The organism is Aquimarina muelleri DSM 19832 (genome assembly GCF_000430665.1).
Classification (GTDB): domain Bacteria; phylum Bacteroidota; class Bacteroidia; order Flavobacteriales; family Flavobacteriaceae; genus Aquimarina; species Aquimarina muelleri.
On record NZ_AUML01000033.1, the window covers coordinates 1 to 57,671 of the forward strand.

53 protein-coding genes and 1 riboswitch (1 of these 54 running past the window's edge) are annotated in these 57,671 nt (G+C 29.9%); of the genes, 24 read left to right on the forward strand and 29 right to left on the reverse strand.

The genetic code is table 11. The features are described from left to right. Positions 1-343: 343 nt before the first annotated feature. The 4 genes from H527_RS0113585 to H527_RS0113600 form a co-directional block, all read right to left on the reverse strand. A complete protein-coding gene (locus H527_RS0113585) occupies positions 344-2,698 on the reverse strand; it encodes a transglycosylase domain-containing protein (protein WP_051316766.1) in 2,355 nt (784 codons plus the stop codon). After that, positions 2,695-5,538 (reverse strand): Npt1/Npt2 family nucleotide transporter, encoded by a 2,844-nt coding sequence (locus H527_RS0113590; protein WP_027413219.1) that lies wholly within the window; start codon positions 5,536-5,538, stop codon positions 2,695-2,697. The genes H527_RS0113585 and H527_RS0113590 overlap by 4 nt, the downstream gene beginning before the upstream one ends. An 88-nt stretch (positions 5,539-5,626) precedes the next feature. Continuing rightward, a complete protein-coding gene (locus H527_RS0113595; protein ID WP_027413220.1) occupies positions 5,627-6,523 on the reverse strand; it encodes a serine hydrolase in 897 nt (298 codons plus the stop codon). A gap of 2 nt (positions 6,524-6,525) precedes the next feature. Beyond that, the gene (locus H527_RS0113600; RefSeq protein WP_027413221.1) at positions 6,526-7,479 is read right to left on the reverse strand and encodes a hypothetical protein; all 954 of its coding nucleotides are present in this window, start codon (positions 7,477-7,479) and stop codon (positions 6,526-6,528) included. A gap of 297 nt (positions 7,480-7,776) precedes the next feature. Between H527_RS0113600 and H527_RS0113605 the strand changes: the two genes are divergently transcribed. The 3 genes from H527_RS0113605 to H527_RS0113620 all read left to right on the forward strand — a co-directional run bounded on the left by H527_RS0113605 (position 7,777) and on the right by H527_RS0113620 (position 10,429). Further along, on the forward strand, positions 7,777-8,268 hold the full coding sequence (locus H527_RS0113605; protein WP_027413222.1) for a DUF2938 domain-containing protein: 492 nt from the start codon (positions 7,777-7,779) through the stop codon (positions 8,266-8,268). 557 nt (positions 8,269-8,825) lie between these two features. After that, positions 8,826-9,320 (forward strand): MepB family protein, encoded by a 495-nt coding sequence (locus H527_RS0113610; protein WP_027413223.1) that lies wholly within the window; start codon positions 8,826-8,828, stop codon positions 9,318-9,320. A 494-nt stretch (positions 9,321-9,814) separates the two neighbouring features. Then, complete coding sequence (locus H527_RS0113620; protein WP_308427915.1) at positions 9,815-10,429, forward strand: ATP-binding cassette domain-containing protein; 615 nt, start codon at positions 9,815-9,817, stop codon at positions 10,427-10,429. Between the two features lie 293 nt (positions 10,430-10,722). Here H527_RS0113620 and H527_RS0113625 read toward each other — a convergent pair whose 3' ends face one another. The 8 genes from H527_RS0113625 to H527_RS0113660 form a co-directional block, all read right to left on the reverse strand. Further along, positions 10,723-11,784, reverse strand: coding sequence for a mandelate racemase/muconate lactonizing enzyme family protein (locus tag H527_RS0113625; RefSeq protein ID WP_027413226.1), 1,062 nt, complete (start codon positions 11,782-11,784; stop codon positions 10,723-10,725). A gap of 227 nt (positions 11,785-12,011) precedes the next feature. After that, a complete protein-coding gene (locus tag H527_RS0113630) occupies positions 12,012-12,812 on the reverse strand; it encodes a creatininase family protein (RefSeq protein WP_027413227.1) in 801 nt (266 codons plus the stop codon). Between the two features lie 73 nt (positions 12,813-12,885). Beyond that, complete coding sequence (locus H527_RS0113635; protein WP_027413228.1) at positions 12,886-14,409, reverse strand: hypothetical protein; 1,524 nt, start codon at positions 14,407-14,409, stop codon at positions 12,886-12,888. Continuing rightward, positions 14,406-15,479, reverse strand: coding sequence for an N-acetyltransferase DgcN family protein (locus tag H527_RS0113640; RefSeq protein WP_027413229.1), 1,074 nt, complete (start codon positions 15,477-15,479; stop codon positions 14,406-14,408). Before H527_RS0113640 ends, H527_RS0113635 begins: the two co-directional genes overlap by 4 nt. Before the next feature lie 11 nt (positions 15,480-15,490). Further along, positions 15,491-16,552: a pyridoxal-phosphate dependent enzyme gene (locus tag H527_RS0113645; RefSeq protein WP_027413230.1), complete on the reverse strand. Its 1,062-nt coding sequence runs from the start codon at positions 16,550-16,552 to the stop codon at positions 15,491-15,493. Positions 16,553-16,861: 309 nt separating this feature from the next. Next, positions 16,862-18,136, reverse strand: coding sequence for a cation:proton antiporter domain-containing protein (locus H527_RS0113650; protein ID WP_027413231.1), 1,275 nt, complete (start codon positions 18,134-18,136; stop codon positions 16,862-16,864). Position 18,137: 1 nt separating this feature from the next. After that, positions 18,138-18,845 (reverse strand): hypothetical protein, encoded by a 708-nt coding sequence (locus H527_RS0113655; RefSeq protein ID WP_027413232.1) that lies wholly within the window; start codon positions 18,843-18,845, stop codon positions 18,138-18,140. 8 nt (positions 18,846-18,853) lie between these two features. After that, complete coding sequence (locus tag H527_RS0113660) at positions 18,854-21,235, reverse strand: hypothetical protein (RefSeq protein ID WP_027413233.1); 2,382 nt, start codon at positions 21,233-21,235, stop codon at positions 18,854-18,856. Between the two features lie 903 nt (positions 21,236-22,138). Here H527_RS0113660 and H527_RS0113670 point away from each other — a divergent pair. Further along, on the forward strand, positions 22,139-22,672 hold the full coding sequence (locus H527_RS0113670) for a mechanosensitive ion channel domain-containing protein (RefSeq protein ID WP_035088205.1): 534 nt from the start codon (positions 22,139-22,141) through the stop codon (positions 22,670-22,672). Between the two features lie 221 nt (positions 22,673-22,893). On the opposite strand, the gene H527_RS0113675 is transcribed toward H527_RS0113670, so the two are convergent. The 8 genes from H527_RS0113675 to H527_RS0113710 all read right to left on the reverse strand — a co-directional run bounded on the left by H527_RS0113675 (position 22,894) and on the right by H527_RS0113710 (position 28,554). Further along, positions 22,894-23,730, reverse strand: coding sequence for a mechanosensitive ion channel family protein (locus tag H527_RS0113675; protein WP_035088212.1), 837 nt, complete (start codon positions 23,728-23,730; stop codon positions 22,894-22,896). Between the two features lie 27 nt (positions 23,731-23,757). Beyond that, entirely contained in the window at positions 23,758-23,940 is a 183-nt protein-coding gene (locus tag H527_RS0113680; RefSeq protein WP_027413236.1) for a hypothetical protein, read from the reverse strand. Between the two features lie 3 nt (positions 23,941-23,943). Continuing rightward, the gene (locus H527_RS0113685; RefSeq protein WP_027413237.1) at positions 23,944-24,516 is read right to left on the reverse strand and encodes an RNA polymerase sigma factor; all 573 of its coding nucleotides are present in this window, start codon (positions 24,514-24,516) and stop codon (positions 23,944-23,946) included. A 114-nt stretch (positions 24,517-24,630) separates the two neighbouring features. Then, positions 24,631-24,801, reverse strand: a complete 171-nt coding sequence (locus tag H527_RS24330) for a hypothetical protein (protein WP_169726191.1) — start codon at positions 24,799-24,801, stop codon at positions 24,631-24,633. Further along, the gene (locus H527_RS0113695) at positions 24,798-25,427 is read right to left on the reverse strand and encodes an RNA polymerase sigma factor (RefSeq protein WP_229809295.1); all 630 of its coding nucleotides are present in this window, start codon (positions 25,425-25,427) and stop codon (positions 24,798-24,800) included. Before H527_RS0113695 ends, H527_RS24330 begins: the two co-directional genes overlap by 4 nt. 152 nt (positions 25,428-25,579) lie before the next feature. After that, entirely contained in the window at positions 25,580-26,323 is a 744-nt protein-coding gene (locus H527_RS0113700; RefSeq protein ID WP_027413239.1) for a LytR/AlgR family response regulator transcription factor, read from the reverse strand. Position 26,324: 1 nt separating this feature from the next. Further along, entirely contained in the window at positions 26,325-28,061 is a 1,737-nt protein-coding gene (locus tag H527_RS0113705; RefSeq protein ID WP_027413240.1) for a tetratricopeptide repeat-containing sensor histidine kinase, read from the reverse strand. Then, positions 28,051-28,554, reverse strand: coding sequence for a hypothetical protein (locus H527_RS0113710; protein ID WP_027413241.1), 504 nt, complete (start codon positions 28,552-28,554; stop codon positions 28,051-28,053). The genes H527_RS0113705 and H527_RS0113710 overlap by 11 nt, the downstream gene beginning before the upstream one ends. Before the next feature lie 712 nt (positions 28,555-29,266). Between H527_RS0113710 and H527_RS0113715 the strand changes: the two genes are divergently transcribed. From H527_RS0113715 to H527_RS0113770, 12 genes are all read left to right on the forward strand, one after another. Then, positions 29,267-29,479: a hypothetical protein gene (locus tag H527_RS0113715; protein WP_027413242.1), complete on the forward strand. Its 213-nt coding sequence runs from the start codon at positions 29,267-29,269 to the stop codon at positions 29,477-29,479. A 182-nt stretch (positions 29,480-29,661) separates the two neighbouring features. Beyond that, on the forward strand, positions 29,662-30,282 hold the full coding sequence (locus H527_RS0113720) for a hypothetical protein (protein ID WP_027413243.1): 621 nt from the start codon (positions 29,662-29,664) through the stop codon (positions 30,280-30,282). Positions 30,283-30,509: 227 nt separating this feature from the next. Beyond that, the gene (locus tag H527_RS0113725) at positions 30,510-30,815 is read left to right on the forward strand and encodes a hypothetical protein (RefSeq protein WP_027413244.1); all 306 of its coding nucleotides are present in this window, start codon (positions 30,510-30,512) and stop codon (positions 30,813-30,815) included. 225 nt (positions 30,816-31,040) lie between these two features. After that, entirely contained in the window at positions 31,041-31,655 is a 615-nt protein-coding gene (locus H527_RS0113730; RefSeq protein ID WP_027413245.1) for a hypothetical protein, read from the forward strand. A 77-nt stretch (positions 31,656-31,732) separates the two neighbouring features. Next, positions 31,733-32,197 carry a hypothetical protein gene (locus H527_RS0113735; RefSeq protein WP_027413246.1) on the forward strand — a complete coding sequence of 155 codons (465 nt, stop codon included), beginning with the start codon at positions 31,733-31,735 and terminating at the stop codon, positions 32,195-32,197. 16 nt (positions 32,198-32,213) lie between these two features. Further along, positions 32,214-32,816 carry a hypothetical protein gene (locus tag H527_RS0113740; protein WP_027413247.1) on the forward strand — a complete coding sequence of 201 codons (603 nt, stop codon included), beginning with the start codon at positions 32,214-32,216 and terminating at the stop codon, positions 32,814-32,816. A gap of 347 nt (positions 32,817-33,163) precedes the next feature. Beyond that, on the forward strand, positions 33,164-36,040 hold the full coding sequence (locus H527_RS0113745; RefSeq protein ID WP_027413248.1) for a hypothetical protein: 2,877 nt from the start codon (positions 33,164-33,166) through the stop codon (positions 36,038-36,040). Beyond that, on the forward strand, positions 36,037-36,645 hold the full coding sequence (locus tag H527_RS23175; protein WP_155837898.1) for a tail fiber protein: 609 nt from the start codon (positions 36,037-36,039) through the stop codon (positions 36,643-36,645). Before H527_RS0113745 ends, H527_RS23175 begins: the two co-directional genes overlap by 4 nt. Positions 36,646-36,664: 19 nt before the next feature. After that, positions 36,665-38,890, forward strand: a complete 2,226-nt coding sequence (locus tag H527_RS0113755; protein ID WP_081414613.1) for a glycosyltransferase — start codon at positions 36,665-36,667, stop codon at positions 38,888-38,890. A 111-nt stretch (positions 38,891-39,001) separates the two neighbouring features. Further along, entirely contained in the window at positions 39,002-39,577 is a 576-nt protein-coding gene (locus H527_RS0113760; protein ID WP_027413250.1) for a DUF1572 family protein, read from the forward strand. A gap of 237 nt (positions 39,578-39,814) precedes the next feature. Continuing rightward, positions 39,815-40,933 carry a DNA polymerase III subunit beta gene (gene dnaN, locus H527_RS0113765; protein ID WP_027413251.1) on the forward strand — a complete coding sequence of 373 codons (1,119 nt, stop codon included), beginning with the start codon at positions 39,815-39,817 and terminating at the stop codon, positions 40,931-40,933. Between the two features lie 217 nt (positions 40,934-41,150). After that, positions 41,151-41,561, forward strand: coding sequence for a GlcG/HbpS family heme-binding protein (locus H527_RS0113770; RefSeq protein WP_027413252.1), 411 nt, complete (start codon positions 41,151-41,153; stop codon positions 41,559-41,561). 240 nt (positions 41,562-41,801) lie between these two features. Here H527_RS0113770 and cobC read toward each other — a convergent pair whose 3' ends face one another. The 5 genes from cobC to H527_RS0113795 all read right to left on the reverse strand — a co-directional run bounded on the left by cobC (position 41,802) and on the right by H527_RS0113795 (position 45,179). Further along, positions 41,802-42,341: an alpha-ribazole phosphatase gene (gene cobC / locus H527_RS0113775; protein WP_027413253.1), complete on the reverse strand. Its 540-nt coding sequence runs from the start codon at positions 42,339-42,341 to the stop codon at positions 41,802-41,804. After that, positions 42,323-43,087 carry an adenosylcobinamide-GDP ribazoletransferase gene (locus H527_RS0113780; RefSeq protein WP_027413254.1) on the reverse strand — a complete coding sequence of 255 codons (765 nt, stop codon included), beginning with the start codon at positions 43,085-43,087 and terminating at the stop codon, positions 42,323-42,325. The genes cobC and H527_RS0113780 overlap by 19 nt, the downstream gene beginning before the upstream one ends. A 21-nt stretch (positions 43,088-43,108) precedes the next feature. Further along, the gene (locus tag H527_RS0113785; protein ID WP_027413255.1) at positions 43,109-43,444 is read right to left on the reverse strand and encodes a hypothetical protein; all 336 of its coding nucleotides are present in this window, start codon (positions 43,442-43,444) and stop codon (positions 43,109-43,111) included. A 112-nt stretch (positions 43,445-43,556) separates the two neighbouring features. After that, positions 43,557-44,594, reverse strand: coding sequence for a nicotinate-nucleotide--dimethylbenzimidazole phosphoribosyltransferase (gene cobT / locus H527_RS0113790; protein WP_081414614.1), 1,038 nt, complete (start codon positions 44,592-44,594; stop codon positions 43,557-43,559). Between the two features lie 51 nt (positions 44,595-44,645). Then, positions 44,646-45,179 (reverse strand): bifunctional adenosylcobinamide kinase/adenosylcobinamide-phosphate guanylyltransferase, encoded by a 534-nt coding sequence (locus tag H527_RS0113795; RefSeq protein WP_027413257.1) that lies wholly within the window; start codon positions 45,177-45,179, stop codon positions 44,646-44,648. An 81-nt stretch (positions 45,180-45,260) separates the two neighbouring features. After that, a riboswitch (cobalamin riboswitch) is annotated at positions 45,261-45,510 on the forward strand. A 79-nt stretch (positions 45,511-45,589) separates the two neighbouring features. Here H527_RS0113795 and H527_RS0113800 point away from each other — a divergent pair. Continuing rightward, positions 45,590-47,533, forward strand: a complete 1,944-nt coding sequence (locus H527_RS0113800) for a TonB-dependent receptor plug domain-containing protein (RefSeq protein WP_027413258.1) — start codon at positions 45,590-45,592, stop codon at positions 47,531-47,533. Positions 47,534-47,591: 58 nt separating this feature from the next. Here the strand turns inward: H527_RS0113800 and H527_RS22150 are convergent, their stop codons facing one another. Then, the gene (locus H527_RS22150) at positions 47,592-49,019 is read right to left on the reverse strand and encodes a S41 family peptidase (protein WP_035088213.1); all 1,428 of its coding nucleotides are present in this window, start codon (positions 49,017-49,019) and stop codon (positions 47,592-47,594) included. Between the two features lie 205 nt (positions 49,020-49,224). Here H527_RS22150 and H527_RS0113810 point away from each other — a divergent pair, with 205 nt between their 5' ends. The 4 genes from H527_RS0113810 (at position 49,225) to H527_RS22155 (ending at position 51,421) form a co-directional block, all read left to right on the forward strand. Next, positions 49,225-49,734 (forward strand): RNA polymerase sigma factor, encoded by a 510-nt coding sequence (locus tag H527_RS0113810; protein ID WP_027413259.1) that lies wholly within the window; start codon positions 49,225-49,227, stop codon positions 49,732-49,734. After that, complete coding sequence (locus H527_RS0113815; protein WP_027413260.1) at positions 49,721-50,158, forward strand: hypothetical protein; 438 nt, start codon at positions 49,721-49,723, stop codon at positions 50,156-50,158. The genes H527_RS0113810 and H527_RS0113815 overlap by 14 nt, the downstream gene beginning before the upstream one ends. Positions 50,159-50,213: 55 nt before the next feature. Beyond that, complete coding sequence (locus tag H527_RS0113820; protein WP_027413261.1) at positions 50,214-50,753, forward strand: DUF4252 domain-containing protein; 540 nt, start codon at positions 50,214-50,216, stop codon at positions 50,751-50,753. Positions 50,754-50,878: 125 nt separating this feature from the next. Next, the gene (locus H527_RS22155) at positions 50,879-51,421 is read left to right on the forward strand and encodes a DUF4252 domain-containing protein (protein WP_035088214.1); all 543 of its coding nucleotides are present in this window, start codon (positions 50,879-50,881) and stop codon (positions 51,419-51,421) included. A gap of 94 nt (positions 51,422-51,515) precedes the next feature. Here H527_RS22155 and purB read toward each other — a convergent pair whose 3' ends face one another. The 3 genes from purB to H527_RS0113840 form a co-directional block, all read right to left on the reverse strand. Then, positions 51,516-52,859 carry an adenylosuccinate lyase gene (purB, locus tag H527_RS0113830; RefSeq protein ID WP_027413262.1) on the reverse strand — a complete coding sequence of 448 codons (1,344 nt, stop codon included), beginning with the start codon at positions 52,857-52,859 and terminating at the stop codon, positions 51,516-51,518. A gap of 173 nt (positions 52,860-53,032) precedes the next feature. Next, positions 53,033-53,587 carry a hypothetical protein gene (locus H527_RS0113835; RefSeq protein WP_027413263.1) on the reverse strand — a complete coding sequence of 185 codons (555 nt, stop codon included), beginning with the start codon at positions 53,585-53,587 and terminating at the stop codon, positions 53,033-53,035. 52 nt (positions 53,588-53,639) lie between these two features. After that, on the reverse strand, positions 53,640-54,323 hold the full coding sequence (locus tag H527_RS0113840) for an SIR2 family NAD-dependent protein deacylase (RefSeq protein ID WP_027413264.1): 684 nt from the start codon (positions 54,321-54,323) through the stop codon (positions 53,640-53,642). 576 nt (positions 54,324-54,899) lie between these two features. On the opposite strand from H527_RS0113840, the gene H527_RS0113845 reads away from it, so the two are divergent. From H527_RS0113845 to H527_RS0113855, 3 genes are all read left to right on the forward strand, one after another. Continuing rightward, positions 54,900-55,637: a LytR/AlgR family response regulator transcription factor gene (locus H527_RS0113845; RefSeq protein ID WP_027413265.1), complete on the forward strand. Its 738-nt coding sequence runs from the start codon at positions 54,900-54,902 to the stop codon at positions 55,635-55,637. Between the two features lie 361 nt (positions 55,638-55,998). After that, positions 55,999-56,154, forward strand: coding sequence for a hypothetical protein (locus H527_RS23985; RefSeq protein ID WP_155837899.1), 156 nt, complete (start codon positions 55,999-56,001; stop codon positions 56,152-56,154). 115 nt (positions 56,155-56,269) lie between these two features. Beyond that, positions 56,270-57,671, forward strand: partial view of a tetratricopeptide repeat-containing sensor histidine kinase gene (locus H527_RS0113855; protein ID WP_027413266.1) — the 5' portion only. The gene runs 650 nt beyond the window's last position; only the first 1,402 of its 2,052 coding nucleotides appear in the window; the start codon lies at positions 56,270-56,272; its stop codon lies beyond the right edge, outside the window.

A 57,671-nucleotide genomic window follows, 5' to 3' on the forward strand; every position in this document is an offset into this window, starting at 1 on the left:
AACCATATGGGTGAAATTTAAAATATAACCTAAAGCTAGTAATAATCAATAGGAATAGCAATAATTTAAACCCTATTGCATAATTCAGGTTTAACCATAGCGATGCTATGCTAAAATGAAGAAAACGAATGTATTTATGGCATCTTCAAGCTTCATTACGAAGTTCTACTGCATAAAGCGGGTTAAATGGTATAAATCTGTATGCGGATTATTAAAAACAACCCTAAAAGGTTGTTTTTTTGTTTAAAAAAGTAGCTTTTGAGGAGTATAAACCTATAAATATAGAAAAATATATAAAATACTGTTTTGAGTATATTAGTAGCTTACTGCACCTTAAACCGTATTAGTTATTAGGGACGGAAACGATAGAGTCTTTTATGGTTTTTATACTATCAATTACTATAGAATCCATCTCTACATTTTTTATAGATAGTAAAGAATCTTTAATTTTTAATTGCTGTATATAAGTAGTGTCATTTTTATAAAAGGCATACGCTTCTTGTGCAGGAAGGTCACTAAGTGCAGGACAAGGAAAATATGGGATATCGTATTCAAAATTAGACAGTATTGGTTTTTTCCAACTACTTAAACTTTTAAAAACAGAAGCAACAATGGGCATTGCGGTATTTGCACCCGATCCCATATACGTATTTGCAAAATGAACTCTCTTATCTTGTGTCCCCACCCATGCGGCAACTACAATTTCTGGAGAACACCCAATAAACCAGCCATCTCCATTGTTTTGAGTGGTTCCTGTTTTACCAATAATAGTAAAAGGGATTTCATAATTTTTAAATCCAGCTCCTGTACCTTCTGTTAAGACTCCTTCCATCATTTTTTGAAGTTTTGTTACGTTTTGTTTAGAGGCAACTCTTCCTTTATAGGTAGATTTTGCCTCATACAAGATGGTTCCATCATGATTTTCAATTTTTTCTATCGTATATGGGGTAACAGCAGTCCCACCATTAGATATACTAGCATAGGCAGTAGCCATTTCTATAAGGCTTATATCTGCGGTTCCCAATACTATCGAAGGAACTTGTGGGATATCTGAAATAATCCCCATTTTTCTTGCCAGATTTATCACTTTATTCATTCCTGTTTTAAGTTGTACGCTAACAGATACGGTATTTACAGAATGTGCTAAGGCTCCTTGTAGGCTATAACTTCCTCCATATGTATTATTCGCATTTTTAGGTTTCCAGTTTTCAAATTCAGTATACGTTCTTAAAAAATTATCATAATAATCACAGGGGTCTGATCCATTTTCGAGAGCAGCCAGATAGGTAATAGGTTTAAAAGTAGACCCTACCTGTTTTCGGCTTTGTGTATTATCGGTTTGAGAAAAACCATAGTCAATACCACCAAGATATCCCATAATCTTGCCATTGTGGCTATTCATAACAATTATACCTGTATGTAATCTGGTAATTGCATTTACTATTGAATCTTGTAAAGATTGAGATGTCAAAATATACCCTTTATCTATTTCCCAGTATTTTCTTGGTTTTTTTTGATGAATAAACTGCGCAATTTCTTGTTTAGTTTTTCCTTGTTTTAGGAGTGTTTTTACTTGTCTGTGGCTTTCTACTAATTTTTTAACAAGAGAGTCTTTACCACCTGTTGTAGTTACACTATTCCAGTTTTTATCCATCATATCCTGTAATCTTTCTATTTGCCGGATCATTGCTTTTTCTATATATTTTTGAACATACGGATTTATAGAGGTATATACGTTTAACCCATCTTTATCCAGATCATAAATATATCTACCTTTTGCAGGATTGGCAATTGCCCATTTGTCAAATTCTGCTTTTACATATTCTTTGTAATAAGAAGTTAAAGAAGAAGTTTTTTCAGGAGGTTGATATTTTAGAACCAAAGGGTTTTTTGCAGTTTCATAATCTGTTTTAGTAATATAATTATATTTTAGCATTTGTTGCATAACCGTATTACGACGTTGTTCTGCACGATTTTTGTTTTTTCTTGGGTTGTAGTAGGTGGGGGCTTTTAAAAGACCTATTAAAGTAGCACTTTCTGCCAAGGTTAGTTCTTTAGGGGTTTTACTAAAAAAACGCATGGCAGCTTTTTCTATTCCGTAGATATTTTCACCAAAAGAAACCGTATTAAAATATAATAAGATAAGATCTTCTTTGCTGTAAATATTTTCTAATCTGTTAGCAATTATAACCTCTCGCATTTTGTTAATAGGGGTAGAGAGTATATATTGTTTTTTTCTTCCGAATAGATTTTTTGCAATCTGTTGTGTTATAGTACTACCGCCACCAGTACTTTTTTGTAATAAAATAGATTTAATTATTACCCTTGCATAACTTTTGTAATCTATCCCGTGGTGCGAATAAAACCGTACATCTTCTGTAGATGTTAGTGCATTTATTAAGTAGGGATTTAGTTGTGTACTATCTATATTAGACCTGTTTTGTAAAAAATAATTACCAATGGCTTTTCCATCGCTTCCGTAGATAGTTGAGGTTAACGGGTTTTTTAGATTTTTAAGTTCATTTTCCTTTGGGATACGGCCAAAAGCACCAAAATAAGTTATTACGAATAATAATATAACAAAAGAAACTACCAGAGCAGATGCATAACCTAAGGATTTAAAAGGATGCTTTTTCAGGAATGACCAAATTTGTAAAGCTTTTGGTTTTATTTTTGCTATAATGGATTTATAATTCATTCTTTACTAGTGTTTTTAGTCATTATATTATTGTATGCTTTTTTAGCAAAATCTTCGATCTTTTTATCTTCATTTTGCATAAAAGGAGTAATTAAAGGCAAATATTTATGTTCTCCTTTTTGTTCGATAAGATATAATACCGCAAGTTTTAATCTAAGGTCTTTTCCTTTTAAGATAGTTTCAAAGCATTGATATTCGGTAAACTTGTTTTTACTTATCATTTCAATTACTTCTTCAGAGGAGGTATCCAGAATGGTAGCTTCGATTATAGGTATTAATGTGTTTTTTAAATTTTGATTTAGCAGGATATCTAAAAACTCTATAGCATTGGTTCTTTTTTCTTGCTCTTCACTTAAAATACCTTTGTATGCTATTTGTACATCTTTAGGAGTATATTGTAGCTCTAAAAGTTTAAATATTCGTTCTAATCCTGCATCTAATCTACGCTCTAGAAGCTCCATCAAACTTTCTCTGGCATCCATTTCTGCATCAAAAAATTGTTTTTTAAATTTTTTGCGTTTCATGTACTGTATAATTATCTGAGTATGCATTGCATAAAGGGTATAATTGTATAGTTTACATTCTTCCAAAATTAAGGTAGCTATTTTGTTTTTATCAAAATAGAGATCAGAAGTTTCTACTTTTAAGGCAGATAAAGCTCTTACACATTCTAAGCGAATGGTTAAATCTTCTACAGTTTTAAAAATATCAAGAAGTGCATTAACCGATTCCTGATTTTTAAATACAGAGATTACCTGTGGAATAAATCTTCGTATAGACAAAGAGTGTTGATTATGTAGTGCTTTATGATGTAAAACTTCTACCATTGCTTTATCATAGTGCAATAATGCAAGTTTTACATCCTCCCGATACGATTTATCCTCTAGCAATTCTAGCAGATTATCCACAAAAACAGGGCTCATTGTGTTGCCTGCAGCTAAAATGGCATTCTTTTTTACTACAAAGTAAGGGGATGTTAACCCATCTAAGATGTAAGAGTATCCTTCTTTAAAATCTGCATGACCTATAACCTTAATAAGTTCTATTTCTTCTTTTTCTTTAATTTCATCATCTTGCAGGCTTTTAATTTTAGATATTTTATCTTTAATATGTGTAGAAAATTCATACTTATACTGTAAAGACGGATTGTCTCTGGTTTCTTTTGCCAAGGATAGTAATGCTGCTCTGGAAATATATTCGTTAGGATGATTTAGGTAGGTATCAAACACAATAGATTCGTTAAGATCTGCATGAAGCAGTATATATTCTAAGGCTGCTAATACGACTTCATCATTTTCAATTTTAAGCATATCTTGTATTTCAAGAATAATACTATTATCATTATTAAGGTAATACAGATTTCGCAATGCTTCCGCTTTTACGCTATTAGATGGATGACTTAGTAGTTTTCTAACCGTTTCAGCAAAACGTTTGTCGTTAAGCTCTTTGGTTTTGCCCAACATAAATAGTATTTCTTTTTCAGTACCATTTTCAAATACATTTTTCATTCCCTTTAGGAAAGAATCCTTCGTTGCTTTTTTAATTCTTTTTTGAGATATGGGAAGTAGGTTCTCCAGATTTTTTCTAAAAGACAGAAAATATTCTTTTCGTACTTTAAAAACAAAGTATACCCATACCAGAGTTAATAAAAGGATAAGTAACATAATATAGTGTTCGGGCACATCAAGACCTTTGATAAGAAAAATAAGGATACAACCAGCAATTCCTGTTGCTATACTATCTACTACTACATCGATAAAGGATTTAGTTTTCTTTTTTAGAGTATATGGTAAAGGAAGTGCCAGTAGCTCCATCGCAGATTTATTTACAGATTGTTTTAAGCTACCATCTGTGGCTTTTAATAAAATAACTACCCATAGCTCGGGAAAAACTAAAAATAACAGGGCTCCTAACAGGACAAATAATGGTAAAAGAAGTAATGAAAAACCAACTCCCCAAACGCCAACTATTTTTCGAGTCAAGAAAAGTTGTATTAGCAATGAAATTAAGTTAAAAGTAGATAACCAGAATCCAAAAAATGAAGTTAATTCTTCGCTATCTGTTATCTTTTTAGAAGCGATATCACTAAATTGAAAATCTACTAATCTCGCGGTTATTACTCCAATCCCTATAATTATAGAAAGATACGATAGGTGTTTTGAGCTTCGTATTAATTTAAAGGAGCGTTCTTGGGATGGCGCTATTCTTTTTTTCTGTTTAAAAGTATTTAATCTTTCTACTTTTTCTTTCCATAAAATAGATAGAATAGGAAAACAGCAAACTAAAAAAAGTGCCGCTATAAATATTAGATTAGCATTACCTATGTATGGAGCTAATATAGTAGTAAGATATCCTCCAAAAATACCTCCTGTAATTGCTCCTGCTCCTATAAAACCGAATAACCGTTTAGCTTCTCTAACATTAAAAACTAAATTAGCAAGTACCCAAAACTGAGACGTAATAAGTACAGCATATATAGCTACACCAGCATAAAAAACATATAAGACCCAACCTTTTATTAATTGAAAATGCAAAAGTAATCCTAAAAGAATTAAAGAGATAATAGAAAAGGTAAGTGTAAATTTAATAATACGTTTTAATGAAAACCGTTCTGTAGCTTTAGAATAAAAAAAAGAAGTTATTATAGCACTAATTGCAATTAATAAATATCCTACAGGTAAACTGTCAGCTCCCAAATCTGAAATAAAGAGAGAGTTAATAGTTGGTTTTATTACTAATAAGGTTGCAATAACCAAAAAGATATAGCCTTGCATAAGCAGGGCAGTTTTAATTTCTTCGTTTTTAATATCAAAAATCTTTTTGAAAGTGTTTTTTATCATTTTGCTAAAGCCTTATTTTAGGTAGTGTTATAAAAGGATTCTTAAAAATATAGGATAGTCTCAAATACTTATTTATTTTCTTTTAGTACTACTCGTTTAATACTTTTTCTATAGGAATTACCAGGTTTCTTATAATCTGCTCTCCATTCTTATCATTTACAAGAGCAACTAGAATATACCTTCTGGAAGGAGAACCCCATACCAAAATAGAATCCGAATGGTAGGTACTCCAGGAACCTGATTTTCTAAATAACCGAACGCCAGGAGCAATTTTATCTAGTGTACTAACAAATTTATGATGTAATGAAGGGTCTGTCATAATTTCCAGCATTTGTGCGGATCGTTTTTTGTTAACTAATTTACCTTGAAAAAGCATATAATAAAACCTGCAAACCTGAGTAACTGTAGCAGCATGACTTAGGTTTTTTAAAGGTTCTCTATTAGTAGCACCTCCTGCGGCATACCTTTTGCCCACCCAAAGCCCACCACCAGATTCTTTATCATATAAATTATAGCGATCACTGGTTAATACAGCTTCAATTTTATCATAACCAATTCTGTCGATCATACGAGTTGTTGCTTGATTATTAGATCTACTAATCATCATTAGCATATCATGCTTTATAGTGGGCGTTTCTTTAAGTTCGCCTTTATCGATAGCATCTATAGAAGCCAATAAAACTGCAATTTTTGGAAGACTGGCAGCATACATCATTTCATTACCATTAACTCTAGCAAATCTAATATGCTTTATATCTTTTAGATCTACAATGCCAACAGCCATCTTTTTTTGAAAAATTAAAGATTTCCATTGTTTATTATTGTTCAAAGTTTGTTCTAATTTTTGCTGTAAATTAGGATCTAATAACTCCCTTAATGATATGGTGGAATCTATAGGGACGCTAACAGGGAGCTCCTGTGCAGTCAAAGCATAACCATAACCAACAAGAAATAATAACATTGTTTTAAAAAGTAGAGTTCTCATTTTTAGGTTTTTAGTAATTGAATAGCAAATGCTACTAGTATGCTAACGATAAGCCCTATATTAACTTTTGCTAGATCTTTAAATATTATTTTATAGGTATGCTTTAGTTTTTCTCTTTGAAGCAAGTAACTGATAGCAATCTCTCTACCTGCTAAAATGCCAATAAACGCCCATGTTGTACTCATTGGAATAGGACTTATGTTTCCTAATATATATAGCAAAATACCATAACATAAATCTATTATTGTTGCAGAACGGATGTTTTCGATATTAGACTTTTGATTTACAATTTGTTGTATTTTTCCACCACGACTTTTAAATATATATATGGTGATAATCAAAATAATCCCTAACGAGAGTAATAATTCATATAACTGAAGGCGTCTAGGTAAAAATACATATATATTAGCAAAATCCTGAATTAACCATTGAGACCATAAGAAACCTGTTGAAAACCATTGTGCCAACAACCAATATTTTTTTTGCTTCTTAATTTTCATCAACCTTAAAGCAACATTAGACTCAAATATTTTAGAAATAGCTAAATAGATTAGCAAGGAAATTATAAAAGCAAGAGCATATCCTAAAACAGATTTCAGGATCATTTTTTCTATAATTTGGCTTGTAGAAAAAACACTAAGTATCATAAAGGTAGTACTTACAGGGATTCCAAATCTGGTAATAACTAATAGAGATATTGGTGCTAATAAATACCACCATTGTAGTTCGTTAGGTAAAGGGATTTTATCTAACCTGCCATAAGATACATCTCCATTATGACTGTACCATCCATAAAATAAAGTTATAGTAAGAATACTTCCTGCAAATAACCAAAGTAAAGCCCAGTGTTTTTTCTTATTAGAAGCCAAAAAGGTTCCTAAAGTTTGAATAACATCATTGGCTATAACTGCGTATGCTGTTATAATAAAACCTACATAAAAAATAATATACTGCATCTATTTTTTTATTTATTAGATATTCTGACACATATTGCTTAAAAAGTCACTGGTTTTAAGAAAATAATTACGGTAAATATGGGAGAAGTATGATCGTTAGTAGAAAGTGTTATTATTATAAAGATAAATAATGGTAGGAAATATTATTTTAGAGGAATTAATCAAAAAAATATATAGAAGGAAGTTTATAGCAAAAGGTTTAAGTGAAATTTAAAATAGTACTATTTATATATAGTTTTGTCCTGTTTCAGTACTAATTTACTTGCGTATTATTGCGAGAAATAAAAAAGCACTAAAATGATGTTAGTAGTACAAACAATTTTAATAGGTATAGGAGCTACATTTTTTATGGATATATATTCTTTAATTCTAAGATTTTTAGGGATAAAATCACTTGATTATAGATTTGTTGGCCGTTGGATAGGTCACTTTAAAAAAAGGAAATTTTTCCACAATAAGATAATGGAAACAGCACCTGTTAATTATGAAAAAATTATAAGTTGGTTAGCTCACTATATTATTGGAATCATATTTTCTTTTTTATTAGTTTTTGTTTACGGAGAAACATGGCTGGATAATCCAACCGTTATCCCGGCATTAATTATTGGTATAATTACTATTGTAGCTCCTTTTTTTCTTATGCAACCTGCATTTGGTTTTGGGATTGCTGGTTCAAATTTACCAGATCCCAATAAAGCCAGACTTATGAGTCTTATAACACATAGTGTTTTTGGAAGTGGTTTATACCTGAGCGCTGTAGTATTAAATCAAATAACAAAAAATATTTAAATAACTGACTTTAATCTATATTGTACATTGTGGAGTTTAATTCTACGAAGCTTGTCTTGAGAACAAAATATATGTTCAGAAGTATACCTCGTGAACTTTATCCGAGGTTATTGATCTCACTAATTCTTTTAAACAAATCTAAAGGAATGACTTTCATATTAACTTCTCGACTGTGCTTTTTGATATAGAGAAATATTGTACTTCAATAAGCTTATTAGAGTTATCAAGAATTGGTTTTTAGTACTGAAAACCCGGTTTTTGACATAAAATTAGTAACAGAATTTCATTATAGCTAATACTTTTCAGAAATATCAAAATCAAGTTGGTAAGATAACTTATATAACAAAAATATAGAAGTGATTTAAAAAAACAAGAACAAGTGGTTAGGATACAATTCTCAGATCTATTTTTACCACTGTCAGTTTGATATTCAAATTAAATTATAGATTTGTATAAAAAATTAGATGAGTTAGGAGTATCTTTTACCTACTCGATATTTGCAGTTGTATGATATAATAAACAGTATACCTAATCAAAAAGAAAACGGAATAAAATAAATGGATTATAATTTAAACCAAATTAAAACAGATGTTTACGATAAATGTGGGTTTGAAATTTTGGATTTTGAAATCGAACTTGAAAGTAAGGAGTATTGTGCTTGTCGGTTCAAATTAAATGAATTACATATCATAAGCAGAAATGCCAAAATCACACCTAAAAAAAGCGGACAATTTGTAACATTCTGGAAACGAAATGGTAACGGTTTGATTGAACCTTTTGAAGAGATTGACCAAATTGATTTTTATACTATAAATGTTCGTGCTGACAACGAGTTTGGACAATTTGTTTTTCCAAAATCTATACTGATTAAAAAAGGAATAATTTCAACGGAAAAAAAAGAAGGAAAAAGAGGTTTTCGAGTGTATCCAAATTGGGATATAGCTCAAAATAAGCAAGCAGAACAAACGCAAAAATGGCAACTGAATTATTTTTATAAAATCAATGATTCAACAGATTTTAATAAAATAATGAAATTGTATGAAATTGAATAATATATATTACAGAAACAAATATTAATAGAAAACATGGCTATTTTGGTATAAGGAAATCAAACAAAATATTTAATAAAAACAAGTATATAGTTTTAGACTTTGAAAAAATATAAGATAGATAAGAGTACATAACTAAAATGACAATTATTATAAAAAGAATGTACAATAAAGCTATTTGGAAATACTTTTGGGATATTAATGTGTTTAATATTCCATTTTCTTTGATTATTGGTTTAATATCAGGCCTTTTATGGAGTATAATTATATTTTCTTCACTTGGAATTGTAATAGGTTATTTGGGTTATAAAACTTTCAAGAATAATCAATATTACGTATATTATAACCTTGGTTTAACAAAAACTAGTCTTTTAAAAAAAGTATGGTTATTAAATATGATTATTTCTTTTTTACTATTTCTAATTTATATTATAATTAGATAAATGGACGTATTAGAAATAACTAATCTGAACAAATCTTACGGAAAAAAAATCCTTTTGAAAAATATTAACCTTCAATGTAAAGTTGGGGAGATTATAGGGGCTTTTGGTAGGAATGGAACAGGGAAATCAACGTTATTAAAGCTAATCTTTGGAACAGTAAAAGCAGATTCAATTCATATAAAAATAAATTCAAAGACTATTTTTCCAAATGATATAATTTCTTCAAAAAAGATAGCATATTTGCCACAAGATACATTTCTGCCAAAAGAACAGAAAGTAAGAGAAATAATTCCTTTATTTTTTCCAAACGGAGAAGACCAAGACAAAATTTTCTATTCTCCACAAGTATCCAGTTTTGAAAAAACAAAAGTTGGGAAATTATCTTTAGGACAATTACGTTATCTGGAGTTATTAATTATAGGGAATTTAAGTCATACTTTTTTAATGTTAGATGAACCGTTTTCAATGATTGAACCAATTTATAAAGATGTAATCAAAGATTTGTTATTAAAATTAAAAAAATCAAAAGGTATAATCTTAACAGATCATTATTATAATGATGTTTTCGAAATAACTAATAAAAATTTTATTATAAGAGATGCTAAAAAAATTGAAATAGTAGATAAAGCGGATTTAATTAAATATGAATATTTAAAATCAAATCAATAAATACAGTTGTACATTATTAGAATGTCTACTTTGGATTACCTACTAAATTTGTTTCATTTTTTTAAGTCACTCCTTTATATTTGTTATTGGTTACTTCCATTTTTATTTCTAAAGGAGCTAGACTTCTTAGGTGAAATGTGTTCTTTTGGGTTTTAATTTTTATGTATAGAAATATTTTTTATAAGGCTGTTTGGTTAATATTTAATTTCTCATTGAGGAGGAAACTCACGAGGTTATTGATTAAATAAACAGCCTTTGCATTTTTGGTATATAAAACCAGAGATTTTGTAGTTTTAAAGATCAATTTTACCTAACCCTGGGTTGTTTGTAGGATACAATATTCCTTTTTCGAGTTTAAATAAATTTTTGAAAGGATCATTTATCATGTCTAAATGACCATCTAAGTCTGCATACTTAATATTGGGTTTGGATAAAGCAAAATGTAGACCTGCAGATATACCTAGTCTACATTCATCAATACACCCTACCATTACATCTATGTTTGCAGATTTGGCTACTGAATTTATGTGCATTCCTTCTACAATACCTCCAACCTTCATTATTTTTATATTAACCATGTCTACAAAATTATTTTGTGCCAAGCGAAAAACATCTTGTAAACTTTTAATTCCTTCGTCAGCCATTACTGGAATCCCTACTTTTTGACTAACTAAGCCTAGTTTTTCGCCATTTCCTACTTTGGTAGGTTGTTCAAAAATTTCAATACCTATATCTTTTGTAGCCGTAAAAAATGCTATTGCGTCTTCTACAGAATATCCTTGGTTGCCATCAAATCGTAATTGTATATTTGGGAATTTTTCACGTAGGTATACCATTTTCTCGATATCTTTTTCGAGAGAAAGACCTCCTTTAATTTTTAAAACAAAAAAGCCTTGTGCAACATATTCGGAAGCTATTTTTAACGTTTCATCCAATGGTAGTATTCCAATAGTAATACTGGTAGCAATACTATTTCGATATCCTCCTAAAAATTGATATAAAGGGACTTCCATTTTTTTAGAAACGATATCCAAAAGTGCCATATCAACCATTGCCAGGGCAGAGGATTTAACCGAAAGAAGCGTTTTAAGGCCTTCTAATGTTTCAGATAACATAAAGGGATTTCTTCCTAATAAAAAAGGAATGATACTAGTTTTTATATTTTGTTCTACTTCATCTGGGGTTTCTCTTGTTACAGTAGGCTCCGGAGCGGCACAACCATATCCTACAAGTCCTTTGTCTGTTTCTATTTTTAAGATAAAATTAGTAGCGCCAGATATTGTTTCGTATGCAATAGTATACGGTGAGGAAAGAGAAAGTTCTAAACGTTCGTAGGATACTTTAGTTATTTTCATGATTTTTTAGATATTATACCATTTATCATTTGAATTTACCGGAATAAAATGTTCTTTTTATATCTCAATTTCAGAATAAATATAAACCGTAGCCTAGCTATGCTTGATACCAGATCGAGTCTGGAACAAGTTTTTCTTCTTCATTGAAACAAAAAAATATTTATTTTCCAGTAAATTCAAACAAAAACTGGTATTATTTATGTTTTGAGTGTTTTTAAAAACTTTTTCTAATATCGTTTTTGATACAAATCTTCTAAAGGAGTGTTTTTAATAGACTCAACAAAACGCACCATGTTTTGAATCATTATCTTCCACATTTTCTCTCCTTTTTCTGCAGTTGCTTTGGTCGCATCTCCCATTATTCCACTTTCTGAAATTTTACTGGTACGTACATACCAGCTTACACTACGATCATCATCAAAATCCAAAAAAGTACTGCCAAACTGTAATGTTTCATTTTCAGCTTTGTCCATTTGTACTATATCTGGTCTAACAGCAAGTGTTGTACTAGTTTCAATCTCTCCAGCATGTGCATCATTTGGGGTGTCGATAAGACTAAGTAAATCTACATCGCTTGTTTCTCCAGTGTCGACACAGACAAAAATTTTTGCATCTCGATTAATCATTTGTGCAGCATAGCTAAGGGTAGGGGCATTATCTCCATGACCATTAAGAATAATGATTTTTTTGATCCCATTTCTAGCAAGGTTCATCCCTAAATCATATACAAATTTTGATAAAGCCTCGTTAGTAACACTTAATGTTCCTTTAAAATCTTCATGATGATACGAAACACCAAAAGGAATAGGAGGGAGTACCAAAGGTTTTGGGTCTGGGCATGCCTCAGCGACTTTATAAGCCATATATTTTGCATCAAAATAATCGATATCTACAGGTAAATGAGGACCATGTTGCTCAATAGCACCGCATGGTAAAATAACGGTATCCATTGTTTTTAAATATTCTTCTAGCTCTGGCCAAGTTTTAAGCTCCCATAGGAAACTTGGTTTTTTATGTTGTTCTTTCATGTGTTTATATAATTGTTTTAGAGGTCACATGGAACTCGCCAATAATCATTTTCTGTGTGTATCAAAAATTTTGTTATGGCTTTGTTTCATTTTCTTTGTTTAGGAAATAAGAGGTTTCTAATTCCTTTTTTTCTATGGTAAATGTATGCCATTTTCGTTCTCGTAATTGCACTATACCATCACTATATTTTATGAAAATATCTAGCAATGGTTTACGTATATGATTTGGAAGATCCGAAAGCATACTTCGTTCATTATCAAAGCGTAGTTTTACAATTTCATTGTGTTCTTTTGCTAATTTAATGGTATGCTCATTCTTTTCTATAAGAGACTTGCTTACTAATAAATGATATAGATGTGCAGCATCGCTTCCTATTTGTTTTACGCTGCGTTTAGCAAGAGCTTCTAGTCCTTTAGTTATTTGAGTATCATTGTACCCACAACGTTTTGGATCTTCTTCAAGGGCTTTAAGCATACCAACTATTCTCCTGCATTTTTCGCAATTACCACAAGGTAGCATTCTACCATCTTTTTCATGAGCAGCATGACAGGATACTTGCAGTTTTTGTAAATCGGGATATCGTTTTACTAGTATTTTTAAAATTAGTAATTCAGACAGACTTCTTAAAAGCGAATATTGGTATATATCCCATCCTTTTTTTTGATAGTACCGTGTTAAAGCATTATCAAAATATTTACTCTGATCATACAAAGCATTATAATGAGAGATACCACTGTGATTACCTTTTACGGTAGTGTCATATTCGTTACCAATCAAAATATTACCAATACCACGTTTGCGAGCTACAGGAAGTACTCCAAATAAAAATACTGGTACTGTCCAAAGTCTAATTGGATAGATATCGGCACGTATATTCTGAAAATTTTCTTTAATGAATGGCATTTGTTTTACCATCCAATTAAATATACGGTCACTATTACACCACGGTTTAACTGTATTTGGCTCGTTTTCACGGAAATAGTTATGCGCATTTACTGCTGTAAACCAATGTCTTCCTGATTCGTTTATAAAAACAGGATGTGCTTCTCCTATCTCTTTAATTATCCCGTAGGTTAACAAACTATCTTTACCACCACTACTTAAAATAGCGTATTCATTTTTATTGGTAATGCAAGAAGTTTTTTCAACTTTTATGTCCTTAAATTGAGTGTTAATAAATACTAGGTTAGCTGCTGTATACTTGGATAGTTTTTCTGGCTGAATAGAGTCAAATGGAGGTTTTAGGAATTCATTTTTTGCAAAGAATTTATTTACCAGGATTTCTCTGGATGTATTTTCTATCATGTCTTTTAAAAAACGTTTGTCTACCTCTTCAAAAAGACCATCAAATTCGATAGTTTCAAAAAATAACCCATAGTTAAGGGCTACTTGCGAAAGCATCATACTGGCAAGGTTAACATCCTGAGCGTTTTTTTTACTAAAATATACTTGATTATAGGTATAAATAAGATCATTGCTAACATGGGTTCCATCTTTTTTTTGAATAGAATATGTGGCTTTTACTCGTTTTGGTTCTATAATAATTTGATGTACTTTTAGTAAAGGAAATACTATCAGGGATTTAATATTACTCATCGTATTTCATCTATTAATATATCTATTAAATCGTTAGCTCCATGTGCTAAAACATCAAATGCAGGTAAACCAGTATCTCTTGTAATCTCTTTACATGCTGGTATAATTTCTTCTGGTAACATTCCTTCGTGATTTACTGTAATAGCTATTACTTCTTTACCAGAAATAACTTCGATTGCATTAATTTGTTCTTTAATGGAGTGTAGTTTGTACCCAGGAAAGCCATCATATTCTACCCGTTTAGGAGCGTGTTGTAAAATAACATAATCGGGTCTTCCTGCAGCCAGAATCTCAAAACCACCAGGATATGCAGGATTCATTAAACTACCTTGTCCTTCTATAACAATAACATCTGGTTTTTCGTTAGTATAAGCACTAACAACGGCATGTTCAATTTCTCCAGAAACAAAATCATTAATGCAGCTATCCATAACCATGCTATATTTAGCTCCTTGCATCCAAGCTGTTTGTCCTGTTCCAATCATTTCTGCTTTATGACCTCTTTTTATTAATTCATGAACTATCAACCATGCTGTTGTACGTTTTCCTATTGCAGAATCTGTTCCTAAAACAGCTAATTTTAGACAATTAACTTTTTCAATTTCTCCAGAAAAAAAGTGTAGTTCATCTCTATTAGGTGTTTTTCGAACATCTCTAATACGACAATTGTTTTGCGCAGCAAGGTTAACCAAAGCTTTGTCATTGGATAAAAAATCATGTAACCCACTATCCAGATTCCAACCCATTTCGAGAGCTTTTTTTAAAGTGCCTTTTGCTTGTTCTGGAAGTCTTCCTCCGTCTGGAGCGAGCCCGATAACTAAAGATTTAGGAATCATACCTGTATCTGTTAATTCTTTTATGGCAGATTCCATATTTTTAAATATAGGAATACCATTTTTTTTGCCATCTAATACTTTTCCTGCATCTTTTCCGGCGTAATTGCTATCAATCACACCTACTATATGGTATCTTTCTGTAAATCTTGTAAGCCCATGGGCTGTTTTTCCGTTAGGGGTATTAAATGCACCCTCGCAGTAGATTAAAGCTTTTCCGTCTATTGATTTTTTCATTTTTTATGTTTTTAATGTTTTGCTGTTAGAACTGCAACAAATCGATCAGGTTCTAAATTTATTTTTTCATCTAATTCTAGTAAAGCAATAAGTCCAGATGTGGAAGCTGGCAGAATACGAAGTCCTTCCTTTTTTAACAAAAAAGAACTCATTTCTTTCATTTTTTTATCACTAATATTATAAGCGTCTCCATTTGAATTTTGAATTGCGTAGAGAGCTTCTTCTCCATCAAAACTATGCCAGTTAATTAATGGCTCGTTATATTTGGTTTCTTTTATAGCTTCTGGATTTAAATCTTTGCAATAATCTAATCCTTGTTTGTGGGATTGAATTATCGGATTTTTTTTGGTAGAAGATGCAGCTATCATTTTAGGAATTCTCGATGTTTTTCCACGTTTATATAGACTTACGAACCCTCTGTAAATACCAGCAAATAATGTTCCGTTAGAAACTGGAGCAGCACAATATTTGGGAGCGTCTCCAAGTTCTTCGACAATTTCATAAGCTATTTGTGAATACGCACTTATCTGTAAAGGTGTATTTGCTCCTCCTGGATTGGCGTCATACCAATTATTTTGTTCGGCTAGGATGCTACTGTGTTTTACAACATCTTCATAGCTTCCTTGCAGGCGTATTATTTCTGCATTAAGTACTTCCATTTCTTTTATACGTTCGGTATGAAAAGATTCGGGGATATATATTTTACAATGTATACCAGCTAAGTTTGCAGCTAGTGCTACAGCAACACCATAATTACCACAAGTAGCCAAAGAAACTACGTCATATTCTCTTCTGATAGCATCATATACCTGAGCAAAAGCAATTCGATCTTTTTGTGTGCCAGTTGGATTATCTCCTTCATATTTAATATATAATTGCCGTATATCAAATTCACGTTCTAATGTTTTTGCGCGGTTAAGACTGGTGTCACCAACTTCAAGGTTTATAATGTCTTCATAACTTTCTAGTCTGTCGACTAATGATTTACTTTTATCTTTTACAAATTCGCTTAGTTTTCTCGTTTCTGAGGAAACTTTATTTTCAGCTGTTTTTACGCCATCTCTTAATATCATCCTTTTGGTATTTAATACTTCAGGTTTATTGTTTTGAAATTATACTTTTTGGACACTTAATATTAAGAAAGTCACTTTTTTTTTTACATAGTCATAAAAATAATTTAAGAGGGGGAATAGAAGTATGTTTAGTGAAATTATTATATCTATAAGATGTTGATGTATTTATTTTTTATGGTCTATCTTTTTATCTCAAAAAAGATAAAAATTAAGAAGGAAGTTTAATAAAAGAAATTCTCTCCATTTTTTCCTTATTTATGGAGAGAGTTAAATATATTGATATAATCAAATGTTATATTTAGTTAATAATTATTCAATAGTACTAGAGTCTTCTACTATAGGAGCTTTCCATTTAACAGTTCCTATTTTTCGTTCATTAGTCATTTTTATAGCGTTTGAAGCTCTTCTTTTATCATAAATCATAGCTCCTGTCATTATCAGACTTGTACCAATGATAACAAATAAAAGGATTCCTGGTTCAAAAGTAGCTATTTGTGCTTCTTGAGGAATAGCATAAAATAGTAATACTGTTATAAGACCTCTGGGGGCTATAAATAACTGAGGGATTATGTCTTTGCCTTCAAAAATCCGTAATAATATAAAACGAATGATGTATATAGAAATAATAATTAAACTACTGATTCCTGCTACTTTTAGGTCTAATAAAGATGTTATGGTTATAGTGACACCAAAAATTACAAAGAAAAAAGTTCGTACTACAAAAGCAGTTTCTGCTGTTATAGTATGTAATTCATGATAGATATGATGTGCTTTTTCATACTGAAGAAACCTTGAAAGTTTTCCTTTAAAAAACAGTTTCATATTAGCGATAACTAATCCGAAAATAAGAATGATGATAAGGGATGATAAGTGCATTTGTTTACCTAGTGCGTATAGTAGTAAAAGAACAGCTATTAAAAGAAATAATTTAACTTGACTTTTGATACGTTGAAAAATTAAAATAATGGCATAACTGGCTATTAAAGATATAATAATTGTTAATGCTAAGTTTCCTGTAAAACCTATAACACCACTATCCTGAGTAGGGTTTAATTTTCCAGTTAAAAAATAAAATAACATAATACCAAGAATGTCTGAAAAAGTACTTTCATAGATGTGGAATTCTTTTTTGTCTTTATGTAGTCCAGATACACTAGGGATAATTATAGCACTAGATAAAATAGATAAAGGGGTTGCGTATAACCAGGCAGATTGCATAGTCATTTCGGGGATGAAATTGTATAAGATTAGGGCAGCAATCCATGCAGATGCTACTAAGCCTATTAATGCAATAGCCATGGATTTAAGAATAGGTACTAGTTTTTCTTTTTTAAGCTCTAATTCTAGAGCAGCTTCTAATACAATCATAATTAATCCAACAATACCAAGAACTTCTAAAATAGGAAAAAAGTTTAAAGAATCTGCATTAAAATATTTTAGAGCGTATTGTAATATTACTCCTAAAACAATGAGCATTAGGACTGCTGGTATATTTGTTTTTTTTGATATTCCATTAAAAAGGAAGGATAAAATAATGATAACTGATACTTCAATAATTAGATAGTAGGAATTTAAAATTTCCATTTTATAATATATTATAAGTTAAACTTGTTTGTATGTTTTGGTCTTTTAAAAAAACAATTAACTCTTCTGTAGAACTGCCATGTTCTAGAGTGTATTGTAATTTTAATTTTTCAGATTCTTCACTTTGCGTAATTGTTGGCGCATCATTATAACTAAGGATTGGATTGTCAAAAAGTAAATCGAGTACTTGTTCTGCGGTGAGATCAGTTTTTAGATATAAAGTTTTTCTTAGGACACTATCTTTGTCAGATTGGATGGTAAAACCTGTTTTTTCTACATATGAATAATTTAGATAGTGCTCTCCTTCTTCTGTACTAATGGTTACTCCAAAAGGCATTACTTTTTCGATTTCTCCTCGAAAATCTCCTATCTTAACAGAGGCTTCTTCTCTAAATAATGGATTAATTTGAAAAAAGATACCATTGATATAATTCGTAATATATGAATAACCAAAAACTCCTAATATAATTAGTACTATAGTGTGAGTGATATAGTTAATAGATATAAAGCCTAATGCTATAATCAATACAGCAACGGGGTTATAAAATAGAATTACTTTTTTAAGTATTATAATAAAGTTTTTATTTCCAATATTTCTTTTTGCAAATCGATCTAATAGATAAATAATTAATTTTAAAGCCCAATAACAAACTGCTAGTAAAATAAAAAGCGACCATAGCTCGTTCCATGTATTTAATGTTGAAATCATTTTTGTTTTTAGTTAGTTATATCTCTATACTTAAGAGATTCGTAAATGTCATTACTTACTACTGTATTTAGTTGTAGTATACCAGAATTGTTACGTATTAATATTTTGGTATTGATTAAACGTTTTAAAGCAGATTGATAGACTATATATTGTTTTCCGATGAATTTTTTTAGCAAGGTTTCGTGAATGTATTTGTATAAAAAAACATATTTGAGTATTATAATTTCTTCTGAAGTAAAGAAGTCTTTAAACATAAAATCTTTTTCTTGATAAACTACATTATTATTATCTATCACAGTAGTACTATAGGTCCATGCTTGTAATACTTCACCAATATTATAGTTTAACTCTTTACTTAACTTTAGCACCTCTTTCTTTATTTGTTTTGATGGTATTGGTAGTCCATCTGGATAGACTATGGTTTTATGAGCAGCACCATGACGTAGCAAGACGGCATTATGTATCTCTTTAGTACTTGATTTACTTAAATTAATGACGGAAGTAAAAGCATTAGAAAATAATAATCTTTTATCTAGGTGAGCTTGCATTGCTTGAGAAGTAGAGACCATAAGGTAAGCATTATCCGATTCGGATTCCATAAACTGAATAGTAGCTCTTACATTATCTAACAAGGATGATTTTTCGTCTCTCCATAGCTCTATATCATCAATAATGATAAGAGGTTTGATATTATATAAATGGTTTTTTATGTATTGAAGAGCCTCTTTTAAATCATACGAAGTTTTAAATTTTCTTCCTTCTAATGTTATAGTAGTATCTACAGAGAGAAGTATAATACGCTTGCCAAAGTGTTTTTTAGCAATATATTCCATGAAAGTAGATTTCCCACTTAGATGGTTTCCTAATATTAGGGTAGACTGGTTAAAACCTTCTTTCCATAGTGAGACATTGTTACTAAGTGTTTCTTCTGCTTCTAAACGAGGGACTAAAAATAAATCTCCAATAAAATTTTTATTTAAAAATAGAGTATCATAATGAGCATTAGATTCTTTGTACATTCTATGATTTATACATTTTATAGTAGCTTCTAATCGGCTATGATTTTCTGAGTAGTTATATGGTTCATATTTTGAACTAAAATCATTAAAAAAATGTTTTATTTTATTTTTTAAACGAATAAAAGCACCTCCTTTTATAGATGCATATTGTGTAATAGAGGATTGTAATGATACTTCTAAAAACTCCTCTTTGCTATATACTTTTGTAGCAAAAAACTCTGTATTAATTTTATTTTGGATATAAGCTATAGATGCTTTTTGTTCTACAGAGTTTTTTGATAATGTACTTTGTATTTCGTTAAGTGTTTGTAATTGAGATGGTATGGCTTCTAGTGTGTCATTGTTTTTAGCTAGAACTAAACTGCTTTTTAAGTTTAATAGGCTATGGTTTAAAAAAGAAACCATTGTTGTTTTTGTATCCCAAATTTCTATTAAAAAAGGTAAAGATTCATAATCCAACCATTTTTTTACAGATTTATTAAAGTCTATTTTTCTTTTTTGTAATAATCCTTCATTTGTTGCAACAGGTAGATTAATTTCTTTTAGGTTCTTTATTTCAGTTTCTATAGTCTTCGTGTAAGTTTCTTGCTGTAAGTTGCTTATGTCTTTTTTAGAAATTATTTTTTCAATCCAAGAATTAATCTCATTAATCTGATTTATAGATTGTATGTTTTTAATTCTTTCAATAGTTTGTTGTAATATTTCATTAGAGACTTCTATTTCTTTTTTATTATCTACACAGATATGAGTAGTTATATTTTTAATAGTCTTAAAAACCTCTATAACTTTATCAAAATCAATATTAGAGTTTTTAATTTCTATAAGTTGTTTTAATCCTGTAGAGAATTGTTCTTTATATATATACCAAGGGTTTTTTTGGTGTTTGATTTTTAAGGTGGTTTTGGTAATATTTTTTTTTGTTTTTGGACCACTATTTTGAAATTCATTTATAGATACAAGAAGAGAATTAATAGCTTGTTCTAATACGTTTTTTGATTTTTGGAAGTGAGTATAAAGAGTTTCATTAGAGATTATTTCCTCAGATTTTTTGTATTGAGCTATCTGTAGTTGTAAAAAAACATCGCGATGAATTATCACTATATCTTTAAATAATTCTGGAAAAATATAATGTAACAATTCTATTTCATAAATATTTATTGTTTTCTCCTCATTTAATTTTGTTATCTCTTGATCACCTATTGTTATATATTGATTAGTTAAATCAACAAAATCAGATAAAATTACTTGTGTAAGATGGTTTCCAGATTTAGAGTTTTTTAATTGTATGCTATAGTTTTCAATTTGATTAACAAGAATTTTTAAAGAGGTTAATGTAGTTACTTCAAATTTTTCAATTGGATTTATGTTCATTTAAATGTTTTTCAGTTTTGAACTACTTTTTTTGTTTAGATACGTATCATTTTGGATATCGCTTTAATTAAGTGTTTTTTGGAAACGATTTTTAAAACTAATCAAAATAAATAAAAGAGAACATTAAAAAGGCTCTTAGAATAATCTTAAATTATGTTAATATCAATTTGATTTTGGAATAGTACGTATAAATCTGTTCTTTTTCACTTACTCGGTGTAAAAAATAAAACTGTAATTAGGACAATATTAATTTTTTGTCTTGATTGAATAAAAAAAAGAATTTTATTTATACTAAATTCAATTTTTTGTGACGCTTATTTGTTTAGATATGGGTGCATTTGTTGTTGTTCTATTTTGTAAAGAATCTCTTGAATGTGTAGAAAAACCTTTGTTTATTGTGGCAAGTAAAGCAATATTAGATTTCATACAATTTAAATTTAAGTTACTTTTTATGTTTTAGAATTCATGTTTTTTAAGACTTTATGATTTCTTGAAAATTATTGATTTATCGGTAAGTTTTTTGATTATATGCTGTCATTTATTATGATACCATAGTTTTTGGTTTTTAATCCGCATTATGGAGTTTAATTCTCCGAGGTTATTGATTAAGTTTTAGTTTGTTTTTTAATATTCATTTGATTTAATTCGACTTCTAAGATATAATGAATTTCGATTGTATTTAATGTCTCAAGGACTTCTTTAGTCACTTCTGTAATTGTTGTATTGCCTTTTGTTTTTAGTTTTTTTGTGCAAAAGCCTATAAACTAAAAGAGAATAGGAATATATCTATAGTATTATTTTTATATATTTAGACACTTATGTTTTTTTTAAGTCACATTTATTATCTTTTTACTCGTTTATATTATAATATGAAATATTTTTGTACTAAATAGTTCGATATTTATGGTTACTTATAAACAGGAGTTATTACATACTGCTATATTGATTGTTATTGTTTTTTTAGTTCTTATAATTACTAAAAGTGCTATAAGAAAGTTTGGCTTTGTAAGGTCGATTGAAATAAACAGAAGAAAACTAATTTTTTACTTAAGTTATTTGATTATATATATATTTGCAGGATCTGCATTAGCTATTATATGGGGGGTAGATTTAAAGCAATTTACTGTTTTTATCTCTTCTGTATTAGCTGTTTTAGGGGTAGGGTTTTTTGCGCAATGGTCAATTCTATCTAATTTAACTGCAAGTGTAATTTTATTTTTTAGTCACCCATTAAGAATAGGGGATAGGATACGTGTTTTGGATAAAGATTTTGATTGGACAGGAGAGGTTGCAGATATAACTGGTTTTTACCTTTTTATGAAGACAGATGATGGAAAAAACATTACGATTCCTACATCATTGATTATGCAAAAAGGAATAGAGATTTTAGGTAAAATTGATATAGAAGATGTAGATAGTGGAGAAGAGCATGATTGATTTTAATGATAGGGTTTAGTAAGTTTTCTTTTTTATTTTAATCCACATTGTGGACTTTAATTTTCCGAAGCTTGCCTCGAAAACAAAATATATTTTCGGAAGTATACCTAGTGAGCTTGCTCCGAGGTTATTGATTTAAAAAAAACAAGATTCTAAAGAGGTGGCCCATCTTAAAAAATCTTGTTTCTTTTTATAATAGTTTTGGTTATATAGATAGTTAATTAGTTTTTTACTTTTTTAATTTCTACCTGATTTTCTACAACATCTTTAATAGGTAAAATTATTTTACCACTTTTTGTGTTAAGAGTCATGCAAATATTATCTATAGATTCAACACTGCCTTCTATATCTTTTATTTTTACAATATCTCCTATTTCATAATTTTTTCGAGTATAAAAAGTTCTGAGAAGATCGCCAATTACATCTTTAGAGCCCAATCCAAATCCAATAGAAATAGCTAAAAGAAACGCACCTAAAATAACGGTAACATTATTCGTTACTACTGTGGTATCTATACCTGCTTGATTTAAAGCAGTAATGGTTATAATTACTGCTATTATATAAAATACTAAAGTGCTTATGATTTTAGAGCCAGCTAAATCAAAAGACTCATAAAAACCTTGTATTGCTTTTTTTACAAATTTTGCGATATAAATACCTATCATAAATAAAGCGATAGCACTAAATAATTTAGGTAAGTACCTTAATAAATTGCCAATTTCTTCGGACACAATTGTCCAATCCATAATGTCTGAAGCGATGATTAAAAATACTAGAAACATTATCCATTTTACAAATATTACAATTGCATTGGTTATACCGAATTTAATATCGGTTGTTCCAAACAATTTCATTTGGTTTATTTTTGCAGTAAGTTGATCTATTTTTACAAATTTTAATACTCTTTTTAATAGAAATATTATAATTTTAGTAACTATCCATCCTAATAATAAAATGAGAATAGCACCTATTATATTTGGCAATGCAGTCATTATTTTTTCTCCCATTGCAGATAGAGACTTGAAGGTAAGTTCTTTCCATTGCGTTATTGTTTCCATGTTTTTATGATTTGTTAATAGTGGTTTTTATGATTTTTTTTTGACTTTAAAAAAAGAGGCCATAGTAGCTTGATAATTACTTGTAAATAGCGAAGCTATATCTGTAACTAATTTTAAAGAAGCAATTTCAGACATAACTTTTTCTTTAAGTTCTTTTGGCACTTCTTTATTAGGAATGCCTATTTTTTTAAAAGGATTTTCTCTTTCCATATATTATGATATAGAATTGTATATTTCAATAATTCTTGATTTAGCTCTTTTTAATCTCATTTTTACTGCGCTTTCATTAATATTTAATAATATTTGTAACTCTTTTATAGAGACATCATCTTGATATTTTAATAATAAAATAGATTTTTCATTTGGATCTATCAGTTCTATAGCTTTTTGTAGTTTATCTACTCGCATTTGAAATAAACTATCCTCATTAACTTCAATATGTAAATGAATATCATGGTCTTTAAGAACATCAGAGTACTTATTAATCTTATTTTCTTTATTTCTATTTACAAAATTGACACATAAGTTATAAGTAAAAGAGTATAACCAAGTAGAAAATTTAGCTTGCTTTTTGTAACTAGATAGTTTGGTAAACAATTTTAAAAACACATCTTGAGTTAGATCTTTTGCTTCCTCTTTTGATTTAACAAAGCCAAAACACTTATTGTAAATTTTTTGAGCATATCGATCATATATTTCTTCAAAAAGAATAGTGTTTTTGTGTACTACAATTTTTTCTACAAGTTCCTCATCTGTTAGTTTTTGGAGTAGATCATTATTTTTCAATTTTGGTTACATATTAGTTTCTTATATTTTAAGACACTAATTGTTTGAAAAAGTCACTTAGAGATATTTTTTATAAAAGAATATAGATAGGTTAGAATTTAAAGGATAGATAAGTTATTTTTCACTCTTAAAATAACTCTTTATTACAGAGGGGTATTTAATAAAAAATAAATCTCCAAACTCCATAAATAACTTTATGGATGCGATCTCTTTCATTATATTGTCTTTAATTTCTTTGGGAGCTTCTTTTTTAGTTTCAAGATTTTTAAATGGATTTTCTTTCATAGTTTCATTTTATTATGTGCTTGAACAACTTTTATTTTGGCCCTTTTTAGTCTCATTTTCACAGCACTTTCTCCAATGTTAAGTATAACTTGTAGATCTTTTACAGAAATTTCATCTTGATATTTTAATAAAAGAATGGCTTTGTCTTCTGGATCAATAGTATTTAGTATTTTCTCTAGTTTAGATACTTTTATTTCAAAAAGTTGTTCGTCATTAACATCTTCATTTTCAAACAAATGATATTCGTGTTTTTCTATAGTATCAGACAGGCTCTCCATTTTTCTTAGAGGATCTCTTTTTAAATAATTTATACAAAAGTTATACGTAAAAGCATATAGCCAAGTAGAGAATTTAGAATTTCCTTTAAACGTATGTAGTTTAGTAAAAAGTTTTAAAAAAACATCTTGTGTCAAGTCTTTTGCTTCTTCTTCGTTTTTGGTAAAGCTATAGCATTTATTATATATTTTTTTACTATACCGATCATAAAGAGTACTAAATAAAAGAGGGTTTTGAGAAGAACCAATTTTGTCAACTAACTCCTCATCAGTCATTGTCTTAAAATCCTTTAAAATAGAACTAGGTTTTTTATGTATAAGTACAAAAAATAATCTTTTTAAAAGAGTCACAACAATTTTAGTTTATTGGGTAAATATGTTTAATGGTCAAATTTAGTTAAAAATGTAACCTAAATTTTATAATAGAACCTTAAAATACAAACATAGGTACAGTATTCAATTTGCAGTTTAATTTGTTAGATTAAAAAAGGTAAAAATAGATTCTATCTAAAAATAATATTATCTTTTACAAATAAGTTTTTGTAACGCTCACTAAATGAAATTTTGTCATTACTATCCAGTAGTATCAGATTATCTTCAAAATAAATTTCTTTAATCTTTTTTATATTTACTAAATAATTACGATGAACTTGCTTAAAATCAGGGTTAGATAATATTTCTTTTATTCTTGTAAGGGATAGCTTAATTTGATAATGTTCTTTGTCACATTTTAGGTTACAATATTTTTCTTTTACTTCTATATAGCTTATAGACTGTACAGCAACTTTTACAACACTTTTCTTTTTTTTGATAAAGAAAAAAATAGGACTTAAAACAGCATTTTCTGAATTAAAACTTATGGTGTTAGATTGTTCATAATGTGATTCAATTGCTAGTTCTAAAGAAAACAGGAGCTCTAATTCATTATAAGGTTTTAATAAATAAATAAAAGGATTGGTAAGCTTTGCTTGATCAAAAATCAATTTACTCTGCAGATTCGTTAAGAATAAAAAAGGAATGTTAATACCTTGTTTATTTAGGTATTGTGCAAAATGGATACCTTCAGGTTTTCCATTAATAAGGATATCTAGAACAATCATATCAAAAAAATGATTTTGTATTTCTTGTTTAGCTTCCTGTATGTTTTTAGATACAATTACATCATAATTGTTATCCTTAAGAAATAATTGAATTTCTTCAGCTTCTTGTGTTTGATCTTCTAAAATCAATAATTTTAATTTTTTCATATTACGTTGCACTTATTGAGGGTAATACTATTTTCATTTTAGTACCTTTATTAAGTTTACTTTTCACTATTAAGATACCATTGTTTTTTCTAATTAATGTTTGGCAAAGCAATAGACCAAGTCCTATACCTTTAGATCTATCTATTTTATCAATAGAAATGTCTCTTAAATTATTAATTTGTAAAACTTTTTCTTCTGTAATCCCTGCACCAGTATCTTTAATCACAATGGTACATTGATTTTTAGAGACTATTTCTGCTCTTACAGTTATTCTTCCTTTTGTTTTGCTGTATTTTATAGCGTTATCAAAAATATTTCTAAGTACAATTTTTAAAGACTCTTTATCTACTTTTATTAAAATTTTATCATTTAATTTATTGTGAAATGTAATTTCCTTAATTTTTGCTATACTTTCAAAGTTATTCCATGCTTGTTCTACAAGAGACCGTAATGGGTATGTATTTTGATTAAAAACTAATTGGTTACTTTGTTCTAGTGACCAATGAAGTACATTGTTTAATAAATGAAAAGTATCTTCTGTAATTGCTATTGCTTCATTTGTTTTTGCTTTAATACCTAAAATATTACCATTTTCAATCTGATTTATTATGTGTTTGTGTTGTTTTTTTAAAGCATAAATAGGAGAGCGTAAATCATGAGAAACTACAGAAAACAGATAATCTTTCGTTTTATTTGCAATTTTCAATTCCTCTCTTTGATGTGTAATAAGCCTGTTTTTTATAATTACCTTTCTATAGAAATAGATTAGAAAACCTATAAAAGTGATCAAAACAGATGTACCTATTATTAAGTTTCTTCGTTGTGTGTTTTGTTGTTTTAGTTTTTGGTCTTGTAAGAGGATTTTTTTTTCTTTTTGTGCTATAGCGAATTGTTTATCACGTTCCGTGAGTTCCCATATTTTATCCCTATTCCAAATAGAATCTTTCCATTTGCTATATTCAATATAATACTCGATACTTTTTTTATAGTTTTTTTTGTTTTTTTCAACTATCGCTAAATTTTTAGAGGTGTTTTGTTTTAATTCAAGATTTGAAAAAGACTTAGCTAGTTCATACGTTTCCTTAAAAATAGAGATAGCTATTTCATCTTTATATTGATTATAATAAATATTAGCTAACTCCATTTTATTTGTGATAATTTCTAAAGTATCTGTTTTATGAATCAGTTCTAATTCCTTATCAAAGTATTTTTTTGCATTAATATAATCTTTCTTGTGTAGATAAGAAAGACCTAGGTTATGATATCCATTTTTTTTGAAAATAACATCGGTGTATTTACTGTTTTTATTCCACTTTAAGTAATAATAAATAGCACTATCATAGTCTTCAAGTATAAGATGTGTTTGCCCTAGTTTTAGGTTTTTTAAATTTTTAAACCCAGAAACATTAGATATAGCATGAAAATTTTGTAATGCTTTTTTGTGTAGCCTTTTATTGATAGCGCTTACTCCTTGTATATAGTTTAAAAGATCTAGTTCTTCCTTTGATGAAGCTTCTAAAAGCCCTTTACTGCTATATACATAGCATGAATCAAAAGCTTTGTTTCTATAAAAATTAAAAGCTTTACAAAAAGTTTTTTTGGTGTATGTATCGCATATTTCTTTTCCCTTATTATAAAGTGTTTCTCTGTCTGTCTCTAGGGGTACTTGATAAAAACAGATATTAAATAATGTTACTAAAAAAGAAAAAGAGGGTATTAAAAGTGATTTATTGATCATCTACCCGAACTGTAGTTACTGTACCTCGGTCTGTTTCTGGATCTAAATTAATGTCATGTATAATAATCCCTTCTACAGACTGAAATTTTTCGGCTAATAGCTTATATTCAAATTGAATATGATATAAATTATAATGGTCATGTACCGTATTATCATGGTCATATACAATATTAAATACACGACATAATAGGGTACCATTATTTTTAGAATTAGTTATAGCTGTATCTATATTATTTACACCTGTATAACTTAAAAAAAGCTTTTTTTCTTCATCCAAATATAAGCCACTTTCTAGAGGTATTTCTGAAAGACTTTTTGGGTTTAGTGGTATATAAGACATAATATTTACAACATATGATTTCCTATTAATACTTTTATATATATTTACAACAGGCTCGTTAGAAATGTACTTAAGAGAAATAGGAATCTCATTTATCTTTTTACAAAAATTTAACGTTAAATGAATACCTGCTATCGTAGTTTTACTGCTCATTGCACAATGTATTTAAATCAGTTATTTGTAAAATTACGATAAAATACTTATTCAAATACTATACTCCACATGTTTTGATACTGTTGAAAAATAAAAGTTTTATAGATAAAGAAAGAAGGTTCTTGATTTGAATTTTATAGAATACTAAAAACCAGTTTTACTCTGTGTTTTTTCTATAAAATAAAAAGGTTTTATTTATAATAGCTTGTATAAAACCTATGTATTATTTTTTGTTATAGTTTGATAACCAATTTTAAAAATTTCATAATACAGATAAAAATATTTCTAAACTTTTTAACGATTATTACTATTGTTTTGCTTTATGATTAAAACGGTAAAGATGTTTTTGACAAAAAATGCAAATCATAATATTTTTCTTTCCTTATAAAATGCATCCATACCATATTTATATACGTTCATATCTTAATTATATACGAATAAGGAATAAGTTGTTTTTTACATCTTTATGATGCCTAATTTTATAGTGTAGATAGGGTGTTGAAGTAGGTAAATAATAATTATAAAATCTATTTTAAATACAAAGCAGCCTATTAAAGAGTATTAACTTTTAAGCCTAAAAACTATGATAAGAGCACCAGCATAAAGAGATTATAAAATTATTAAATAAAATTTATATAGGTGGTAGTTTAGATAAAATCGTTAGACAGAATGCCGAGCCTATACCATAAACTATAATTAAAAAGAAAACATTATGAGTAAATTACATTTTTATGAAAAAAGTAGTAAAGTAGCCGATGGAGACGGGACTTTAAATAATGCAGGGTTTGATGCAAAAATAACTTGGGGGAGTGTTGAAAAAGGACATACTTATGAAGTTAAACAAGGACAAAAACCATCAGGTGATTCCTATCCTTGTATTGCAGGAGGAACTAAAAATGATACTGCCAAATTCGGCCCGAAATAAAAAGTTATATAATCATTATTTACACAAATTAATATGTAGGGACATAATGAATTTATAATACCAAGATATGGGGCGAATTCACTAAAAAAATTTTTAAAAAAATCTCTAAATATTAATAGAATAAAAGAATTAATAATTCTACAGAATAAAAAATAAATTAAAAACTAAAAATCATCATAATCATGGACAAAATTAAATTAAACTTCATTAATCAATCAGCAGACACAAATAATAGTAGTGTTGTGATCTTTCAACAAAATGTAGCCGAAGATTTTGGAGAAATAGCTATTGCGTGGAAAGTGATCCAAAACTGTGGGCGATTAGACAATCACCCTTTTAATTATCCAATGAGCTTTGACGTGTCGGCAAGTGATTCATACGGAAACTACACTCCTCAATTAACTGCTTCTAATGGAGAGGCTTTTGATATGGTTAAAGATACGTCAGGAGATATACTCCAGCTATCCTCAGTTCCCGCTACTAGTGCTAACGAAGTCGAGGTAAGAAATAATTTAGCGACAGGAGCTATCAATGCAAATTGTTATAGAGACGGAAAACTATTGGCGGCTAAAACTGGTTTGGCTCCTGGACAAAAAGCAGTTTTCGAATTTCAACCAAAAATTTATATCGGAGTCGTTTCACAAATAGAAGAAGGAGATGTAATGAACTCGGCCATAATTTCACAAATCAATTCACAAATCAATTTATTCGGAATTACAAGTGCAGATATTGTAATGACAGGAGGAGGTCCAGGTAAAAATTCGGTTCCCTTTAATTTTACTCTAGAAAACATCAATAAATAATAGAGTGATATTATATAAAGAGGTATAGTATCAAAATTATACCTCTTTTAATGTAGGGATATTTATGTTTGATAATAATTAGAAATTTTTGTCAAAACAAAACAAAGCTAAGGATACGAACATAAATAAGAATATTAATACAGATAAAATTGACTAGAGAACCTAGTGAATTATAAAAAAAAGTAATAGACAATGAAAAGTCTATTATAATTAAAAAGTAAAAAATTATGGCAATACATTTAAACATTCAAAATAATAGTGGAGCAGCTCAAAATGTAACTGTTACCAATAATGAGGTTCCTTCTATTGTTATAACTGGCCCAATAAATGTTCCAGTAGGTGGACCTACGGATATTCTAAATGTACCAGAGGCTAATGTTACTTTAAAACTTATTTGTAACGGAAATGTCGGCCAGGCAGCAACTCTAAATGTTGTATATCATGGAGCAAGCTCAGTAGAGCAAAATTCTGATTGGAACCGACAATGGCACGTAGACGGTTATGTAACAGGCTTAATATTAACATTAACCTAATTAAAGCAATTTTTTGCTATATTTTATGTAAATATAACCCCGACTTATAACCAATACTTGTTCTTTTATACTCTAGGCATACCTGAAAATCATGAATTTTTTACATAAATTTAAGAGTGTAAATGATATAAAAACATGTTCATAAATAGAAAATTTGTAGCATTATAAAGTATATAGTCAGGTAAAACATAAAATTAACTTTTAAAGCCAAAAATTAAGACAATCATGAATGAAATTAAATTAAACTTCATTAACCAATCAGCAGACACAAATAATAGTAATGTAGTGATTTTTCAAAAAAACGTTGCCGAAGATTTTGAAGAAATAGCTATTGCATGGAAAGTGATCCAAAACTGTGGGCGATCCGATAATCATCCTTTTAATTATCCAATGAATTTTGGTGTGTCGGCAAGTGATTCATACGTTCAATTAACTGCTTCTAATGGAGAGGTTTTTGATATGATTAAAAGTACATCAGGAAACATACTTCAACGCTCTTCATTTCCAGCTACTAATGCTAATCAAATTGAGGTAAGAAATAGATTGGTAGAAGAAGAACCTATTAAAGTAAACTTATATAAAGATGGAAAATTATTTGCTGTTAAAAATAGTTTGTTTTCTGGACAAAAAGCAGTTTTCGAATTTCCACCAAAAATTTATATCGGAGTCATTTCAGAATTAATAGAAGGAGATGTAATAAACTCGGCCATAATTTCACAAGTCAAATCACAAATCAATTTATTCGGAATTACAAGTGCAGATATAGTAATGACAGGAGGCCCAAGACCAGGTGGAAATTCATTCCCCTTTAACTTTACACTAGAAAATATCAATAAATAGTTACATGTGTGTTAAACAAAGAGACACAAAATTTAAATAGGGTATCTTTTTTAACGATTAATTTAAAAATAAATATGATGAATAATAATATTTGGTATACAGGAGATTGGAAACAACAAAATAATAAAGAAATCCCATATAACGGGGTTCAAATTAGAGCAAGAGCAAATTATACTCCAGTTACTAGTCCTCCTTCTTCACAAAAGTTGGATTCTGTTGATTTAGAAGTTGTAGATTTTACTAAAAACCCTGAAGGAGTTTCTAGCAGTATAGTTATTTATAAAACAGGTGTTTGGTTTGATATTCCAATTCCTGAAAATAACACAGTATCACCACCTCAACCTAATACTGATTTTACAGTAATGGGTATTGATTATACTGGTTTGGGAAAATTACAATTGGAAGCCACTACCACAGGGATTTTTTTAAATATTCAATTTCGCTATGGAATCCAGAGTAGAAGTAGAGAAGAATTGGGGTTTATTATGAAAATAAGCGAAGTCTATAATGAAGGAGAAGATCCTATTAAAGTATCTGGATAATAAAATTAAATGAACCATGTTTACTGATTTTTATGTTAAAAATTTATCTACTATAAATAGCTCTAATAAGGTTGTTTTTTTTCAGAAAACAACACCATCTAGGCTATTTGATATAACAAGTTTTACTAGTGTAGAAAATTGTCAATATAATTGGTTTCATAAAGTTAGAGTTTATTGGGATTTGAGTTTTCGCTTGGTATATGCATCAGGAGATATAACTTCTATTTACAATTTAAAAACTACCTATATCACACAACGTAAATCTTTTTTGATTTTTAAAGAAGGAATCATATCAGTACAACAAAGTTATAGAAACGGAAAACAAGTTGTTGATTTTGAACAAATAAAAGGCAATGGTTTTATAGCGGTACAATTTTATAGAGGAAATTTTCTTGTCGAGAAACAATATTTTATAGAAAAACACCTTAGCTCTCAAATAGATACTACTATAAGTATTGCTTTACATCATCATAAAAAGATATCAAAGAACTTAGAATTTCAGAAAACGAAAACTATTTTAGATATTGATTTTACAAGTTTAAAATCGATAAATATAACTCTTAGCGGAAGTGAAAATAGAGGAAGTAAGATGTTAATTGATACCTTAGTGAAATGGTAAAATATGAATAGAAGAGGAGTTAAAAGCAAGTATATAAAATCTTATCTTATATTTTCATGAGAGTTGTTTTTTAATTTTAAAAAAAGAGAAAAGGCTTTTCTAACCAATAACCTTAGAGCAAATTCACGAGGTATGCTTCCGAAAATATATTTTGTTTTCGAGGCAAGCCTCGAGAGAATTACACTCCACAATGTGGATTAAAATAGGCTAAGTTTTTATATTTTCTTAAAAGAAATTTTGCCAATAGATAGAGTATTCTTTCTTATTTTTTTATTGTTCGAAACAGTTTTAGTTAAAACCTAATGTAAGACCATAGTTTACTATAAATATTAAAAAAAATAAGAACAATGGAGGTTAAAAGACATATATGGGAAGATAGAATATTTCCTGACTTTGATGATAATTTAGTAATGCATTTCGAAATACCTATTTGGAATGACGAACTAGAATATAAGGTTTCTACTAAGGTGTTTTGGAATAAAAATAAAGATGATAATTATATACCGAAAGAAATTTTTACGAATACACCTTGTGCTATAGAGTGTACTTTTAAAAACGGAATTATTATTAGAGGGACATTAGAAATAAAAAAATTTAGTAGCTTTCATTCTAAAGACTCTTTAGGTATTTTTGCGGATTTTTATTATTATAATGAAGAAAGTACAAATTATATATGGCATACAGAGGGGTTTTTAGTAAGTTTTGATCCAAAAATCCCAATTCCACCAAATATTGAAGAAATAGATATAGGTAATACAGTCTCTGTTTCAGTAAATTCTTTTAATGATTTATTTCCTTATATTTATCTTTCAGGTTGGCCAAAAATTACTGCTAGTGAAAGACTATTCAATTTTTTTTATTACAAACCGTTTACTTTAAGTCCACCGATTTTTACTTTTTCGAATACATTAATTTCCCTAAAATCATTAAGCGATAGACAGGGGATGCAGACCGAATCTATTTCTTTTATTGAAGGAACACCACCTTATCAATTTCAATATGTAAATAATGTAAATATATTAAAAGGATATATAGGAAACTTTAAGCCATTTTATGACTATTTGGCTAAAGAAAAAAACTTAACATTGGTTGTAGCACAAACCTGTACCTTTTTTAGTGTTGAAGTTGTCGATTTTCAAAAATATCTTAATAGCAAAACGTATCTAGAAAATAAAGAAAGATTATGGGAGTCTTATTTTGCTTTGATTATAGAAATGGGGTATGAAAACGAGAATTTGATATCAATAATAGAGGTGTTAACACTATGTAATTTCTTGGAGATTGTTTTTGATAATGTAGATGACCATCAACTAGTTACAATACTTGAATCAGCTATGTTATTATCTTTGTTTAAAGCCACTATTGTTTTAGATAAAGATATATTTCCATTACCTCCTTATCAATCATCTCCTCCAGTTAGTACACCTAATATTATTTTACCCTATGCCATTGGAGATTTACAACTTGTAAAATATAAACTATTACGTTACGAAACTGGAGAGTTAGCAAGTGTTACTAGTATAATGCCAGGCGAAAAAAGAAAACTAGTGAATAGAAAACTAGATCGAGTTATAGATAAAGAAGTGTCAAAAACCACCTCAATTACAGAATCTTTTACAGCTATTAATGAGAATAACAACGATTTTAATGAAGAGTTATGGAATACTATTGCAGAAACAACAGAAACTACTAATTATCCTGATCCAGGTTTAATTTCAACATATGGGCCACCTACAAATATTACAATAAAAGGAACCTATACCAAAACACATACAACTCAAACACCAAACAAAAAACAACTATCGTCTTTTGCTAAAAAAGTCTTAAATAAAACCACACAACGATTATCTGAAAAAGTTAATAAAGTAAGAGCACATACTGAGTTGAAAGAGTTAGAAAACACCTCTGTTAGTTTAGTGAATAATAGTAATAATAAAGAGCCTGTATATGGGATGTATTGTTGGTTAAACAAAATTTACCAAACTGAAGTTGTCAATTATGGAAATAGGATGCTCTTTAGTTTTATTATTCCTAACCCAGCTGCTGCTTATATAGAACAAACAGAGATTTTAAATGGCACTAATTTTCAAGAGCCAAAATCGCTTAAGGATTTTAAAATAGAGACCTATCAGGATGTTACTAAAGATAATTATTTGTTAGTATCTCAATATTATCAATTGAAAAAATTTCCTTTATACCCACAAGAAAACATAGTAGTATCAGATGTTGTTACTTTATCACAAAGTAAGCTGATAACATTACCTGATTTGTATTTTGCCGATAGAGCAACTATAGAATATGCTTTTGGTTCAGGAACCACAAATACTACTGTTAGTGGTTTTTTAGGAGAGAACACATTTACCTTTAGTCAAGCAACATCTGTAACTGGAACAAAAGAATTTAAGTCTTTAAATAAAGAACAAGGAAAAATTGCGGTTAGTACAGTATATAGTACTAGTATTCAGGTTTCTCCACCCAGCCCAGAAGCTGATTTTCAAATGGGGGTAAATATTTCCTGTACTCCATTACCACAAACTATTTTAGCTTGGCAAATAGAAATGTACCAGTTACTATATGAAGCCTATACTAAAGAGATAGCGGTTTATAATTTGAAAATAGGAACATCAAACACCAAAAAAGAAACCGTAAACCCTTTATCGGAGCGATTGACAGTAAAATTAGAATTAGAAAAAGGCATTCGAAAACAATTAATTCAAAATGCGTTGCAAACTAAAGGTCTTTCTATAAATAAAATCAATGCTGGTGTAAATGACAATGTTCAATACAATCAATCTGAGATAATACAATATTTAAACACAGCATTAGAATGGAATGAGATGTCTTATACTTTTTTTGATGAATATGATAATCAAAATGGTCTTTTTTCCGTTTCTTCTTTATCTCCAGATTTTTTTTCAGCATTTCTTAAAGCAGGTTACGCTAGAGTTATAATTCCAGTTTCACCTGAATTTAATTATGGATTTCTTTATTTCTTAAATACAGGGGTTATTTGGGATTCAAAAGATGATTTGGCGCCTTGTTTTGATGCCATAAATGATAACGGAACCATAAATCCAGATCAACTATCTATTGTATATGAACTTAAAAAAACTTTTCATAAACCCAAGTGTTTTCCAGAAATAATTGATTCTTGGGAGGTACAAGTACCTACATCCATGCAAATACTTCAAAACAAAAAACATTTAAAAATAAAAGAATTATGAATAACACAAATTTCTCCTTATTTAATGTAACACTTCCTGTAGGATCAATAATAGCTTTTGCAGGAAATGTATCAAGTTATATAAACCCAAATCAAAGTACTAGTCCGCCAACAACACAGCCAATAGAATCTTTTGGTTGGATGCTATGCGATGGATCTTCTTTAAACGCTAGTGAGTATCTAGAATTATACAGTGCATTAGGTAATCTTTATGGCAGTTCTGGTTCAGGGAAAGATATGCAGTTCAATCTCCCAGATTTAAGAGGGCAGTTTTTAAGAGGTATTGGCACAGAAGAGGCATGTATTGAAGATCGTACAGCTGCATCAGGGGGAACTAAAAATGGCATTGGGTCAACGCAAAGTGATGCTTTACAAACACATCAACATGTGTATACAGAACCAACAGGATCACCTGCTCCTGGAAATAATGGCGAGGGTACCGCTACTGTAAATACTAATGCATATACAGGAGTTCCTACTAGCAAAACAAACCCTTCTTCGATAAAAGTAAGCCAATACGAAACAAGACCAGTCAATACTTTTGTTAATTATTTAATCAAGTATACCTACAAGCTACCAAGATTTAATCATACGCCTGAGGTATAATAATTAATGACACAAAAATATGAAACCAATCAAGAATATTTTCATGTGTCTAGTTCATGAAAATCAAGACTGTATTGTTGATTTAGTTAGGAATTTAAAATATTTAGATTCTACATCCATTATTCTATTATACAACGGAGGAACAAATAAAGATCTATTTAAACACTTTCCTTTTGAAAAATATGGAGTAATAATTCATCCTAACCCAAAACCATTACAATGGGGATGGCTACATGATTTTGCTATAGACTGTATGGAGTATGCGATCAATAACTTAGAATTTGATACAATCACTGTGGTTGACTCTGATCAGCTCGCTTGTGGTAGAAATTACACAGCTTTTATTACAGAAACATTTCGTCGTAACTCAAATTTAGGGATGTTAGGGTTGGTGCCTTCTAGGATTCTAAGTGATACAAAGATAGACCCTGCAATAACAGCATATCAAGAAAAAGAATTATGGCAACCTTTTTTAGATCAATTGCCTAACGGAAAAGAAGCCTTCTTGCATTGGACATTTTGGCCATCTACAGTGTTTACCTACAAAGCAGCAGTAGGTTTAGTAGATCTTTTTAGGACAAATGTACAATTACAAAAAATTCTTACTAAAACAAAAATTTGGGCAAGTGAAGAAATAATATTACCTACTTTAACCATTGCTCTAGGGTTTTCTATAATAAAAAACCCGTGTACATACGACTTGGTAAAATATAAGGAAGTCTATACTAAAGAGAGTATCCAGAAAGCTATAGATGATAAAAAATCATTTTGGATTCATCCTGTATTAAGAAATATAAAAGATAGGAATAGAGCTTATATAAGAACGTATTATAAAAACTATGTTTTTTCGCATCCAAAAGAATTTTCTGAAGAGATATTTCAATTGATGAAAAATATTTACCCTAAAATAAATCATATTGAAGGGTGGCTTGACAACGATGAATTCGAATTATTAGTAGAACTAACTTTTCAAAAAGCTACAAATAAAAAAAATGCTGTCTTTGTCGAAATAGGTAGTTATTGTGGCAAAGCTACTTCGGTTATAGCATTAGTGACTAAACATGTTAATAATCAATCAAAAATTATTGCTATAGACGATTTTACTGGAAGATTAGGAGCAGAGGATACTACTATTGATAAATATCCACCTTCTTATGATAAAATGAAATTTACTCTTAATAATTTACAATTGCTAGAGGAGGTTAATATGATTAAACAAACGCCGTTTTTAGTTTGTCTTGAGGAAAAAATAGATTTTATATTACTAGATGGATTGCATGATTATACAAATGTAGCACGTGATTTTTATCATTTTGAGAAAAACTTCAAAGAAGACACTCTTATACTTTTTCATGATTATTGTTTAGATTTCCCAGGAGTTATATCTTTTGTAAAAGAATTAATTAATGATAATGCATATCAAATAGTCAAGTATAGCTCCTCATTAATAGCCTTGCAAAAAAGGACAGCTACTGTTTGTGATGATAACCAAACTAATGTAAAAAATCATATAAATTTAAAAACAATAAAAGAAGAATTCCCTTTGGTAAGCTGTATAATGCCTACGTATAATCGCTCTGAGTTTATAAAATATGCTATTCATCAATTTTTGGAACAAAATTATCCAAATAAAGAATTAATCATATTAGATGATAGTGAGAAAACAATTGCATCCTTAATCCCAGATAATTTTCAGATTAAATATGTGTACCTTCAAGAAAAATTAGATATAGGTAGTAAAAGAAATAAAGCTTGTGAAATGAGTAAAGGAGAGTTTATTATTCATTTAGATGATGACGATTTTTATGCTTCAGATTGGATAGAAAAGCAACTTTCCTTTCTGATAAATAATGAATTAGAAATCACAGGACTAAGTACTCCATTGTTTTATGATAAATCAACTTCAACCTGTTGGCAATATAATTACCCTGCCAGCAACAAACCATGGGTTTATGGAGCTACATTATGTTACACAAAGAAAATATGGGAATCTAATCCTTTTCCTGTCATGAATTGTGGTGAAGATAATGCTTTTGTTTGGGCTAAATGTGTTAAGAAAATACTGCCAAACAATACAGTCAAGGCATATATAGGACAAATACATCGTAAAAACACAAGTCCAAAACAAATAAATAATGATCGTTGGAGTAAGTTAGAAAAAGAAGATATAAGTCGAATTCTAACAAACCATTCTATAAAATCTATTCCTATTTTTTCTAATTTTGAAAATAAAAACAAAGATTAAGATATAGCCAGATTTAAGATTTTAGAGTTCAAGGAATATTTGTTTTATTTATGCAAATCTTATTCAAACTTATCTCGCTTTCAAAAAAGTAAAATTGGTATAAAAAAAATCATGAGTACAACAGAATACATAGAGGGGATTCATAAACAATTTACATATTACAAATCTCTGGGAGATAAAACCATAGAGCAAATCCCTGAAGAAAAACTTTTTTGGCAATACAATATAGATAGTAACAGTATTGCAATACTTATAAAACATTTGTGGGGAAATATGAAATCCAGATGGACAGATTTTTTAACTACCGATGGAGAAAAAGAATGGAGACATCGAGATACCGAATTTGATGATGATATAAAAACCAAAGAAGAACTTTTAAATAAGTGGGAAGATGGTTGGCTATGTCTCTTTACTGCATTAGAAAGCATAGACAAAAATAATTTTAATCAACCCATATATATTCGAAATATAGAACATACCATTACCGAAGCAATCAACAGGCAATTGGCTCATTACTCATATCATGTAGGTCAAATTGTGTTTTTAGGAAAAATGATTGTAGGAGAACAATGGCAAAGCTTATCTATCCCAAAAGGAAAATCTATCACCTATAACGAAAAACGTTTTTCTGCGCCTAAGCATAAAGCTCATTATACCGATAAGCTTATCGATAACGATAAAAATTAAAAAAAATGAATTTTTAAAATAGTCAATAACTCGTTAGAGTTTGTTAATAACTATGGTTTTATGCATGCCAAAACACAAATAGATTACAATTATATTTGCGTTGAACTATGCGCAAACAGTAATATATGTGTATAAATAAGCCATAACGAAGCGTTTGTATTAACCAAAACGCTTATTCTGATTAAAATCAGAAAATTGGCTAATTACATCTGACAATAAAAAATAATAAAAAAATAGATGAAATTTATAGTATCCAGTTCTTACTTATTAAAACAGCTACAAGTATTAGGAGGAGTAATTAGTAATAGTAATACATTACCAATTTTAGATAACTTTTTATTCGAATTAGATAATAACGCATTAACAGTTTCTGCCTCTGATCTAGAAACGACTATGTCGGCTAAATTAGAAGTAGAATCTTCTGACCAAGGAACTATCGCAGTACCTGCAAAACTATTGTTAGAAACCCTTAAAACCTTTCCTGAGCAACCATTAACTTTTGTTTCTGCAAATAATAATACTGTAGAAATAAGCTCTAATCATGGTAAATATGCTCTAGCCTATGCAGATGGAGAAGAGTTTCCTAAAGCAGTAGAGTTAGAAGATCCTAGTGCTACTAATATTTTAGGAGATGTATTGGCAACCGCAGTCAGTAAAACCATTTTTGCTACAGGTAATGATGATTTGAGACCTGTAATGAGCGGGGTGTTTTTTCAGTTTTCTACAGAGGGATTAACTTTTGTAGCAACCGATGCGCATAAGCTTGTAAAATATACAAGAGAAGATATTAGCGCTTCTCAATCTGCCGAGTTTATTATGCCTAAAAAACCTTTAAACTTACTTAAAGGAATTTTGGCAGGAAGCGATAGCGAAGTATTGATCGAATATAACGAGTCTAATGCTAAATTTACTTTTGACGAAACACAATTAATCTGTAGATTAATAGATGGTAAATACCCTAATTATGAAGCTGTAATACCAAAAGAAAATCCAAATAAATTAACGATTGCTCGTACACAGTTCTTAAACTCTGTGCGCAGAGTATCTATTTTTTCGAATAAGACAACGCATCAAATTAGATTAAAAATAGCAGGAGCAGAACTCAATATCTCTGCAGAAGATATTGATTATTCTAATAAAGCAGAAGAACGATTAACATGTGATTACCAAGGAGACGATATGCAAATAGGCTTTAATTCTCGTTTTTTAAGTGAAATGTTGAATAATTTAAATGCAGATGAGGTCCAATTAGAAATGTCTTTACCAAATAGAGCAGGAATTCTTACTCCAATAGATGGGTTAGATGAAGGAGAGCATGTTACTATGTTAGTAATGCCTGTAATGCTAAATAGTTAGAGTATTTTAATCAATAGTCTATAAGCAGTTCTCGAGGTCTATTTCTGAAAATACACTTTGCCTTCGAAATAAGAGCTTTGAAAAATTTTTCTTCCAATAAAGGATGTAATCCAATCATAGTAATATGGTTGGATTTTTTATATACTTTTATAAGTATTAGATCTGTAATTAACTATTTAGTTCTATTTTTAAACTTTAATTATCATAAACACATCTCATGAACATTACTCTAGAACAAGCAGAAAAAATTATTGATACAGCAAAAGAAAAAGCAATTAGCATAAACACAAAGATGAATATTGCAGTTGTAGACTCTGGCGCAAACCTTATTGCTTTTGTAAGAATGGATCAAGCATGGCTAGGATCTACGGATATTTCTATTAAGAAAGCAAAAACAGCGATCTTTTTTGGAATGAAAACAGGGTCTATTGGAGAACTTTCTCAACCAGGCGGGCCTTTATTTAATATAGAACACTCTAATGGTGGGTTAATATCTTTTCCAGGAGGAATACCTATTAAAGATGAATCTGGAAAAATAGTTGGAGCTATTGGTGTAAGCGGAAGCAGTGTAGAAAACGATCATGAAGTTGCAGCAGCAGGTGTAGCAGCATTAAGTGTGTTTGCTTAATATTATTTATCCCACCGGTTGTAAAGAAATAAGACAACCGGTATTTTTTATATATAGAAGTATATCAAAAAAAATTAAGTTATATACGTTCATTTACCAAAGAAATTTCTTTAAAAACTAATAAAACTTTAATCCATATCGTGGAATTTAATTTTCCGATGCTTGCCTCAAAAACAAAATATATTTTCAGAAGCACACCTCGTGAGATTGACTGTGTATTTTTGATTTATATGGTTTTAACTATATTTTTTTAGGAAGGGTTGGTATGACAATTACATCTCCGTATCCTATTTTAATTGTAAAAGAATCTTTTAGTTCAATTTTTCGGATATGAGCAAGTAGAGCTCTCATTGGCCCTGCATGGGTAACAACAACTATTTTTTCTTCAGGACCTATATGTAAAGAGTTGTAAAAATTTAAAATTCTGTCCTGTAGCATTACATAGGATTCGCCATTAGGTACTTGTGTGGTAACAAAACTTTTCATCCAAGGGTTTAGTTGGGTTGTAGGGATATCATCCCAAGCCTGTAGCTCCCAATCCCCAAAATCCATTTCTTTAAGTCTGGGATCTGTAGTAAATGGCATATTAAAAGTTTTGGCAAGTAGTTTACATCGTTGTAAAGGACTGCTATATACTCTGGAGATTTCTGTAACAGGAATTTGTTGGTGTATTTTTTCTACTTCAGAAGCAAAGGAATTGGTGATTCCAATATCACTTTGTCCGTAACAAATTCCTTTTTCGATATTTGGGGAGGTATGTCTTACCAGATATATTTCCATAATGCGATACTAGTAAGATAAAATACTACTTCACTTAATTGTTGTACTGCCCCTGCACAGTCTCCTGTTTGCCCTCCAATCCATTTTTTAAATTTATGAGCTAAAAACATTTTGGAGATATACATGGGTATTAAAGTAAGAAAAACCCACGGGTTTTTAAATAATAATAAAGGAGCAATACCAAAGATTGCACTTATACAAACAGAAGAAAAACGGATACTTTTTGCCGCAGGTTTTGCTTTGCTATCCTCTGTATCTCTTACATAAGGATGTGTATAAATAAGAGTGGTAGCTATAAAACGACTTAGGCTATGTCCTGCAATTAACAACAATGGGATATAGTATAGTTCGGTTTGTCTTAATGCTGCAAATTTAATGGCTAATAAAAGTAGGATTCCTATAGTACCATAAGTGCCAAGTCGGGAATCCTTCATAATCAAAAGAATTTTTTCTTTAGACCAACCCCCTCCAAAGCCATCACATACATCTGCAAAACCATCTTCGTGAAATGCTCCTGTAGCATAAATGGTAGCAAACATAGATAGTAATAAAGAAATTTCAGTAGAGAAAAGAAAAGAAGTTCCATAATAAACGATAGCTCCTATACCTCCAACAATAATTCCTACTAACGAAAAGTATTTGGAACTAAGCCTTAGATACTCGGGGTCATGATTTACCCATTTTGGACAAGGTATACGGGTAAAAAACAGTAATGCCGTAAAGAATATATGAATCTCTTTTTTCATGTGTTTACTCTAATAATTTGATTAAAAACTAATATCCAAACCAGAATTTTTTAGCATATATTTCCAAAAAGGAATAAAGGAACAAACCATAAGTAGTATAGCCAAAAGTATTCCTATAATTGCAATTTTGTTTTTCTTCAAAAAAGAGATAATACCAAAGTAAAGGCTTAATAGTCCCATGCAAAGCGTTATGATTTTTAAAGTTTTGCCAAATGCAAAGATAGTAGGAGTAAACTCTGAAACGTTTTGTGATTGCGCCAACCCATCTAAAAATCTATGATATAAATCCATATTAGATGTATATAAAAAATAGAAACCTATACAGGCTATACCTATAGATAAAACTCCTTTTTTCATTAGTTAATTTTGTGGACTTTTTATATTGATTATTTTTTTATAAATATGTTTTCCATAACCAGAATTCATATTTTTCACTACTCACTACTCACTACTCACTACTCACTACTCACTACTCACTTCCAGAAATCCCAGCACTCTCAAAACTTGCCATGTTGTTCATAAAGTTTATAGCAGATTCTATAATTGGATAAGCGACTGCAACTCCTGTGCCTTCTCCTAAACGCATACCTAAATTAATAAGTGGTTTTTGACCTAAAAAATCTAACATTTTTTGATGTCCTTGCTCTTCAGAAGCATGTGCAAAGATACAATAGTCCAATACTTTGTTATCTATTGCGTGCGCAACTAATAAAGCAGCAGTAACAATAAAACCATCTATTAAAATTGTCATTTTAAGCTCTGCGGATTTTAAAATAGCACCTGTAATCATAGCAATTTCAAACCCGCCAAAAGTAGCTAACGCTTCTAATGGAGACGCAGGAGTATAGGTGTCAAATACTTTAGATAAGATAGATTTTTTGACAGTAATAGCTTCTGTCTGTAATCCTGTGCCTGATCCTACACACTCTGCAACGGTATTTTTTGTAAAATATGCCATGAGTAAAGAAGCAGATGAGGTGTTGCCAATTCCCATTTCACCAAAACCAATAATGTTACAACCATTGTTATAAGTTTCTGTAACTAGATGTGCTCCCTTTTTTATAGAAGTAGCACATTGTTTTTGAGTCATGGCAGGAGTATCTTGATAATTTTTAGTACCATAGCTTATTTTTGCATGTATAATATTTTCAATTTCTTTAAAATCATGATTTACTCCAGCATCTATTATTTTAAGCGCAATGTTATTTTGTTTGCAAAATACATTAATTGCTGCACCACCATTAATAAAATTATAGACCATTTGGGCAGTTACTTCTTGAGGATAAGGGTTAACTTCTCCTTTTTTAGCAATACCGTGATCTCCTGCAAAAACCAAAACAGTAGGTTGTTTTAATTCAGGATTTTCCTTGTTTTGGATCAGACCTATTTGTAGAGCTATTTTTTCTAAAACACCTAATGCTCCTACTGGTTTTGTTTTAGTATCAATTTTGGATTGTAATTTTTTTTCTAATATATCATTAGAGATAGACTCTATTGCAAAATTCATTATAATGTTTAAGTTTAAAAATTTATGAAGAATATTGTATGAATGTAAAAATTAAAGCTGTTTTTTTAAAAGCACTTCGGTACCTTTTATTTCGACTGGTATGCCAGAAACCATTAGTACAGCTTTATCCGCATACTTGGCTATATATTGATTCATCCACCCTTGTAGCTCGGTAAATTTTCTTCCTACCTCGGTAGTAGCATGTACTCCCATACCAATCTCATTAGAAATAATAAGTAAGGTAGCATCGATTTTCAGTAATTTATCAAATTCTGCTTTGGCAAGGGATAATGATTTTTCAATATCATTTTTTGAATCTACAAAAAAATTAGTAAGCCATAGGGTTACACAATCTATAACTACTACGCTATTATTTGGGATTACTTTGGATAGTTCTTTTTCTTCTTCGATAGATATCCATCTGCTATCTCGATCTGCAATATGACGATCTATGCGTAGGCGATGATCCTCATCCCAAACTCTGGAAGTAGCCAAATAATAAGGCGTATTAGATAGTTGTACTGCCAGATCTTGAGCATATTTGCTTTTTCCAGAGCGTTCCCCTCCTGTAATGTAATATAGCATATAAATAGTTTTAGATTTTACAAAGGTAGTTGTATAAATTATTTCTATGTTAAAGTAATCTCAAATAACTTAAAATATAATACATTCGCCCAGAATTTAGGTTCTTATACTCTTATCATAGAGTTAGAGATTAAAAGGGAATTAGGTGCGTTACTTCTAAAAATTTAGAGATAATAAATCCTAAGCTGTTCCCGCAACTGTAAGCTGTGCCTTTTGTATACTTATATACATGTAAGGTGCTTGTTGTTACTTCTTTTAAACCACTGATTTTGATCGGGAAGGTAAACAACAAGACGCAAGCCAGGAGACCTGCCTTAGTTTAATAGTAAGTCAAACTTTCGGGACAAAGGTTTGGGTATGGGTAAACTACATACTTTTTTCCGGCAATAGTAAAATTAAGTATTTAAGAAATGAACAAAAAAATGTTTTTTGGAACAGCATTGGTAATGCTGGGATCTTCGTTTGTATTTGGACAAGAAATACAAATAGATGAAAAAGTTAATGAGTTAGACGAAGTTGTTATTTCGGATTCTAAATTTAATCTAAAAAGAGAACAAAGCGGTAAGGTAATCACTAAAATTACTCAAGAAGAATTACAGCGTAGTCAAGGGCAATCTGTAGCTACCGTTCTTTCGAGAACTACAGGATTGTTTATAAATGGTAATGGTAGTGCACCAGGGCAAGATCTGGGAGTATATGTACGTGGTGGTAGAAACCGACAAGTAGTAATTAGGATAGATGGGGTAACGGTTAGTGACCCTTCTACTTCTGCAGGGGATTTTGATTTACGGTTATTATCGGTAAATCAAATTCAGGAAATTGAAATTCTTAAAGGAGCATCTAGTACGTTATATGGTTCTGGAGCGGCTACTGCGGTAATTAATATTACTACAAAATCAGAAAGTAAGGAAAAAATTTCAGCTAATTTTCAATCTAGCATAGGTACCAACCAATCGCAGAACGATCAGGATTATGATATCAACGAGTTTGTAAATCTTGCTTCTGTAAACGGTACTGTAGGAAAGGTAAGTTATCTGGCAAGCATAAGTAATCAATTTGGAGATGGCTTATCGGCGGCAGAAGCTAAGGATGCAAAAGAAGATGCGTTTTCAAAAGTTAATGTAAATGCAAAATTAGGATATCGATGGAATGATAATTTTAAGTTTCATTTCTTCGGAAACTTGGATCAATACAAAAATGATTTTGATGCAGGAGCAGGAGTAGATGGTAATAATACGTTTGATAGCCAGCAGCTAAGAGCAGGTTCTTTTTGGGAGATAAAATACCCCAATGGTAGCTTTACATTCACCAATAGTTTTGCATCTTTAGAAAGAGATCTTACACAATCTAGTTTCCCTTCAAAATATAAAGGAAAAGTACATACTTTTGATGGATACAATAAGTACACTATAAATTCTGCTTTTTATACGGTAGTAGGTGTTAATGCATCCTTTAGCGATTTTAATCTTTCTAATATTCCTGATGGAAGTACTCGTTTAGAGGAAACCATAAGCGACGAAAAAGCAACATTTGATATTGTAGATCCGTATGCCAATGTAGTGTATATTTCAGACTTTGGATTAAACATTAATGCAGGAGCTAGATTAAATACGCATAGTGTATATGACAATCAAATAGTATACAGTATCAACCCATCGTATACCTATGCTTTTGGTACTAATTATATTAAAGGTTTAGCATCCTATAGTACTGCATATATAACTCCATCCTTATTTCAGTTATACGATACTGCATTTGCAACGGGTAATCCTGATCTAAAACCAGAGGAAAGTAGAACGATAGAGGGAGGAGTAGAATTTTTACATAAAAAAAAGACGAGTATAAGCGTTGTATATTTTAATCGTAAGTCAGAAAATTTTATTACGTTTAATCCTACAACTTTTGCGAATTTTAATTCATCAGAGGATATAGAGGTAGACGGAGTAGAAATAGAGGTGTCCACAAAAGTTCTGGAGGATAAATTATCTATTAGCGGTAATTATACCTATACCAATATTGATAAATTAAAAGATAATACTCGAATACCAGAGCACATGGTTAATGCCAGTGTAGGATATCAATTAGGCAAAAAAACATATACATCGGTAAGTTATCAATACAATACAGAGCGTGCGGATAATGATTTTGCTAATGCAGATCCTATAACTTATGCACCAACAAAGGTATCTTTGGATGGATATGGAGTGTTGGATTTTTATATCAGCCACCAGTTACTAAAAAACCTAAGTGTATTTGCTGCAATGCAAAACATTACGAATGAAGATTATCAAGAGATTTTAGGGTTTAATACCAGAGGTAGAAATGCCAGAATAGGATTTAATTTAAAGTTCTAAATATAAAATGGTATGAAACAAAACTCCTAAACTGTACAGTTTAGGAGTTTTTGTTTTTTTAGAAATTAAGTCTTTCCGTTTTAGAAACATCTGTATCTTGATACATTCGTTCATAATTTGGAGTAAACATTTTACTGTTTCCAACACTCTCTAGTTGTAGGTTATTACCATACGTTTTAGCATTTTTAATACCTGCAATATTGTCTAACGCAGCTTTAAGAAGGGGTTCGTTACTATCTCCTAGTATACCAAGATTAGAATAATCTTCATCAACAGCTATATCTGGAGCAAAACCACTAAAATAATCCGTAACTCCTGCCGAATTTATAGATTTAAGCACTAATGGTTGCATAGCATAGGTGTGCCCAGTGTCTGCTCCTTGTCTGCCAAAGTTGTCAGAATCATATAAGGTAATAGATGCCTGAAATTTTCCTCGTGTGGTTGATCCAACTTTTGTTACGGTAATATAGGGGTTTAAGCCATTAATTACCAATTCACTTGCAGAAGCAGAACTTCTGGTAGTAATTACATATAGTCTAGTTAGGTTAAGAGAGTTAATGGCATCTCCTGTTCTTATCTGATTATCAAAAAGGTTGGTGCTTCCAAACTGTTCCTGTCGGTCAGAGTTCCATTGTTCTGTAGTAAAAACTTTATCGTTAAATTGCCCGGTGATCATACTCGATAAATCAATTGCACTAGTAACAGAGCCGCCACCATTGTATCGTAAATCCAGAACAAGATCTTTTATCCCATCCGAAGCAAATTTGGCAAAAGCAGCATTTAGCTGCGTATCAAAATCTGCGGTAAAAGAGTTGTACATAAGGTATCCAACAGGATTACCTCCTGCATCTATAGTTTTAGATAAAAAAACAGGGTTTTCTGTATATTGTACTTTAGTAAGAGAAATTGTAGTATTATTAGGAGTAATAGTAGTTCCATCAAAAGTAGCCAATCCGATAGTATAGGTGTCTGGATCTAATAATTGCCTAAAATTCTCAGTTGTAATTTGTGTTCCATTAATGGTATTAAAAATATCACCTCTTTTTATTCCTTTAGCTTCCGCATTAGTACCTGGTAGTACATATCGTACGTATCCAAAAACAAGAGTCTCGTTGTTTGGATATCTAACCAAGCCAAACTCCATACCATTGTTTTTGGTAACACCATCAAAAGCTTTTTCTAGTTCGATATAATCATTTACTAAAAAACTAAAATCATCTACACTGGATTGTAAAGCACTAAAAATAGCTTCAGGAGTAGAAAAACCAGATAAAAAATTGGTGTAATCCTGGTTTTTAGAAAAACGATTATCTGCCAAATTAGGAACGTCTGCTTTATATAAATAAAAAACATTTAGTCCTTTCCATATAAAATCATTTATTTCATTAGTACCAGAAACTCTAGGAAGATCATCATTGTCATTAAAACAAGCAGTAAAAAGACCTCCTACGAGTAGTAATAAGGTAACATACTTTAGATATTTCATATGTTTATTTTTTCGTTTTTTGTATATGTTATAAAAAGAGTCTAATATTTATTTGGTTAAAACAAGAATATTTATTGACTACTTTTATTTGTAGTGCTAAATGTAAGTACTTTATTATAAAATTAAAAAGAATGTAACAAATTAGATAGATAGTCGTCTCCCTTATATAAAGCTAACAGAGTTTTATGATAATAACCAATCAAGAATGAAAGAAGGAGCATTTATAACGCTTACAAACGGTTTTAAAGATAAACTTTTTAGGTTAGCTAAACGATTGTTGGTGAGCAACGAAGAAGCAGAAGATGCTACACAAGAAGTTTTATTGAAGTTGTGGCGAAATAAGAGCAAAATGACAGAATATAATAATGTAGAAGCTTTTGCAATGACAATGACCAAAAATTATTGTTATGATAAACTTAAAGCAAAAGAAACCGGAAACTTAAAAATTGTACATAGTAATTATAAAGATGAAAGGCCTTCATTACAAAGGCAGGTAGAAGCAAGGGATAGCTTGGATTGGGTAAGTAAGATAATGAATAGTCTACCAGAACAACAACGAATGATTATCCAGTTGCGAGATATAGAACAATATGATAATGCAGAAATAGCAGATATGTTAGAGCTAAATGAAGTGGCTGTAAGAGTAGCATTATCCAGAGGAAGAAAAAAAATAAGAGAAGAATTATTAAAAAAACACAATTATGGAGTTGTCTAACATTGAAAAATTATTAGAAAAATATTTCGAGGGCGAAACGACCATTTCTGAAGAAAAAGAATTAAAGGTTTATTTTACCAGAGAAACTGTGCCGTTACACCTAGAGAGATATAAAAGTCTGTTTCAGTATTTTTCAGAAGAGAGCACTATTACTGCTACCAAAAATCTAACATTAAAAACTAACAAAAAATCATGGTACACATGGGTAGGAGTTGCTGCATCTGTAGTAGTAATCGCAGGATTGTTTTTTACTAAATTTCCCGCAAACCAAGATCAAAATTTAGGAACTTATGAAGATCCTGAAATAGCTTTACAAGAAACCAAAAAAATCCTTAATATGGTTTCACAATTAATGAATAAAGGTACAGAAGAGTTAGTGTACTTGAATGAATTTGAGGATACTACTAAAAAATTAATAAAATAAATTATAACAATGACCAGTAGTATAAATACTCTAGTGGTCTTAAAACTTAAATAACATGAAAAAAATAGCAATTATTATAGCACTCGTAGTATTACCATTTATGTCTAATGCCCAAGGTAATTTTGATAAATATGAAAACATGCAGGATGTATCCTCGGTCGTAGTAACCAGTAAAATGTTTAAATTATTAAGTAAACTAGATATAGAGAGTAATGATCCAGAAGTAAAAGAATATGCGAACCTTGTAGAAAATATAAAAAACATAAAGGTTTTTGCTACAGAAAATAAAGAAATAGGACAAAAGATGAAAGCAGATGTTACCGCATATCTTAAGAGTACTTCAATGGAGGAGTTAATGAGAGTAAACAGTGATGGAAAAAATGTGAAATTTTATTCTAAACCAGGTAAAGACGAAGATCATGTAAGCGAGCTTTTCATGTTTTTAGATGGGATACAGGATAAAAAAGATGGACCAAATACAGTAGTACTTACCATTACAGGAGATATAGATCTTAAACAAGTTTCTAAAATTGCAGACCATCTTAATGTGCCTGGAGGGGAGGAGTTAAAAAATGTAAAGAAAAAAGGAAACTAAGCATAGTTTAGTTACACTATTTCAAAATTAAAAATGATATTAAACACATACTCCATATCTTCTTCCTTTTTGGTAAGAAGATATGGAGCATCAATCAAAAATCAATCAATCAAAAAATAACAGAAATGAAAAATGTATATAGAGTTTTAGGAATTCTTAGTATAATTTTACTAATGAGTTGTAATAGAGAGCCATCGTTGCAAAAATATTTTGTAGATCATCAAGGAGACAATGATTTTATAGCTGTAGATGTACCTTCGAGTCTTTTGAGTACAGAAACAATACAACTAGATAAAGAGGAAAAAGAGGCATTAGAGAGTGTAAAAAAAATAAATTTTTTAGCCTTACCACTTAAACAATCCAATCAAGATAAATTTGAAAAAGAAAGCACCACTATAAAAAATATTTTAGATTCAGACACATACGAAACGTTAGTGCGCTTTGGATCGAATGGTATAAAAGGGGTCCTTAAATACGAAGGAGAAGAGGATGATATTGATGAGATTATTATTTTTGCAACAGATCAAAAAAAGGGGTTAGCATTAATACGAGTTTTGGGAGATAATATGCGACCTGAAAAAATGGCGATGCTTATGAAATCTGTAGAAAAAGGTAAAATTAATCTAGATGCTTTCAAAAGTATAGCAGATTCTATAGATTTTGATTAATCTTTTGATTTTCTAAAAAAAACAGGCTAAATTCTTTAGTAAAAACTTAGAATTTAGCCTGTTTTTTTTATTACTTATAAACGGTACAATATAATTATATCCCAGTATAATTAGAAGGAGTAATTTGTTTTAACTCAGATTTTATAGCGTCAGAAATGTCTAGAGTTTCAATAAAATCTGCAATAGATTTTTGATTTATCTTTTCGTTAGTTCTGGTTAATCCTTTTAAAGCTTCGTATGGATTAGGATATGCTTCTCTTCTAAGGATAGTTTGTATAGCTTCTGCCACTACAGCCCAATTGTTTTCTAGATCCTGAGCAAATTTTTCTTCATTCAATAAAAGTTTATTCAAACCCTTTAATGTTGCTTGAAAAGCAATTAAGGTATGTCCAAATGGAACTCCTACATTTCTAAGTACAGTACTATCTGTAAGATCTCGTTGCAATCTACTTATCGGTAATTTAGCAGAAAGATGCTCGAATATAGCGTTTGCTATACCAAGATTCCCTTCACTGTTTTCAAAATCAATAGGGTTTACTTTGTGTGGCATTGCCGAAGAACCAACTTCACCTTTTTTTATTTTTTGTTTAAAATAATCCATAGATACATAGGTCCATATGTCTCTATCCAGATCTAGTATAATAGTATTAATTCGTTTAAGACCATCAAATAATGCTGCCATGTGGTCATAATGTTCTATCTGTGTGGTAGGAAAAGAATGATGTAATCCTAATTTTTCTTGTACAAAATGAGTTCCAAAAGCTTTCCAATCAATATTTGGATACGCTACCTTATGTGCATTGTAATTCCCTGTAGCTCCTCCAAATTTTGCAGCACTAGGAATGTCTTTAAGTAAGTCAAACTGTGCTTCCAATCGGGTTACATAAACTTGTATTTCTTTTCCTAAACGGGTAGGGGATGCTGGTTGTCCATGGGTTCTTGCTAGCATTGGTATGTTAGACCACTCTTTTGCTAAGAATTTTAGTTTTTCTAATAATGTATTATATTCTTGAATATAAACATTGCTTACAGCCTCTTTAATACTCAGGGGTATTGCAGTATTGTTAATATCCTGAGATGTTAATCCAAAATGTATAAACTCCTTATAGGGTTGTAAGCCAAGAGTATCAAATTTTTCTTTAATAAAATACTCTACAGCCTTTACATCGTGGTTAGTTACTTTTTCAATATCTTTTATTGCTTGCGCATCTTCACTAGAAAAAGAAGTATAAATTTCTCTAAGTTTATCGAATAAAGAACCCTCCACATTTTGTAATTGCGGTAATGGCAATTCGCATAAAGCAATAAAATATTCGATCTCTACAAGTACTCGATACTTGATCAGAGCTTCTTCACTAAAAAACGGACTAAGAGATTCAGTCTTTGATGCATAACGACCATCGATAGGAGAGATAGCTTGCAAAGGAGATAATGACATAGTTTTATTTTTTTTGAAGCTGCAAAGATAATTTAATTAATTACGAATCACGAAAGACTGAAGGTGAATTTTGTAAGTTGTTTATTTTTAATAATTTAGTATTTTAGGCTTTTAAGTTTTTGAATCTTTGAGTTTATAAAAAGATTTCTGACTTTTCACTTTTCAGTATCTCCTTATTTAATCTTCTCTAATACCATACGCGCTCTTGCTTTATAAGCGGCACTGCCAGAGTGGTACGAGTTTTCTAATACTATTTTCAGCTCTGGGTGTACCCAGTTAAACTCTGTTCCTAATAAATATAAAGAGGTCATAGAATACGCTTTTGCAGCTACTTTTTGGTCTGTAATAAGCCAATCAAAACAGATTTCAGTAATTTTTTCGCGATGTTTTGTACTAAGGTGTTTTTGTATTTTGGGGCTCTTTTTTTTATAAAAATCAATACTAAGGTATTCAAATATTTTAGCCATTGGTCGTACTGCAGGATGTCTGTAAATAGCAGGTGTAAATTGCAATATTTCATCCAGATATGGTAAAATAGAATTCAGGTTGTTTTTGCATAAAAACTCAAGACCCCAGGTTGCTCTGCAAGAAATCTCATCTTCTACTAGAGCACAAATAGATAATAATTCGGGTAATAATTCAGGATGTTTTAATATAAGATCTGCAAAATATTTTCTTTTATCTCGGGAGTGATCTATGGTATTTAGTAATTCTATAAGCGATGACATTTTAGATTAGTGTTATTTATAAATAGTAATGCTTGAGTTTATAAAAATACCTCTAACTATTATCTAATAATTCTTTTACTACTTTTGTAACACCAGTAGTAGCTTTTTCAGACAATATTGTAAGGTTTTTTGTGGGAGAAACACTAGGGTTAGGATCAATAAAGTAAACAGGAGTTTGAAATGGAGCATATTGTAATAGGCCAGCAGCAGGATATACCTGCATAGAGGTGCCAATAATAATAAGTATATCTGCTTGCTCTGTAATTGTTATGGCCGTATCCAGCATAGGTAGCTCTTCGCCAAACCAAACTATATGTGGTCGCAATTGCATGTTATGACTACAATGATCCCCAGGTAGCAAGTCCTTTTTCCAATCCAAAACCAAATTCGCATCAAATTGGCTTCTTACTTTTAATAATTCACCATGTAGATGTAATACATTACTACTACCAGCTCTCTCATGCAAATCATCTACATTTTGAGTGATAATAGTTACTGCATATTTTTCTTCTAAGTCTACCAGATTATAGTGCGCTTTATTAGGCGATACTTCTAACAATTGACTGCGTCTTTTGTTATAAAAGTCTAAAACTAATGCCATATCATTTTTCCAACCAAGTGGTGATGCTACTTGCATGATATCATGCCCTTCCCATAGGCCATCGGCATCCCTAAAAGTACGCAAGCCACTTTCTGCACTAATGCCAGCACCCGTAAGAACAACTATATTTTTCATTAAGATAGTTTTGTTTTTTTTAATGAAATAAAACATTACAAATCTAAAATTATTTATTCAAAGTATATAGAAAGAGTATAGGTTAAAACAATTTTAAGGATAAACTCTCTAAAAAATGAATATATACGGATTTAAATCTTTGTAATATTTTACCTATAAATACAAAATATCGTTACTTAACTTTTTTTTGGTAACCCTTATGGAATTAATACTTAATAACATTATAGGGCTACTTTATATTAATGTAAAATAAGTAAGTGTATTAAGCTTTATAGCAATAAAAATAAAAACAAGAGGTTGTTTTAAATCATCTTTTTGTTGCTAAATGATTTTTTTAGATTTTTTTAAGAAAACCTTATATGTATTGTTAAAGCTATTTTTTTTAGTTGTTTTTGTATTTATATCGATAAAAGTAATGTAAATATCGATAATCTGTTGATTCTAAATCATTAGCAATAAGCTGATTACTTACTAATATTACGGTTTAACCGTATTCTAAAAAATACCAAATACCCTATCTTGTAAGTAAATAACTCACCGTCAAATGTTAATAATAATTTTTTAAACAAATACCCTATGAAATATCCTTATGTGATTATCGATAATGATAATAAAATAGCAGATTCTATACAAATCTCGTTAGAGCAACAGTCTAACTATATTTGTACAGGTATAGCAAAAGATGAGCAGGATGCATTGGATATAATTTTAGAGCGAAGACCAAGAATTGTTTTTTTAGAACCAGAAGTACCAGGATTACACGGGGATAAAACAAAATATTCTTTAATAACAGAATTATCCAAGTATATGATGCGATTGCCAGAGTTTATCATAGTAACCAAAACTACAGACTATGCGATAGAGGGCATACGCAATAGGATACTGGATTATATCCTAAAACCATTTACAAAAGGACAGCTATGCAGAACCTTAATGCGGTTCGAAAAAGATTTTGATCACTTAGGGGATAATACGTTGTGTTTTAGATCCTATGGCGATTATAAGTTTGTAGATGTAGAGGATATATTATACCTTAAGGCAGATAATAATACTACAGATTTTATGATGAGTAATGGCAATAAGGTAGAGGCATTTAAAACTCTTAAACATTTTCAGGATCTTTTGCCTAATCACTTTGTACGTATTCATAACAGTTACATTATCAACACACATTATGTATCTCGAATACATTTTGGTAAGGCAAAATGTGCGATAAAAAACACTAATGATCTTATCCCTTTTTCAAAATCTTATAAAAATAATGTAGAAGAGATAAAAGACAGTCTGGCAAAGAAAAGCTTGGTCTATGTATAGACAAATGTATTTTGAAATTTTAATCCTTTTTTGTGTAAATTAAAGCTAGATATTTATGAAATGCTTAGTAAATGGTTTCCTACAAAAAAAATAACTTTTTTAAAATAGGGTCATCTACCCTCACAATCGGTTCATGTACTACTGGCAGAGGGTAAACTACTAAAGATACCTTAACTTATTGGGCGCGAGGAGAGAAACAAACTACATTTGTAGTGTACAATTAGAGTTACATACGATAGTAAAAAAAACTCTGATAAAAATATAAAATCGTTTGCGCAACGGTAATAATAAAAAGTAAGACCCCCTAAAGATGAAACACATCTTTAAAATAAAAAGAAATAAAAACTAAAAAACTAACATCATGAAAACTATAAAAACTTTATTCGCTATATTATTTTTAAGTACAATGTTCATTGCTTGTGAAGCAGAATCTGTAAATGAGGAGATAGGAGTTGAGGATGTAGATATTTTAGGAACAGGAGAAGATGATTCAACTACTATTCCTCCAGAGCTATAAAAAACTAATATAGATTAATTTTGCTCATATTATTATAAGAACTTTAAAATTTAAAGTTCTTTTTTTTTTGAAATTAAATTAAGTAATGTAGATTTATGAATAACTTTATTTTATAATGATTAAAACTGTTAATATATTTTACAAAATACTTTTGATATTTACATTTATTTGTTGTGAAAAGCCTAATGAAATTGTAAAAAAAGAAGATATAAAATCTAATTTAATCACTTCATATATTTTGAAAGCTAAAAGTAATAATTTTTCTATTATTCAAAGAAAATCTAATTTGGATAAAGCTTATACGATATGTTCTACTTTAGATGAAAGTGTTTATAAAATGGATAAAATTCATGAAATTTCTATCGTTTATTATAATCTAGAAGATTATAATAGTTATAGAAAGATGAACGAAAAAGCTTTGAAATTATCTACTTCTTTAAAGGATTCATTAGGAATTGCTACCTCTTTTGGAAACCTTGGCATATATTATAGGACCGATAAGATTGATAGTTCATACTATTATTTTGATAAAGCAGAGCAGATTTATTCTAAAATGTTTAGACACGAGTATAACCACGGAAAAGTATTATTAGATATGGCTCGTATACTTCAAAGAACTAAAGATTATGCGGGGAGTGAAGATCTTACTATTAGAGCAATAGAAAAATTTGAATTATCTAAAAATAAAAAATTTTTACCTTTATGTTACACTAACTTAGGTATACTTGCAAAATATTTAGAACGATATGATGAGGCTGTGGGATATCATTTAAAAGCAATAGAATACGCTAAAGGAGGAGAAGAAGAAGTGTTACAAACATTAATTTCACTTAATAATATTGGCACAGTTTATAAATCACAACAAGAATATGATAAAGCAAAAGAATATTATCATAAAGGATTAGCGTATACTGAGTTTTTAAATAAAAATCCAAAGCGGCATTCTAGATTAATAGATAATCTGGCGTATGTGAATTTTTTGTCTAAAGATTTAACAAATATACCAGATCTATTTTATAAGGCCTTAAAAATTAGAGATAGTATTGATGATAAATATGGGATTGCTACTAACACCTTACATCTAGCGGAGTATTATAAATCTATAGATGAGGATAGTATTGCCAGGATGTATGCAGAAAGATCTAGAAATATATCTTTAGACTTACATAATAATGAAGAATTGCTAGGTGTATATTTGTTGTTATCTGAAATATCGGATAGTGATATAGGTTTACAATATGCAAACAAGTATATAGCACTAAACGATAGTTTGATTAAAGTAGAGCGTTTGTTTAGGGATAAATTTGCTCGTATTAAATTTGAGACAGAAGAAATCGTAGAGAAAAACCAACAAATTAGTAAAGAAAACGAGATTTTGATCATAGCAATATTGGGGCTAACCGCATTATTTTTGTTGGGGTATATTATATTTAGACAACAACAAAGTAATAAAGAGCTGCTTTTTGCACAAACCCAACAGGAGTCTAACGAGGAGATATATAGATTGCTACTTAATC

Bases quoted from the DNA above. Each gene is read 5' to 3' on its own strand.
- H527_RS0113585 (WP_051316766.1), bottom strand. From the start codon at position 2,698: ATGAATTATAAATCCATTATAGCAAAAATAAAACCAAAAGCTTTACAA.
- H527_RS0113590 (WP_027413219.1), bottom strand. From the start codon at position 5,538: ATGATAAAAAACACTTTCAAAAAGATTTTTGATATTAAAAACGAAGAA.
- H527_RS0113595 (WP_027413220.1), bottom strand. From the start codon at position 6,523: ATGAGAACTCTACTTTTTAAAACAATGTTATTATTTCTTGTTGGTTAT.
- H527_RS0113600 (WP_027413221.1), bottom strand. From the start codon at position 7,479: ATGCAGTATATTATTTTTTATGTAGGTTTTATTATAACAGCATACGCA.
- H527_RS0113605 (WP_027413222.1), top strand. From the start codon at position 7,777: ATGATGTTAGTAGTACAAACAATTTTAATAGGTATAGGAGCTACATTT.
- H527_RS0113610 (WP_027413223.1), top strand. From the start codon at position 8,826: ATGGATTATAATTTAAACCAAATTAAAACAGATGTTTACGATAAATGT.
- H527_RS0113625 (WP_027413226.1), bottom strand. From the start codon at position 11,784: ATGAAAATAACTAAAGTATCCTACGAACGTTTAGAACTTTCTCTTTCC.
- H527_RS0113630 (WP_027413227.1), bottom strand. From the start codon at position 12,812: ATGAAAGAACAACATAAAAAACCAAGTTTCCTATGGGAGCTTAAAACT.
- H527_RS0113635 (WP_027413228.1), bottom strand. From the start codon at position 14,409: ATGAGTAATATTAAATCCCTGATAGTATTTCCTTTACTAAAAGTACAT.
- H527_RS0113640 (WP_027413229.1), bottom strand. From the start codon at position 15,479: ATGAAAAAATCAATAGACGGAAAAGCTTTAATCTACTGCGAGGGTGCA.
- H527_RS0113645 (WP_027413230.1), bottom strand. From the start codon at position 16,552: ATGATATTAAGAGATGGCGTAAAAACAGCTGAAAATAAAGTTTCCTCA.
- H527_RS0113650 (WP_027413231.1), bottom strand. From the start codon at position 18,136: ATGGAAATTTTAAATTCCTACTATCTAATTATTGAAGTATCAGTTATC.
- H527_RS0113655 (WP_027413232.1), bottom strand. From the start codon at position 18,845: ATGATTTCAACATTAAATACATGGAACGAGCTATGGTCGCTTTTTATT.
- H527_RS0113660 (WP_027413233.1), bottom strand. From the start codon at position 21,235: ATGAACATAAATCCAATTGAAAAATTTGAAGTAACTACATTAACCTCT.
- H527_RS0113670 (WP_035088205.1), top strand. From the start codon at position 22,139: ATGGTTACTTATAAACAGGAGTTATTACATACTGCTATATTGATTGTT.
- H527_RS0113675 (WP_035088212.1), bottom strand. From the start codon at position 23,730: ATGGAAACAATAACGCAATGGAAAGAACTTACCTTCAAGTCTCTATCT.
- H527_RS0113680 (WP_027413236.1), bottom strand. From the start codon at position 23,940: ATGGAAAGAGAAAATCCTTTTAAAAAAATAGGCATTCCTAATAAAGAA.
- H527_RS24330 (WP_169726191.1), bottom strand. From the start codon at position 24,801: ATGAAAGAAAATCCATTTAAAAATCTTGAAACTAAAAAAGAAGCTCCC.
- H527_RS0113700 (WP_027413239.1), bottom strand. From the start codon at position 26,323: ATGAAAAAATTAAAATTATTGATTTTAGAAGATCAAACACAAGAAGCT.
- H527_RS0113705 (WP_027413240.1), bottom strand. From the start codon at position 28,061: ATGATCAATAAATCACTTTTAATACCCTCTTTTTCTTTTTTAGTAACA.
- H527_RS0113710 (WP_027413241.1), bottom strand. From the start codon at position 28,554: ATGAGCAGTAAAACTACGATAGCAGGTATTCATTTAACGTTAAATTTT.
- H527_RS0113715 (WP_027413242.1), top strand. From the start codon at position 29,267: ATGAGTAAATTACATTTTTATGAAAAAAGTAGTAAAGTAGCCGATGGA.
- H527_RS0113720 (WP_027413243.1), top strand. From the start codon at position 29,662: ATGGACAAAATTAAATTAAACTTCATTAATCAATCAGCAGACACAAAT.
- H527_RS0113725 (WP_027413244.1), top strand. From the start codon at position 30,510: ATGGCAATACATTTAAACATTCAAAATAATAGTGGAGCAGCTCAAAAT.
- H527_RS0113730 (WP_027413245.1), top strand. From the start codon at position 31,041: ATGAATGAAATTAAATTAAACTTCATTAACCAATCAGCAGACACAAAT.
- H527_RS0113735 (WP_027413246.1), top strand. From the start codon at position 31,733: ATGAATAATAATATTTGGTATACAGGAGATTGGAAACAACAAAATAAT.
- H527_RS0113740 (WP_027413247.1), top strand. From the start codon at position 32,214: ATGTTTACTGATTTTTATGTTAAAAATTTATCTACTATAAATAGCTCT.
- H527_RS0113745 (WP_027413248.1), top strand. From the start codon at position 33,164: ATGGAGGTTAAAAGACATATATGGGAAGATAGAATATTTCCTGACTTT.
- H527_RS23175 (WP_155837898.1), top strand. From the start codon at position 36,037: ATGAATAACACAAATTTCTCCTTATTTAATGTAACACTTCCTGTAGGA.
- H527_RS0113755 (WP_081414613.1), top strand. From the start codon at position 36,665: ATGAAACCAATCAAGAATATTTTCATGTGTCTAGTTCATGAAAATCAA.
- H527_RS0113760 (WP_027413250.1), top strand. From the start codon at position 39,002: ATGAGTACAACAGAATACATAGAGGGGATTCATAAACAATTTACATAT.
- dnaN (WP_027413251.1), top strand. From the start codon at position 39,815: ATGAAATTTATAGTATCCAGTTCTTACTTATTAAAACAGCTACAAGTA.
- H527_RS0113770 (WP_027413252.1), top strand. From the start codon at position 41,151: ATGAACATTACTCTAGAACAAGCAGAAAAAATTATTGATACAGCAAAA.
- cobC (WP_027413253.1), bottom strand. From the start codon at position 42,341: ATGGAAATATATCTGGTAAGACATACCTCCCCAAATATCGAAAAAGGA.
- H527_RS0113780 (WP_027413254.1), bottom strand. From the start codon at position 43,087: ATGAAAAAAGAGATTCATATATTCTTTACGGCATTACTGTTTTTTACC.
- H527_RS0113785 (WP_027413255.1), bottom strand. From the start codon at position 43,444: ATGAAAAAAGGAGTTTTATCTATAGGTATAGCCTGTATAGGTTTCTAT.
- cobT (WP_081414614.1), bottom strand. From the start codon at position 44,594: ATGAATTTTGCAATAGAGTCTATCTCTAATGATATATTAGAAAAAAAA.
- H527_RS0113795 (WP_027413257.1), bottom strand. From the start codon at position 45,179: ATGCTATATTACATTACAGGAGGGGAACGCTCTGGAAAAAGCAAATAT.
- H527_RS0113800 (WP_027413258.1), top strand. From the start codon at position 45,590: ATGAACAAAAAAATGTTTTTTGGAACAGCATTGGTAATGCTGGGATCT.
- H527_RS22150 (WP_035088213.1), bottom strand. From the start codon at position 49,019: ATGAAATATCTAAAGTATGTTACCTTATTACTACTCGTAGGAGGTCTT.
- H527_RS0113810 (WP_027413259.1), top strand. From the start codon at position 49,225: ATGAAAGAAGGAGCATTTATAACGCTTACAAACGGTTTTAAAGATAAA.
- H527_RS0113815 (WP_027413260.1), top strand. From the start codon at position 49,721: ATGGAGTTGTCTAACATTGAAAAATTATTAGAAAAATATTTCGAGGGC.
- H527_RS0113820 (WP_027413261.1), top strand. From the start codon at position 50,214: ATGAAAAAAATAGCAATTATTATAGCACTCGTAGTATTACCATTTATG.
- H527_RS22155 (WP_035088214.1), top strand. From the start codon at position 50,879: ATGAAAAATGTATATAGAGTTTTAGGAATTCTTAGTATAATTTTACTA.
- purB (WP_027413262.1), bottom strand. From the start codon at position 52,859: ATGTCATTATCTCCTTTGCAAGCTATCTCTCCTATCGATGGTCGTTAT.
- H527_RS0113835 (WP_027413263.1), bottom strand. From the start codon at position 53,587: ATGTCATCGCTTATAGAATTACTAAATACCATAGATCACTCCCGAGAT.
- H527_RS0113840 (WP_027413264.1), bottom strand. From the start codon at position 54,323: ATGAAAAATATAGTTGTTCTTACGGGTGCTGGCATTAGTGCAGAAAGT.
- H527_RS0113845 (WP_027413265.1), top strand. From the start codon at position 54,900: ATGAAATATCCTTATGTGATTATCGATAATGATAATAAAATAGCAGAT.
- H527_RS23985 (WP_155837899.1), top strand. From the start codon at position 55,999: ATGAAAACTATAAAAACTTTATTCGCTATATTATTTTTAAGTACAATG.